Origin of the sequence: Siminovitchia terrae (genome assembly GCF_003605405.2) — a bacterium.
Classification (GTDB): Bacteria; Bacillota; Bacilli; order Bacillales; family Bacillaceae_C; genus Siminovitchia; species Siminovitchia terrae.
The window spans coordinates 1-57671 of sequence record NZ_QYTW02000016.1 but is presented as its reverse complement, the minus strand read 5'-3'; the positions used below and the strand labels follow the sequence as shown (position 1 = coordinate 57671).

The 57671-nt window shown below is 42.4% G+C and carries 51 protein-coding genes and 1 pseudogene (1 of these 52 running past the window's edge); 18 read left to right on the top strand and 34 right to left on the bottom strand.

Going from position 1 to position 57671, the window contains the following annotated elements; all coding sequences use genetic code 11:
• From D5F11_RS15435 to D5F11_RS15375, 14 genes are all read right to left on the bottom strand, one after another.
• Positions 1–452, bottom strand: the beginning of a protein-coding gene (locus D5F11_RS15435; RefSeq protein ID WP_120117022.1) for a thiamine pyrophosphate-dependent enzyme. The gene continues 1189 nt to the left of window position 1, outside the view; only the first 452 of its 1641 coding nucleotides appear in the window; its start codon is at positions 450–452; its stop codon lies off the left edge, out of view.
• A 283-nt stretch (positions 453–735) separates the two neighbouring features.
• Positions 736–924 (bottom strand): hypothetical protein, encoded by a 189-nt coding sequence (locus D5F11_RS15430; RefSeq protein WP_126646608.1) that lies wholly within the window; start codon positions 922–924, stop codon positions 736–738.
• Positions 925–1119: 195 nt separating this feature from the next.
• Positions 1120–2676 carry an ABC transporter substrate-binding protein gene (locus D5F11_RS15425; protein WP_120117024.1) on the bottom strand — a complete coding sequence of 519 codons (1557 nt, stop codon included), beginning with the start codon at positions 2674–2676 and terminating at the stop codon, positions 1120–1122.
• Positions 2677–2729: 53 nt separating this feature from the next.
• Entirely contained in the window at positions 2730–4367 is a 1638-nt protein-coding gene (locus D5F11_RS15420) for an amidohydrolase (protein WP_120117025.1), read from the bottom strand.
• 175 nt (positions 4368–4542) lie between these two features.
• The gene (locus D5F11_RS15415) at positions 4543–5529 is read right to left on the bottom strand and encodes an ABC transporter ATP-binding protein (protein WP_120117026.1); all 987 of its coding nucleotides are present in this window, start codon (positions 5527–5529) and stop codon (positions 4543–4545) included.
• Positions 5513–6523 (bottom strand): ABC transporter ATP-binding protein, encoded by a 1011-nt coding sequence (locus tag D5F11_RS15410; RefSeq protein WP_120117027.1) that lies wholly within the window; start codon positions 6521–6523, stop codon positions 5513–5515. The genes D5F11_RS15415 and D5F11_RS15410 overlap by 17 nt, the downstream gene beginning before the upstream one ends.
• Before the next feature lie 41 nt (positions 6524–6564).
• Positions 6565–7473 (bottom strand): ABC transporter permease, encoded by a 909-nt coding sequence (locus D5F11_RS15405; protein WP_244861995.1) that lies wholly within the window; start codon positions 7471–7473, stop codon positions 6565–6567.
• A gap of 11 nt (positions 7474–7484) precedes the next feature.
• A complete protein-coding gene (locus D5F11_RS15400; RefSeq protein WP_120117071.1) occupies positions 7485–8435 on the bottom strand; it encodes an ABC transporter permease in 951 nt (316 codons plus the stop codon).
• Between the two features lie 122 nt (positions 8436–8557).
• Complete coding sequence (locus D5F11_RS15395; RefSeq protein ID WP_120117028.1) at positions 8558–10168, bottom strand: amidohydrolase; 1611 nt, start codon at positions 10166–10168, stop codon at positions 8558–8560.
• A gap of 188 nt (positions 10169–10356) precedes the next feature.
• Positions 10357–11301 carry a D-2-hydroxyacid dehydrogenase gene (locus D5F11_RS15390; protein WP_185830731.1) on the bottom strand — a complete coding sequence of 315 codons (945 nt, stop codon included), beginning with the start codon at positions 11299–11301 and terminating at the stop codon, positions 10357–10359.
• A gap of 27 nt (positions 11302–11328) precedes the next feature.
• A complete protein-coding gene (locus D5F11_RS15385) occupies positions 11329–12984 on the bottom strand; it encodes a M20/M25/M40 family metallo-hydrolase (RefSeq protein WP_221768457.1) in 1656 nt (551 codons plus the stop codon).
• Between the two features lie 211 nt (positions 12985–13195).
• Positions 13196–13318 (bottom strand): hypothetical protein, encoded by a 123-nt coding sequence (locus D5F11_RS27805; RefSeq protein WP_280519759.1) that lies wholly within the window; start codon positions 13316–13318, stop codon positions 13196–13198.
• A gap of 2 nt (positions 13319–13320) precedes the next feature.
• The gene (locus D5F11_RS15380; protein ID WP_185830730.1) at positions 13321–14022 is read right to left on the bottom strand and encodes a FadR/GntR family transcriptional regulator; all 702 of its coding nucleotides are present in this window, start codon (positions 14020–14022) and stop codon (positions 13321–13323) included.
• Between the two features lie 64 nt (positions 14023–14086).
• On the bottom strand, positions 14087–15052 hold the full coding sequence (locus tag D5F11_RS15375; RefSeq protein WP_120117031.1) for a hydroxyacid dehydrogenase: 966 nt from the start codon (positions 15050–15052) through the stop codon (positions 14087–14089).
• A gap of 304 nt (positions 15053–15356) precedes the next feature.
• Here D5F11_RS15375 and D5F11_RS28160 point away from each other — a divergent pair.
• Positions 15357–15547, top strand: a pseudogene (locus D5F11_RS28160) (transposase); the annotation flags it as partial.
• A 170-nt stretch (positions 15548–15717) separates the two neighbouring features.
• On the opposite strand, the gene D5F11_RS15365 reads toward D5F11_RS28160, so the two are convergent.
• From D5F11_RS15365 to D5F11_RS15355, 3 genes are all read right to left on the bottom strand, one after another.
• Entirely contained in the window at positions 15718–16971 is a 1254-nt protein-coding gene (locus D5F11_RS15365) for a metal-dependent hydrolase family protein (protein ID WP_120117032.1), read from the bottom strand.
• A 71-nt stretch (positions 16972–17042) separates the two neighbouring features.
• A complete protein-coding gene (locus tag D5F11_RS15360) occupies positions 17043–18608 on the bottom strand; it encodes an ABC transporter substrate-binding protein (protein WP_120117033.1) in 1566 nt (521 codons plus the stop codon).
• Between the two features lie 773 nt (positions 18609–19381).
• On the bottom strand, positions 19382–20863 hold the full coding sequence (locus tag D5F11_RS15355; protein ID WP_120117034.1) for an aldehyde dehydrogenase family protein: 1482 nt from the start codon (positions 20861–20863) through the stop codon (positions 19382–19384).
• A gap of 268 nt (positions 20864–21131) precedes the next feature.
• Here D5F11_RS15355 and sspO point away from each other — a divergent pair, with 268 nt between their 5' ends.
• Positions 21132–21269: a small acid-soluble spore protein O gene (gene sspO / locus D5F11_RS15350; RefSeq protein ID WP_120117035.1), complete on the top strand. Its 138-nt coding sequence runs from the start codon at positions 21132–21134 to the stop codon at positions 21267–21269.
• Between the two features lie 42 nt (positions 21270–21311).
• Here sspO and D5F11_RS26590 read toward each other — a convergent pair whose 3' ends face one another.
• Entirely contained in the window at positions 21312–21461 is a 150-nt protein-coding gene (locus tag D5F11_RS26590; RefSeq protein WP_185830729.1) for a hypothetical protein, read from the bottom strand.
• Between the two features lie 191 nt (positions 21462–21652).
• On the opposite strand from D5F11_RS26590, the gene D5F11_RS15345 reads away from it, so the two are divergent.
• Positions 21653–23308 (top strand): SulP family inorganic anion transporter, encoded by a 1656-nt coding sequence (locus D5F11_RS15345; RefSeq protein ID WP_120117036.1) that lies wholly within the window; start codon positions 21653–21655, stop codon positions 23306–23308.
• Between the two features lie 364 nt (positions 23309–23672).
• On the opposite strand, the gene D5F11_RS15340 is transcribed toward D5F11_RS15345, so the two are convergent.
• From D5F11_RS15340 to D5F11_RS15335, 3 genes are all read right to left on the bottom strand, one after another.
• On the bottom strand, positions 23673–25115 hold the full coding sequence (locus D5F11_RS15340; RefSeq protein ID WP_120117037.1) for a class-III pyridoxal-phosphate-dependent aminotransferase: 1443 nt from the start codon (positions 25113–25115) through the stop codon (positions 23673–23675).
• Positions 25116–25251: 136 nt separating this feature from the next.
• Entirely contained in the window at positions 25252–25404 is a 153-nt protein-coding gene (locus tag D5F11_RS26585; protein ID WP_185830728.1) for a hypothetical protein, read from the bottom strand.
• A gap of 154 nt (positions 25405–25558) precedes the next feature.
• Entirely contained in the window at positions 25559–25753 is a 195-nt protein-coding gene (locus D5F11_RS15335; RefSeq protein ID WP_126646607.1) for a hypothetical protein, read from the bottom strand.
• An 80-nt stretch (positions 25754–25833) separates the two neighbouring features.
• Between D5F11_RS15335 and D5F11_RS15330 the strand changes: the two genes are divergently transcribed.
• Positions 25834–27972: an MMPL family transporter gene (locus tag D5F11_RS15330; protein WP_120117038.1), complete on the top strand. Its 2139-nt coding sequence runs from the start codon at positions 25834–25836 to the stop codon at positions 27970–27972.
• 182 nt (positions 27973–28154) lie between these two features.
• On the opposite strand, the gene D5F11_RS15325 is transcribed toward D5F11_RS15330, so the two are convergent.
• From D5F11_RS15325 to D5F11_RS15300, 6 genes are all read right to left on the bottom strand, one after another.
• Entirely contained in the window at positions 28155–28358 is a 204-nt protein-coding gene (locus tag D5F11_RS15325; RefSeq protein WP_126646606.1) for a hypothetical protein, read from the bottom strand.
• 324 nt (positions 28359–28682) lie between these two features.
• Complete coding sequence (locus D5F11_RS15320; RefSeq protein WP_120117040.1) at positions 28683–31814, bottom strand: MMPL family transporter; 3132 nt, start codon at positions 31812–31814, stop codon at positions 28683–28685.
• Entirely contained in the window at positions 31811–32278 is a 468-nt protein-coding gene (locus D5F11_RS15315) for a MarR family winged helix-turn-helix transcriptional regulator (protein ID WP_120117041.1), read from the bottom strand. Before D5F11_RS15315 ends, D5F11_RS15320 begins: the two co-directional genes overlap by 4 nt.
• A 135-nt stretch (positions 32279–32413) precedes the next feature.
• The gene (locus D5F11_RS15310) at positions 32414–32953 is read right to left on the bottom strand and encodes a DUF7010 family protein (protein WP_245998226.1); all 540 of its coding nucleotides are present in this window, start codon (positions 32951–32953) and stop codon (positions 32414–32416) included.
• A 1046-nt stretch (positions 32954–33999) separates the two neighbouring features.
• Positions 34000–34554 (bottom strand): nitroreductase family protein, encoded by a 555-nt coding sequence (locus tag D5F11_RS15305; protein ID WP_245998224.1) that lies wholly within the window; start codon positions 34552–34554, stop codon positions 34000–34002.
• Positions 34555–34632: 78 nt separating this feature from the next.
• A complete protein-coding gene (locus tag D5F11_RS15300) occupies positions 34633–35925 on the bottom strand; it encodes a pyrimidine-nucleoside phosphorylase (protein ID WP_143253774.1) in 1293 nt (430 codons plus the stop codon).
• Positions 35926–36076: 151 nt separating this feature from the next.
• Here D5F11_RS15300 and D5F11_RS15295 point away from each other — a divergent pair, with 151 nt between their 5' ends.
• Positions 36077–36607: a YceI family protein gene (locus D5F11_RS15295; protein WP_120117044.1), complete on the top strand. Its 531-nt coding sequence runs from the start codon at positions 36077–36079 to the stop codon at positions 36605–36607.
• Positions 36608–36755: 148 nt separating this feature from the next.
• Here the strand turns inward: D5F11_RS15295 and mscL are convergent, their stop codons facing one another.
• Positions 36756–37148: a large conductance mechanosensitive channel protein MscL gene (mscL, locus tag D5F11_RS15290; protein WP_120117045.1), complete on the bottom strand. Its 393-nt coding sequence runs from the start codon at positions 37146–37148 to the stop codon at positions 36756–36758.
• A 147-nt stretch (positions 37149–37295) separates the two neighbouring features.
• Here mscL and lepB point away from each other — a divergent pair, with 147 nt between their 5' ends.
• On the top strand, positions 37296–37862 hold the full coding sequence (lepB, locus tag D5F11_RS15285; RefSeq protein ID WP_120117046.1) for a signal peptidase I: 567 nt from the start codon (positions 37296–37298) through the stop codon (positions 37860–37862).
• Positions 37863–38363: 501 nt separating this feature from the next.
• Here lepB and D5F11_RS15280 read toward each other — a convergent pair.
• Positions 38364–39848 (bottom strand): GGDEF domain-containing protein, encoded by a 1485-nt coding sequence (locus D5F11_RS15280; protein WP_120117047.1) that lies wholly within the window; start codon positions 39846–39848, stop codon positions 38364–38366.
• 270 nt (positions 39849–40118) lie between these two features.
• Here D5F11_RS15280 and D5F11_RS15275 point away from each other — a divergent pair, with 270 nt between their 5' ends.
• The 11 genes from D5F11_RS15275 (at position 40119) to D5F11_RS15225 (ending at position 50654) form a co-directional block, all read left to right on the top strand.
• Positions 40119–40580: a flavin reductase family protein gene (locus D5F11_RS15275; protein ID WP_120117048.1), complete on the top strand. Its 462-nt coding sequence runs from the start codon at positions 40119–40121 to the stop codon at positions 40578–40580.
• 48 nt (positions 40581–40628) lie between these two features.
• Positions 40629–42452 (top strand): XylR N-terminal domain-containing protein, encoded by a 1824-nt coding sequence (locus D5F11_RS15270; protein ID WP_120117049.1) that lies wholly within the window; start codon positions 40629–40631, stop codon positions 42450–42452.
• 182 nt (positions 42453–42634) lie between these two features.
• Complete coding sequence (locus D5F11_RS15265) at positions 42635–44179, top strand: 4-hydroxyphenylacetate 3-hydroxylase N-terminal domain-containing protein (protein ID WP_185830727.1); 1545 nt, start codon at positions 42635–42637, stop codon at positions 44177–44179.
• Between the two features lie 27 nt (positions 44180–44206).
• A complete protein-coding gene (locus D5F11_RS15260; RefSeq protein WP_120117051.1) occupies positions 44207–44755 on the top strand; it encodes an FAD synthetase family protein in 549 nt (182 codons plus the stop codon).
• Positions 44756–44774: 19 nt separating this feature from the next.
• Complete coding sequence (locus D5F11_RS15255) at positions 44775–45557, top strand: dioxygenase family protein (protein ID WP_120117052.1); 783 nt, start codon at positions 44775–44777, stop codon at positions 45555–45557.
• 78 nt (positions 45558–45635) lie between these two features.
• Positions 45636–46778 carry a muconate/chloromuconate family cycloisomerase gene (locus D5F11_RS15250; RefSeq protein WP_185830726.1) on the top strand — a complete coding sequence of 381 codons (1143 nt, stop codon included), beginning with the start codon at positions 45636–45638 and terminating at the stop codon, positions 46776–46778.
• Positions 46775–47242 carry a DUF3237 domain-containing protein gene (locus D5F11_RS15245; protein WP_120117054.1) on the top strand — a complete coding sequence of 156 codons (468 nt, stop codon included), beginning with the start codon at positions 46775–46777 and terminating at the stop codon, positions 47240–47242. The genes D5F11_RS15250 and D5F11_RS15245 overlap by 4 nt, the downstream gene beginning before the upstream one ends.
• 25 nt (positions 47243–47267) lie before the next feature.
• Positions 47268–48113: an alpha/beta fold hydrolase gene (locus tag D5F11_RS15240; RefSeq protein ID WP_120117055.1), complete on the top strand. Its 846-nt coding sequence runs from the start codon at positions 47268–47270 to the stop codon at positions 48111–48113.
• The gene (locus tag D5F11_RS15235) at positions 48110–48802 is read left to right on the top strand and encodes a CoA transferase subunit A (RefSeq protein WP_120117056.1); all 693 of its coding nucleotides are present in this window, start codon (positions 48110–48112) and stop codon (positions 48800–48802) included. The genes D5F11_RS15240 and D5F11_RS15235 overlap by 4 nt, the downstream gene beginning before the upstream one ends.
• Entirely contained in the window at positions 48799–49449 is a 651-nt protein-coding gene (locus D5F11_RS15230; protein ID WP_120117057.1) for a 3-oxoacid CoA-transferase subunit B, read from the top strand. Before D5F11_RS15235 ends, D5F11_RS15230 begins: the two co-directional genes overlap by 4 nt.
• Positions 49449–50654, top strand: coding sequence for a 3-oxoadipyl-CoA thiolase (locus D5F11_RS15225; RefSeq protein ID WP_120117058.1), 1206 nt, complete (start codon positions 49449–49451; stop codon positions 50652–50654). The genes D5F11_RS15230 and D5F11_RS15225 overlap by 1 nt, the downstream gene beginning before the upstream one ends.
• Before the next feature lie 349 nt (positions 50655–51003).
• Here the strand turns inward: D5F11_RS15225 and D5F11_RS15220 are convergent, their stop codons facing one another.
• On the bottom strand, positions 51004–51240 hold the full coding sequence (locus tag D5F11_RS15220) for a hypothetical protein (RefSeq protein ID WP_120117059.1): 237 nt from the start codon (positions 51238–51240) through the stop codon (positions 51004–51006).
• Positions 51241–51280: 40 nt separating this feature from the next.
• Complete coding sequence (locus D5F11_RS15215; RefSeq protein WP_120117060.1) at positions 51281–51604, bottom strand: ArsR/SmtB family transcription factor; 324 nt, start codon at positions 51602–51604, stop codon at positions 51281–51283.
• Between the two features lie 307 nt (positions 51605–51911).
• Between D5F11_RS15215 and D5F11_RS15210 the strand changes: the two genes are divergently transcribed.
• A complete protein-coding gene (locus tag D5F11_RS15210) occupies positions 51912–53198 on the top strand; it encodes an N-acetylmuramoyl-L-alanine amidase family protein (protein ID WP_120117061.1) in 1287 nt (428 codons plus the stop codon).
• A 38-nt stretch (positions 53199–53236) separates the two neighbouring features.
• Here D5F11_RS15210 and D5F11_RS15205 read toward each other — a convergent pair whose 3' ends face one another.
• The 3 genes from D5F11_RS15205 to D5F11_RS15195 all read right to left on the bottom strand — a co-directional run bounded on the left by D5F11_RS15205 (position 53237) and on the right by D5F11_RS15195 (position 57187).
• Positions 53237–54634 carry a sodium:solute symporter family protein gene (locus D5F11_RS15205; RefSeq protein WP_120117062.1) on the bottom strand — a complete coding sequence of 466 codons (1398 nt, stop codon included), beginning with the start codon at positions 54632–54634 and terminating at the stop codon, positions 53237–53239.
• Between the two features lie 28 nt (positions 54635–54662).
• Positions 54663–55628 carry an agmatinase gene (speB, locus tag D5F11_RS15200; protein ID WP_120117063.1) on the bottom strand — a complete coding sequence of 322 codons (966 nt, stop codon included), beginning with the start codon at positions 55626–55628 and terminating at the stop codon, positions 54663–54665.
• Positions 55629–55789: 161 nt separating this feature from the next.
• Positions 55790–57187: a sigma-54 interaction domain-containing protein gene (locus D5F11_RS15195; RefSeq protein WP_373316016.1), complete on the bottom strand. Its 1398-nt coding sequence runs from the start codon at positions 57185–57187 to the stop codon at positions 55790–55792.
• Between the last annotated feature and the right edge of the window lie 484 nt (positions 57188–57671).

Below are 57671 nucleotides of genomic sequence, written 5' to 3'. Positions count from 1 at the left end.
GACCGGGCAATATAAAATGCCCGATGAATAATTTCCGGGATCCGCTCCGCCGTATCGATTTCGACCGCCCATTTGCACAGATGGCTGAAATAAGCGGCAAAGTCCACTTCCTGGAATGCCTCTTTCCCTTTGAAGGGCCTTTCCACCTGCCCGATCAGCGCGACAAGCGGCGTTGAGTCCTGCATAGCGGTGTGAAGTCCGATTGATAGATTCGTAGCACCTGGCCCCCGAGTAGCCATACAAACGCCAACCTTGCCAGATGCTTTAGCATAAGCTTCGGCCATGAAAGAAGCGCCGCCCTCATGACGTGTGGAAATCAATTCAATTTTCGGATGCTCATACAGCCCGTCAATGACTCCCAAATAACTTTCGCCAGGTACGCAGAAAGCTTTTTCTACTCCCTCCTTCTCTAAAACTTCCACAACAATATGTCCGCCTGATAGTTTTTTCATTTTGTCTATCTTCCTCCGGTTACTAAAATGATTGTGATCCACTTTAAAGCCTTGATCAAATAACCCTCTCAATATTTCTGCGTAATATACCAATAATTTCTTCCACTTGCTTATTAATAATGAGAGGCGGCGGTGCCAACGTATGTGACCGACCAGCAGATAAGACCTAGTTTTCCTGCCATCTCAACTACTTGCGGAGCTTTAGGTGTTTCAAACCTTTCTCCTGTTTTCCTATCCTTATCAAACTCTATCGCGCTGAGTAAGCCCAACGGCCGCCCGTCAGCTAATACATCAAATTCACTTTCAAGCACCTATAATCCTTATCAAATGCGCCTTGGCGTATGTACGCCCAGATTTTATCGAGCTCCGCTCGATAAATTTCCTCTGAAAATCTGTGGCATCCGCCGGAGGCTTTGACTTTATTCAGCCGGGGGTTGAAACCCCACTGAATGGAATACCAATAGGCATTCATCTCACCACTTACAGAAGTGGGAGACTTCTGCTGAATGAAGTTAAAAGTTCTTCTCCCATCAATCGAGAATTTTCCACCAAATTCTCTCTTTCAATAATTTCAATATTTTTCAGCGCAACAGCGCATGCCCCCGGACCCCTGCCGGTTTGATAGCCCTACTTCAATATGATGTCCCTTCCCATTATTTATACTTCCTTATTTCTTTTCCACGTTCCAGAATAATGGACCATTAAACCACTTGAATCCTTCTAGATTGCTGCGTGCAACAGTTACCCGATTATATTCCCCATACTTGATGGCAGGTAAGTACTCCCATGTTGCTTTTTGAAGACTTGCAAATGCTTTACTCGCTTCTTCATCAGTTTTAGCGACCTTCAACTCGTCATTATATTTGTCAATTTCAGGGCTATTTGACCAACCGGAGTAATCATCCCTAGAGTCTAAATAATAGAAGTTAATTGGATTGGTAGCCGGAGCAAATGCAAAGGCTTGGAGATCAAAGTTATTTTCATCTTCCCTTAATTCCATTAAGGAAGGCCAGTCGTATACTTGCAAATCTACATTGACTCCAATTTTCTCCAGATATTGCTGAACTACAACTGCTGACTGATATTGGTCTTCATAATCACGTGTGGTAATCAATCGAATTTTTTCACCATTATACCCCGCTTCTTTTAATAGCTTTTTTGCAGCTTCCGGATCATATGCGTTGTATTCCTTTAAGCCTTCATCATTTTTCCATGAAGGGAATGCCTCACCCAATAATCCTCCCTCTAGTGTATAGAAATGATCGTTTGTAAATGCAGACAGCATCACAGCCTCTTTTTCAACAGCTAGATTCACTGCTTGCCTGGCTTTAAGATCAGTAAAAAGTCCCTTTTTCTTGTTAAAGATCAATACAGTATAACCCCCAGGAGCAATGTGAACGTTCACATTCGGATCATTTTCAAGTTGCGGTACATTATCAGAAGGAATTGCAAGTGCAACATCATATTCACCCGTTTGAATACCAGACATACGTGTTTGTGAATCTGAAACAAAGTTAATAACTAAATCATCAACCAATGCCTCCCTCAATCCAACCAATCCATCAACAGTTTCAGAGGAAGATTGATACTCTTCATTTTTTGACATTTTTACAAACTGATCTTGTTTCCATTCATCAAATTTAAATGGACCTGTTCCGATATACTCTTTCACACCAGTCTTATCAGCATTTTCGATAACCTCTTTCGGCATGATTCCTGCAAAGTTGCTGTCCATCGCCAAAAGGTATTTAATGATTGTATATGGCTTGTCCATATGCAATACAACAGTATAATCATCTTCTTTTACAAATTCAGATTTGGATAAATAAGCATTTGCTTGTCCGTTTGTAGTTTTCCAACGATTCATCGAAGCGACAACATCATCAGCCGTCATCTCTTGACCATTATGGAATTTTACTCCTTTCCTCAATTTAAAAGTAACGTCGCGGAAATTATCACTGAATTCAAATGAATCAGCCAATAAAGGGACAACTTCATTATTTTCATCTACAGATAATAATGTTTCAAATACATTTCTCATAATATCTCGAGTTGCCACTGCTGTTGTCATATGCGGATCAAAGGTAGGCGGTTGGGCCATGTATGCCACATTCAAAGTGCTGTCACCGTCTTTTTTGCCACCGCTTTTGCTCTTACTCGCTCCTTCTGATGAACAACCTACTAACAATGCAAGTATAAATAAACTCAGTAATAATCTTCGCATATGAATTCCTCACTTAGTATTTAAATTTTTGTAATACTGCTATTTCTATTGCGTTACGAATGAATCGCGGTACCTTCCTTAATAAAAGTAACCTTTCCATTAAAAACGGTCATTTCAACCTCGATGTCTTTTAATTCTTCTGGATCAATAAACAATGGGTTTTCGGAAAGAACAATCATGTCAGCAAGTTTGTTCTCTTTTATTGATCCTAGAATATCTTCTTCAAAGGAACTATATGCTCCATCGATTGTATACGCCTTCAATGCATCTATTACAGTTATGCCCTGGTCTTCACCCAAAACTAGTCCCCCTTCAGTTTTACGTGTAACCAGTCCGTAGATGCCTAAGAATGGGTTTCCGCTTACTACCGGTACATCAGAATTTCCTGGCGCGATCACTCCATATTTCTTATACCATTGATGCGGGAAAACCCTCTCCGCCCTTTCCTTACCTAACACTCGTACATAGTTATCAGCCGATGGATAGAGAAATCCAGTGGACGAACCAACAACTACTCCTAACTTCTTAAATCTTTTGACATGTTCTTCATTTGCCAATGTACAATGTTCAATACGGTTTCTCATGGATACGGCGGATTCCGCTTCTTCCGCAGCTTTTTCAAGGATATTCAACGCTTGGTCTATCGCTCTTTCTCCGATGGCATGCATTGAAACTCTCAGATTCGATTTGATTGCGGAAATCACATGCGGCGCCAGATCACTTTCTTTTTTATATAAAATCCCCATGTTGCCATCACTGTGAAGGTAGCTTTCTTTTACTGCCGCCGTCTTACCTCCGATACTGCCATCCAACATGAATTTAACACCTTGAACATTAATGAACTTATCACCAAAGCCACTATATATTCCCAATCCGATCACTTCATTCAATACGCCAGGCTCATGAAGATCCGGTAATGCCCAAAGCCACAACCTATACCTCACACTTAGTTCATCATTTTTAAAAAGGTTCTGGTAGACTCCTAATTCTCGTTTTTGAGCCGATAGATCATGGATCGTTGTTATGCCCCATTTGGCAAACTGTTCCTGCGCTAATAACATTCCTTCTCGCAAGGATTCATCCGAGTACTCCGGAATAGGAATCAGCTCTTGGGCCCTCTCCTCTAAAATTCCCGTCGGCTCTCCGGATACAACATCTTTTTGGATATGTCCACCTGGTAAATCAATCGAATCCATTGTTACTCCGCCTATTTCCAAGGCTTTACTATTCGCAACGGCAACATGACCACATGTCCTTTTCAAAAATACCGGGTGATCAGGAGATATTTGATCTAAATCCCAACGTGTTGGAACCCTTTTTTCACTCAGTTTACTATCATCCCAGCCTCGCCCAAGAATCCACTGCCCCTTAGGGAGGGTACTGGCTTTTTCCTTGACAGCACATAGTATTTCCTCAATGGAGTTGGTTGTACCAGGACTGCAATCGACCTCTAAAAATGATTCTCCGCAAGCTAATGGATGAGCATGGCTCTCTATAAAGCCAGGCATTAATGCTTTTCCTTTTAAATCTACTACCTTTGTATCCTTGCCTTTGAGGGGAAGTGCAGCCTTGCTAGTTCCAACAAAGATAATTCTTCCATCCTTTACTGCAACCGCTTCAGCGCTTTCCATATCTTCTTCCAACGTAATTACATACCCATTATGAAGTATCAGATCCGCAATCAAGTTCATTTTTTCCTCCTAAGATCAAAATAGAATAAAGTCTTTTTAAAACCACTTGGCATATCAAATCCAGTGGTAGAACCCGGGTATCAGACTAGAAAGGCGTTCAATCCGATATCCGGATTAAAGAACCTAAAAATTGAATATTTAGATATATTTATCTATCGACCACGTTCTTCTACTTCTATTCATCATACAGGTGACATGCAACCCGATGACCACTGGCACCCTGCCGTAATGTAGGGACTTCCGATTTACACCGGGCCATCGCATGTGGACATCTTGTATGAAAAACACAACCGGATGGCAAGTTAGCTGGAGAAGGAACATCCCCTCGAAGGACGACCCGCTCTTTCTTCCTCTGCGGGTTAGCAATCGGTATTGCTGATAACAAAGCTTGAGTATATGGATGCATTGGGTTCTTGAATAATTCATCTGTAGGTGCTAACTCTACAATACTTCCTAAATACATCACACCAATTCTGTCAGAAATATGACGAACGACACTGAGGTCATGAGCGATGAACAAATAAGACTGTCCAAATTCTTCCTGCAATTCTTGCAATAAGTTGATTACTTGCGATTGGATGGAAACATCCAGTGCAGAAACTGGCTCATCACAAATAATGACCTGAGGATTAACAGCAAGCGCCCGCGCTAATCCGATCCGCTGACGTTGACCTCCTGAAAATTCATGTGGGTAGCGGTAATATTGATCCTTGCGCAGTCCCACTTTGTGCAGCAGTTCCATTGCTTTTTCCAACCGCTCCATCTTTGTCCCAATTCCTTGGATCTTCATTGGCTCTTCGATACTGTAACCGATTCTCTTTTTTGGATTAAGTGAAGAATGCGGGTCCTGAAATACCATCTGCATTTCTTTCCTCATTGGTAAAAACTCTTTTTCTTTTAACCTTAAAATATTTCTCCCTTTATAAAAGACTTCTCCGGAAGTAGGTTCCGTTAGCCTTAAGATGGTTCGGCCTGTTGTGCTTTTTCCACAGCCCGATTCTCCAACAAGCCCTAAGGTTTCTTTTTCATATAGATCAAAAGTTACGTCATTCACCGCTTTTATATGATTGACCGTTTTACCTAGTGGATTGCTGATCGGGAAATGCTTTTTTAGATGTTTTATTTGCAAGAGAGGCTTCTTTTTCTCATACTGTTGCAACATGGTGCTCCTCCTCTTTCATAATCTTCTCGAAGTGCCAACATCTCACTTTTTGTCTGCCTCCCACTTCTTGCAATTCAGGCGCTTGACTGGCGCATTGCTCATCAGCAAACGAACATCTCGGCGCAAAACGGCAACCCGGAGGAACGTCTGTTAACGGTGGAACAACTCCCTGGATGACATGCAATTTCTCTGAACGGTCTCCGTCCAGCTGCGGAATCGATTTGAGAAGCCCCTTCGTATATGGGTGCAGCGGACGAGCAAATATCTCAGCCACGTCTCCTTCTTCGATCACTTGACCAAGGTACATCACGACCACGCGCTGGCAAACCTCAGCCACTACCCCAAGATCATGGGTAATCATCATGACTCCCATATTTAATTCTTCTTTGAGATCATTTATCAGATCCAATATTTGTGCTTGAATCGTTACATCCAACGCCGTTGTAGGTTCATCCGCAATAAGGACATTCGGCTTACAGGAAAGTGCCATTGCGATCAATACCCTTTGGCGCATGCCTCCAGATATTTCATGAGGGTATTCATCCACCCTTTTATCTGGGGCGGGAATTCCAGTCAGGCGCAGCATTTCAATTGCTTTTTTATAGGCTTGCGCTTTCTTTACCTTTTGGTGGATGATAATTGCTTCCGCAATTTGATCCCCTATCGTCTGTACTGGATTTAAGGAAGTCATTGGATCCTGAAATACCATCGATATTCTATTTCCACGAATGTGACGCATCTCTTCTTTACTCAACTTCAATAGGTTTTTCCCCTCAAAGAGCACTTCGCCTTCATATTTTGTGGTGCCTTCATGTAACAACCTCAAAATCGAAGAAGCGGTTACACTCTTTCCACAGCCGGACTCTCCCACAACTCCAACTGTCTCCCCTTTTTTTACCGAGAAGGACACTCCATCAACTGCAGTAACGGGACCCGCTTCTGTAGAAAATGATGTTTTAAGGTTTTTAATTTCTAATAAAGACTGATTAGACATCCTACATCCACCTCGTTTGAAAAGATATCCTCTGCTGTTTATTATTTCTTTGCTTTATTCGAATGAGGATCAAGCAAATCACGGATCCCGTCACCAAGTAAGTTGGAGCCTAGTACTGCTAGCAAAAGAAACAGTCCAGGGAATACAGTCATCCACCAAGCAGTCTGAATAACACTTTTCCCATCAAACAATATGTTTCCCCAGCTAGGTTCCGGAACAGGTATCCCTGCTCCCAAAAAGCTTAGAGCCGCTTCTATAATCATTGAAACCGAAAAGACGTAAGTGATTTGGACAATCAACGGCGTCATTACATTTGGTGCAATGTGTTGCCAGATGATTCTCAATGAGCTTGCCCCTTGTGCTTTTGCTGCTTCAATATATGTTTGTTCCTTCACTACAAGTGCAGTAGAACGGACCACCCGCGCAACAATCGGGGTCTCTACAATCGCAATAGCAATGACTACGTTAATAGGCTTCGGTCCCATCACCGCCATGATAGCAATTGCTAAAAGAATCGAGGGAAAGGCCATCAATCCATCTGCAATCCGCATTAAGACATGGTCCAATGTCCGATAATATGAGGAATACATACCGATAAACAAACCCAGGAAGCCCGTTATTAATGCAACGGAAAGACCGACAGTCAAGGAAACTCTCGCCCCATAAACGACCCGGCTGAATATATCCCTTCCGAAATTGTCTGTCCCAAACCAATGCGTGGCACTTGGCGGTTTCAGGCGATTCGTAGCTTCCAAATCGTAAGGAGTGAACTGAGTGATCACCGGTGATATAAGCGCAACCAAACCAATCAAGAAAATAATCGCACCACCAACCATCACAAGCTTGTTTGCCCAAATCCGCCTAATCAGCAGAGCACGCCTCTCTTTGTTGGCTTCCTTTTTTTGCTCCATAAAAGTTGGTTCAACGATATTTTTTACTTCTGTAATCATTCCCTCACCCCCTATTTTCTGTTAAGCCTCACTCTGGGATCAATGATACCGTATAGTAAGTCGACAATCAGATTAATTAAAACGTATGCACCAGCGATTAACAGGACAGTCCCTTGTATAACTACAAAATCTCGCCGTTGGATAGAGTTCACTATCAATTGACCGAGCCCTGGCAAATTGAAAACAGCTTCAGTAACAACCGCACCAGCGACCAGCGTTCCAAAAGATTGGCCAATGACAGTTAATATTGGAATAAAGGCATTTCTAAACGCATGTTTAAAGATGACAACCCTTTCCTTTAAGCCTTTGGCATGCGCTGTTTTGATATAGTTCATGTTTAAAATATCTAGCATGGAAGATCTAGTCATACGCGCAATAAGTGCTGCTTGGATTGCTCCTAACGTAATTGCGGGTAAAATAAGAAACTTCAAGTGATTTAAAAGCCCTGCACTTAATGGTTGATACCCTGCGACAGGAAGCCAGTGCAGCTTGACAGCAAAGACCAGGATGAGCAGGAGCCCCAATAAAAAACTTGGGATGGAGATTCCAAGTAACGCAAAGACCATGAAAAACTGATCAACCGCCGTCCCCCTCCTTGTTGCAGCAATAATGCCAAATGGAATCGCAATCACGATTGAAATAATCTGAGCAAAAATCGCTAATGACAGAGTCGGACCCAAATGGCTGAAAAAAGCCTCTGTAACAGGCATGTCCATAAAGAGGGACCAGCCCAAGTCACCCTTAAATATACCGCTTAACCAAATGAAGAATTGTTGAATGATCGGTAAATTAAGGCCTAACTCTTCTCTAAGTTTTTCTACATCTTCCGGTAGTGCCTCGGGTCCAAGGATAATGGATGCCGGATCCCCTGGGGTAAGGTGAATTAAGAAAAAGACAACCACCGCGACAACGAGCATCACTGGAATAAGTGACAGCAACCTTTGTAATATATAGAGTCTCAGAATGATCCCCCCTAAGATGGTGTTATTTTGATACAACAATCAATGGTATTCTAATTTTACATTGCCAGGTTTTAGAAAGCGGTTTCAAAAGAAGGTTTTTCCCCGTCTTTTAGGTTAAATTGTCATTGGACAACTCTAGCCTCACAGAGAGCTTTATTAAAGACGATCTCCCCTTCAATCATGGTCATCTCAACTTCAGCATCTTTTATTTCTTGTGCGGAAAATTTCAAAAAGCCCGACGGTAAAATCGTCATATCTGCTAATTTCCCCACTTCAAGAGTTCCTTTTATGTCCTCTTCAAATGAAGCTCGCGCTGCGTTGATTGTATACATACTTAGGGCTTCATAAAGAGTCAATCTTTGCTCAGGAGCTAACACATTATTACTTATCGTTTTTCGGCTCATTGCCGAAGAAATCCCAAGTAAAGGTGAACTAGGAATCACTGGACAGTCAGAACTTCCTGCAGGTTTTAAATCATAGTCAATAAAGTTTTTATTGGCAAACACATTATTTGCTTCGGGAACATCCAAAGTTTCAGCATACATATCACCCATAATGTGAACAAGTGCAGGTTGAGGTACTGGAATAACTCCTAATTGACGCATTCGTGCAAGTATTTTATGATTCGTAACAGTCGAATGTTCGATGCGATGCCGATTGTCCACTCGCGGGTAATCAGACTGAACTTTTTCGTATACATCCAATACCAGGTTAATCGCGCGATCGCCGATTGCATGGATTGAAACTTGCTTATCTTGCTTATGAGCATTGGCAACCAATTTCTCAAGCTCTTTAAATGAATAAAGGAGCATGCCCTTTTCACCAGGTGAACCCTTGAAATCTTTCGTTACAGCGGCTGTTTTACCGCCAAGCGTTCCGTCTGTAAATAACTTCAATGGACCCAATGTTAACTTTTCGTTCCATTCCATTGATGCTCTTTCTTTGATAAATTCATCAAAGGATTCACCTAATATCATCAAATACATCCGAACATCAAGCGTTCCTTCCTCACTCATTTCCTGAAGTACATCAAACTCCTCGAATGCATTAGTGAAGAAGCCCAATCCCGCCTCATGTACGCTAGTGATTCCGTCTTTAACATAATGTTCATTTGCAAGTTTGATAGCTTCCTTCATTTGCTGTTTAGTATAAGTAGGCATCACTTTCTCTACTAAACCTTTTGCATTCTCCACCAACACGCCTGTCGTTTCACCTTGATCATTCTTTTCGATGATTCCATTAACTACAATAGAATTATTTCTTATTCCAGCTATATTTAATGCTTTTTCATTCACAACCGCTTCATGGCAACAGTACCTTGTAATGAAGATAGGATGATCGATTCCATCAAAATCCCATTTTGTAGGCTTCCGTTTTTCTTTAAAATAAGATTCACTATACCCCCAGCCAATAATCCAGTCATCCGGTCTGCTTGCCTTTGCTCTTTCTTTAATCGCGGATACCATTTCTTCAATAGAAGATGTTCTGCAATCAACATAAAGCAAATTGAAACCGAAACTAAACATATGTTGGTGAGCATCAATGAAACCTGGAAGAACTGTTTTTCCATCTAAGTTGACCATCTTTGTATCTGTACTGCCTAATTTTAAAATTTCTTCATTTGAACCAACCGCTGCAATCCTTCCGTTTTTCACTGCTATTGCCTCGAATACATTATTTTTGTCATCCATAGTAACAACGGTTCCATCATGCAAAATTAAATCTGGTTTCAAAATGATCCAACACTCCCCTATCTGTTAAAGAAAAATAAGGTGTTACGTGGAAAAGCAAGTACATGGATTATTTTGTTCTCCGCAAGTAAGCGGGCCCTTCAAGTGGATTCTTACCAACGAACGTAATAAACAAAGTTGATCCCGCCCAGGTAAAACTTACTTCCTTTTTAAGTAAAAATAGCCTTGGACTAATATCCTCGTTGAGTATCAACTGCAAAAGCCAGCTCTTCTTTATCACAATAAGCTTGATAGTTTTCATCAAAGATATCTAAGCATCGTTCAAAAAAGCGGACCGTTTTGCCTGACAAGTGTGGTGTAATGATTATATTTTCAACATCCCACAAAGGACTATCCTCTGGCAGCGGCTCTTGATCAAAAACATCTAAAGCAGCACCTTGAATTTCTCCCTTTTCAACACTTTCAATTAATGCGCATTCATTAATCAAAGGTCCCCGGCCTATATTAATAACATAAGCATCTTCCTTCATCAGTTTAAGTTCATCCCTCCCAATAAAACCGCGTGTTGCCGCTGTTTCGGGAAGCAGAAGGACAATAAAGTCACATTGTCTTAACATTTCATTTTTCCCGTCCCATGTGTACGTCTTATCAAAGTATGGAACAGATCTTCCGGAAGTATTGAATCCCAGCACAGTCATATCAAAAGCCTTGGCTTTTTTTGCCACTTCCTGCCCAATCATTCCTGTTCCAAAAATGCCGATCGTTTTGCCTTTAGCTTCACCTACTAGCTCTTTTCGGTCATATTTATGTAACTTTTGATTCCGCACAAATCTTGGAATTTGACGTGTGATGTATAAAACGAAACTCATGACATACTCTGACATCGGCGTCCCATATATTCCTTTGACATTTGTGAGAGTAATTCCCCGCTTGTGCACTTCTTCTAAAGGTATGTGCTCGACACCGGTTTGAAATACTTGAATCCATTTAAGAGCAGGCATTCTATCTAATAAGTCGCTGTTTATTCCACCTCCATAGGTAATTAATATCTCCACCTTTTCAAGAGGGACAGAAGAAGCTTCCAAATCCCCCTCCACATAAACAGCCATTTGACTTATTTGCTTAATGCGGTCTATATGATCTCCAGGCATTTCATCAATTGTGATTAATATCATGAAATCCATTTCCTTTCTAAGAAATTTTCATTTCTTGTTCAGAATTGTCAAACAAAACCTCTGTATAAGCGTTGGTACTGTACGGAATGTGTAGGGTTTATAGACCCGCTCCGACATTTTGTGGGCATCTTTCCCCCACGCTCCAAAGTTAAGTGCCGGAATGTTCAGCTTTCTTATTTTTTCAATGGATACAGGATATAAAGTGTTCATTCCAGGGAAATTTTGTTTTAGAACGTCAATCTCTTCATCTGTGTCATCTAAACATAGATAACTACTATCCGTAAGAGATGGAAAAAACTTATGTATGGCGAATTTTTCATCGGTTTCATCTTCAGTCTTTTCAATTAGCGCATTCAATTCCTCTAACAGTTTGCTTTCCTTTTCTGTATGACCTTTTACAAAGTTTCGTGGAACGTAAGGGCTTGCAAAGAACAGTACAATCACAGGTGATTGGTCTTTGTCCAATAGTAATAGTTCCTCAACCATCATCCGGCCGACTTCCCTTGGATCCATTTTTTTAGAATATTGATCCAATACTCTATTTAACCGGGTATTCACTTCTTCCCCATATAAGCCGTATACCTGATTATATAAATCTGAATAGGTGATCACCCTTGCCTTCCAAGGAAGCTGTTTGTATTCATTTCCAGACCGATCACAATGTTTTTTATATTCAACATTCAGCTTTTTGATGATACTCTCATACGCATCCTGTGCAATTCCTGCCAATTGATCAAGTATTTTATCAGGAGAGATCTGATGAACGTAATAATTGAAATATACGAAACTTGCAAAAGGCGTTTGGACATTATAACTAGGCTTTAAATCTTTTAACTTCAATGTGACTGGTGGCTGTGTCACCTCTCCTTCCGCCTCATCCGCCAGATCCGAGTTCAAATCAATCCGCCGGGTCAGTTCTGCAGCAATCAGGTTGGGGTCCAATCCTTCAAACGCTTGTCCTACGTGTGTTTCCTTGCCTTTAACATAAAAGGCGGGAAGAAGCTTTCCTACGGATCCTAAATGAATGTATTTCGTTGTATCCCCACTGTATAAAGGACCTACAAAGTCTGTGTTAATCGCACATTCGAATTCCATTTTTTCTTCTGATTGTAAACGCTCCAACTCCGACAAGGCATCTATTATTCCGCCGTGGGTCGTTTCTTCAATCGGATTTGCCATAAATAAGATATTTCCGCAAAAAGCATCCCTGTTTTCAGACAAGTACTCCAATACAACAAGATGTGCGGCCATTCCGCTTTTCATATCAACTGACCCTCGTCCAAATAACCAGTCACCTGAGTCCAAGTCGGCTTTCACTTCCGGTGCCAAATGAACCTCTTTCAATTTCCACATTAATTCATACGGTTGGGTCGCGAACTCCTTCAGCTCACCAAAATCATCTACCGTTACTGTGTCTGAGTGTGCATGGAGCAGAATCGTTTTATTGGATGGTTGCTCACTCTTTAATAATGCAAAAACACTTTTGCGTTCCAGAGAATCATTTTCGACCGTTTTCGTCCAGACTTTGGCCGGGTTGTTTTTGAAGTAGAAAAATTCCCTCAATTTACTTTCTATCTTGTTGGCAATATCGACTTCACCTGAGGTTCCGTTCACGCTGTATACATTAACAAGCTCCACCGTTAGGTTTTCCATCTTTTGTTCAATTTCTTCGAGCTTCCACAATCTACTCTCACCTCTTACACTTGATAGACACCAATTTTCTCTTCCAAATAAACCTCGATTCCGTGGTGCCCCCTTTCTTTGCCCATATCCAAACGGGTTTTGAATGACAACTGGAGGCAGATCGTTTACACTGACATTTCGTATTTCAACTTTTCAGATATGCGAATGCAATCCCATACTCATCTTGATTTACTATATTTAATAGTTCTCCTCAGAAGAGAATGAAATGATCGGGCAACCGCCCCGAATGTTTTATGATAAATATATCCACTTCCTGAGTGACACTCGTTAGAATCGTCGGGTTGATATCAATTGCATTGTTCCAAACACTCATCCTCACTCCTCTTTCAAAACCCCCTGCCCTCTTAACATTTTTATTTCTTCTCTTAACAATCCCATATGTTCTTTAATAACAGAAACAGCCAATTCTCGATTTTTAGTTTCAATGGCATCGATTAATAAAGCGTGTTGTCTTTGAGCATCATATACACTTGCCGGCGTATAGGTAGTAATTCTAAAGAGTTCCCTATTAGTCAAGTCAAAAAAAGAATGTATAAGTACATACAGAGCTTTATTCTGGGTGGCTTTGGCAACCTTCAAATGAAACTCGGCATCATTTTCAATATACTTATGAACCAAATGTTTATTTTCTTCCATTTGGCCGTAGATTTTTTTCAGTTCACTTATACAGGATGGACTTGCTTTTTCAACAGCTTGCTCAATGATCATGATTTCAAGTTTTTCACGCACATCTAAAATATTTTCAAGAGTGACATCATTGGAATGCAATACCCTGTGAAGGGATTCAGTTACGATGTCTTCGTTTGGCTTTGTCACATAAACGCCTTTGCCGGGCTTGATTGTAACCAGCCCCTTTACACGCAATTCCGTTAGGGCTTCTCTAACAACATTTCGACTGACATCATAGTGCGCAGCCAATTCTCTTTCCGATGGAAGCTTGCTCTCTTCCTTTAATTCGTTTGTCATTATTTTCTTTTCAAGTTCTCTTACGATGTCACTGTATAATAAATTGTCCATTTGCTTCTCCTTTAAAAGCCAAAGCATAAACAGGTAGAACTGGTAGGACCAAAAAACCTCAACTTTATGCTTTTTTGCTTAACGCTTTATTTACAGACCAACTGGGTTCCTCTCCTTTAAGAACCTGATCCACTTGCATCGCCGCATGCAACGACATTCTACCTGCTCCTTCTTTCGATAAGGCTGCACTGTGTGGTGTTAAAATTACGTTTTCCAGTTGAAAAAGTGGATTATTTTTGTCTGGCGGCTCCTGTTCAAAAACATCGATTCCAGCTCCTGCAAATTCTCCTTGTTCAAGAGCGTCTGTTAAAACGCTTTCATTTATGACACCGCCTCTTGCTGCATTAATGAAGTACGCGGAAGGTTTCATTAATTTAAAATGGCTGTTGCCAATTATCCCTCTTGTCTCCTCAGTCAATGGAAGATGGAGGCTAATGAAATCCGAGTTTATAAATATTTGATCAAAGTCATCGACTTTTTCTATTCCTGGAATTGATGTTGATATGTATGGGTCGTATCCGATCACTTTCATATCAAAGCCATGATGTGCTTTTTTTGCTACCAAACGTCCTATTCTTCCGAGTCCGATAATTCCCAGGGTTTTATTTTCCAAATCGACACTAAAACGCTCGCTGCGGTAAGCAAAATTCCCTTTTCGAAGCTCCCTATCCATAGATAGTAGATTTTTAGATAGAGCCAGCATAAACGCCATAACGTGTTCCGCTACAACATTTGCATTTGCCTCGGGAGTATTCGTTACGTAAATGCCTCTTTCTGTTGCTGCCTTAACATCGATGTTATCCAACCCAACTCCATACTTGGCTATCACTTTAAGTTTCTTTCCTGCTTTGATGACACTTTCATTGATCATCGCATTAGATCTGGTGAGAATCGCGTCACATTCTTCCACCTCGTTTATAAGCGTCTCTTGTGATAGGCCGGACCCAATCTTATATTCATAGCCTTTTTCCGTTAAGTACTTTTTTCCCTCTTCTTCAATATCTTGTGGTATGTAAACAAGAAACCCCATAATGTGCTCCTCTCTGACTAGTAAGCTATTATTTTTAGAATAGAAGAGAAACGAGAAATAAAACCTGTTCAACTGGTAGGACCAGTATTACAAGTAATAATAAACTGAGTATACATTCATTGTCAACGCTTACATTAGAAAATATTTTAAAAGATTTAATTTAGTCATTTATTTTATAATGAGCATTTTTCACATTTTCTACATCAAGATCCCTAAGGCTTTCCAAAGGCATAAAAAGTACTTCACCCTTTATTTATAGAATTTTGAAATGACAAACCACAAAATCCGTTAGGAGGAAGTCACTTTGTATATTCTACAAGAAAGTCTATTTTCCTTTGAGGAATTGCAAATATTAGAGTCAAAAGATAAATTGCCCATCTTTTTTAGTGTGCTTGACTTGTGCATTATGCGAAACACATCAAATGCTCCTTGGCGTATTTGCGCCCAGATTATCGAGCTCCGCTCGATAAAATCTGTGGCATCCACCGGAGGCTTTGACTTTATTCAGCCGGGTTTGAACCCCCACTGAATGGAATACCAAATGCATTCATCTCATCACTTACAGAAGTGGGAGATTGCTGCTGAATGAAGTTAAAACAAGTCAAAAGCCAGGACCCCTTTAAAATACTAAGAAGTTCCTGACTATTAACAAACGGCTTTAATCTTTAATTTGAAGTTACAATAGCAGAACCAACTCTTATATCCTTTTGTATAATGCCATCCTTGATAACAACCTGTATGTTGTCTGTATTTTGTAGGGCTTTAATATTTGTAAGTGGATTTTCTTTTACAATTATGACATCAGCTAATTTTCCTGCTTCTATTGAGCCTAGGCGATCTTCCCATCCCAAAAGTTCCGAACTAACTTTTGTAGCTGAAAGAATAGCCTCCATAGGAGTCATTCCAATGTCACACAGCAATTCCAACTCTCTTAGATTTGTACCATGCGGGAAACACCCGGCATCAGTTCCCATCGCAATTTTAACTCCTGCTTTGTGTGCTTTCGCTATGCTTTCTCGATGAATATCTGCTACTTCGCTTGCTTTCTTCATTGCATAGTCTGGCAAGTTAGGAGTTTCCAAAACTGAAACAGGCGCAAGCAGTGTCGGAACCAAATAGGTACCATTTTCTAGCATCAATTCAATCGTTTCATCATCCAAGAAGATACCGTGTTCTATTGAATGAATACCTGCCTTAACCGCATTTTTAATGGATTCTGCCCCCTGTGCATGAGCCATGACCTTCAAATTCTTTCTGAAGCGTGCTTCCTGAACAATCACTTCTAGTTCCTCTTGCGAAAACTGCGTAAATTCAGGATGATCCGTTGGGCTTAACACCCCGCCAGACGCATGCACCTTGACAACCTCAGCCCCTGCACGGAAGATTTCACGGACTTTTTTGCGAACCTCTTCCGTACCATCGCAAATACCGCTTGGCATTCCAGGATAGCTAGGTGTAGTCGTGTCAATGCCGGATAAGTTCCATGAGTCGCCATGCCCACTTGTTGTTGTCAAAGCATTGATACTAATTTGCATACGAGGACCTGCCACAAGTCCCTGTTCAACGGCAGCTTTAAGGCCGGCATCAGCTCCTCCTGCATCTCGAACAGAAGTAATACCAGCGTCCAATGTTTTACGCATAAACGAGATTGATTTATAGAATTTCATTGAAAATGGTGTAAGTATCTTCTCCTGCATGCTCCCCACTTGAAAAGTTAAATGAAGATGCGAATCAAAGAATCCCGGAAGAATGTATCCCCCATCAGCATCAATTACTTCAGCATCATCGACTTGCTTAATTTGACCAATCGGTCCAACACCCACAATTGTATTGTCTTGCAGTAATACAGCTGCATTTTCAACTGTTGTTCCACCATTGACGTCCATCAAATTTCCGTTCTTTATCAATTTATATGTCATTTTGACTCTCCTTCATTGAAAAATTAACTTGAAAGAGTTGTCTCTAGAAGAAAGACAACTCTTGTGATGAGTTATTTCGACACACTTGTATTCCAGAGAACTGGACCATCAAAGACTGTGAAGCCGTCAACCTTATCTAATGTGGTAATAAAATCATAATGGAAACCTATATTGGAAACAGGAAGATATTTATGCCAGCCATAATCCTGCAGTTCCTTAAATAAGGCTTTAGCCTTCTCCTGATCGTTGGATGTCTTGATGCTATCAAGCAGTTCTGCTATTTTTTTATCATTTGTAAATCCATGTTGGTTATTGGTCAAATATAAAACTTGGGAAGGTGTGGTAACTGTTGAGAAACCGATGACGAGTAAATCCCAATTGTTTGGATCATTTTCACGCTCTAACAAAGTTCCCCAGTCATACACTTCTAGTTTTACATTTATCCCAATCGCTTTCAGCTGGTCCTGCAATACAACCGCTGCATTATATTGGTAATCGTAATCGCGTGTGACCATCAGCCGTACTTCCTCGCCGTTATAGCCGGCTTTTTTCAACATTTCTTTGGCTTTAGCTGTATCACCTTGGTTGTATACGTCTTTACCGCTATCGTTGTACCAGTTTGTTTGTGCTTTATTCATATAGCCCGCATCAATTTCGTAAAGGTCGGAGTGACCAAATACTGCTAGCATAACCTCTTCTGAATTGATCGCTGTATTTACAGCTTCCCTCAATTTAAAATCTGTGAAAGGGCCTTTTTCTTTGTTGTATACAAGCGTTATATTGCCATATAGGTCTTTATAAGTGTTTAAAGATTCATCACCAAGTACTTGCTCATAGTTATCATTTGATACCGAAAGCGAAACGTCATATTGACCGGTTTGTAAACCAGCCAATCTAGTTGCTGGATCTGTCACAATATCAAAATACAGGTCATCAACAAGTGCTTCTTTTTTTCCAGAAAGACCATCAGCCTCAGTATCCAAAGAACTGTAATCTTCAAATTTAGTCAAATGAATGAATTGATCTTGTGACCATTCTGAAAATTTAAAAGGTCCAGTTCCTATGTATTCCTTCGCTCCATCCTTACCTGCTTTTTCGATAACCTCTTTTGGCATAATCGCAGAAAATTGTTTTGGTGAAGCAATAACTTCCAACGTATCTAATGTCGGTTCATCCAGTTTCAATTCAACTGTATAATCATCAACTTTTTCAAATTGCGAATCTCCAAAAGTCGCTTTTGCAACCGAGGATTGTTCAATCCAGCGATTCATTGATGCCACAACATCATCTGCAGTCATTTCTTCACCATTATGGAACTTAATGCCCTTACGGAGGTTAAAAGTATATGTTTTTCCATCGTCACTTTTATCTACGGAATCCGCAAGCATAGGGACAGGCTCAAAATTAGAATTTAATGTAAGGAGCTGTTCGAAGATATGTCTTGCTACTTGTTTGGTCGATGCTCCCGGTGTCATCATCGGATCAATCGTAGGCGGCTGACCAGTAAGGGCGACGCGCATTTCCGACGCTGTTTCCTTTTTCTTTTTATCTTTATCTGACGAACTGTTGCCGCATCCGGCCATCACCAATGAAAATGCAGCAGCTAAAAGAAATAAAACTTTCCATGTCTTTTTCACTGAAAAGATACCTCCTGTTGACTTTACATAATATTTTCAGAATATTCCAGATAAACAGAGACCTTTCATGGGTATCTTTTCTTCTAAACTATTTTCTCAATAAGTATAAGATTACTAAAAGACGAAAATATTGGTGAATTTTCTGACAAACATGACATGATGATAGGATTTTATCCCGTAAAACGAGACAAGTAGAATAGCTGTCTAAGAATAAATCTTCTGAATATAAAGACCGTAAAAACTAGGTTTATTAGTAAAGCACCTTCACTTCTATATCCGAAAGTATACTCCAAAAGCCATCCTGCTTTTATTGACCAAATATGCGAAATTACCCATAACAAAATCTCTATTCTGAAAAAACTGTAACTTAAATATTACTAAATTCGACTTTATTTGGCAATAACATCAATAAATCGATTTAACTTCATTCAGCAGAAGTCTCCCACTTCTGTAAGTGGTGAGATGAATGCTGAATGAAGTTAAAGCAGTCATAGAACAAACTGCCTTTTTTCAATAACGATCGAAAAAAGGCAGTTTTTCTAATATTTTTATCTCCGTTTTCAATTTCGACCCCACATTCGCCAGGCCCAAAAACAAACTATTTTTGAGTGACCTCTTTTTCCAGGAATCACCTTAGCCATGACAATTATGAGAAAAAAACTTGATAGTATCAGGGGTCAAACGAAACGAACCCTTGAGCTGGCAGGATATGCCTCATTTATGTGATGGTAAAAGCAGAAAAAACGGTGCGTTATCCATCAGAGACGCCTCTATCAATAATTATCAATTTGCGCTCGCTGAATTTTTCCGCTGTAATCCACGTAGACTGATCTCCATTCAGTGAACACATCAAGTGATGCAACCCCGGAATCGCGGTGACCGTTACCTGTTCCTTTCGTTCCTCCGAACGGCAGGTGAATTTCTGCACCTGTGGTACCTGCATTCACATAAACGATACCTGTATCGAAATCGCGCATAGCGCGGAAAACTTTGTTTACATCAGCTGTAAAAATAGAACTGGACAGCCCAAACTTCACACTATTATTCACTTCAATGGCTTCATCCAGATCTTTTACCGGAATGAATGATACAACTGGTCCGAAAATTTCTTCCTGGCCTATCCGCATATCAGATTTGACATCCGTGAATAGAGTAGGCTGATAGAAGTTCCCTTTATCCAATCCACTTTCGGTGGCGAACTCCCCGCCTGCCAGGAGCTTCGCTCCCTCTTCTTTCCCAATTTTCACGTATTCGTGAATTTTTTCCAAAGCGGAACGGTTAATGACAGGCCCCACATCAACTGACTCATCCAAACCATCACCAAGCTTCAGTGTTTTCATCTTCTGGAGGACCTTCTGTTCCAGTGCTTCTTTGACAGATTCCTGGACGATGACACGACTGCAAGCAGTACATCTTTGTCCGGACGTACCAAAGGCGCTCCATACGATTCCATCCGCGGCTAGATCCAGATCGGCATCCTCTAATACAGTAACGGCATTTTTTCCGCCCATTTCAAGTGAAGTACGCTTTAGCAGTTCACCAGCGCGGCCGTTGATTTTGGCACCAACTTCATTAGAACCTGTAAATGAAACGAGGTCGATCTCCGGATGCTCCACAATCGCATTTCCTACAACGCTTCCGGAACCATATACAAGATTGAGCAGCCCTTTCGGAAGCCCGGCTTCTTCATAGATTTTCACAAATTCTGCTGCCAAAAATGGCGTTTCGGATGCAGGTTTCCAAACGACCGCATTACCGGCAACCAATGCAGGAAGGGACTTCCATGAAGCAATGGCGATTGGGAAGTTCCAAGGCGTGATCAATCCTGCGACACCCACAGGTACACGGACACTCATGGCAAACTTGTCCCGTAACTCGGACGGAACTGTTTCTCCGAATAGACGGCGGCCTTCCCCTGCCATATAATAAGCCATATCGATCGCTTCCTGCACCTCACCCCGTGCCTCAGATATGACTTTCCCCATCTCCTTTGTCAAAACCTGAGCTAATTGCTCCTTGCGCTCTTTAAGCAAATACGCCACTTCATATAAAACATCTGCACGTTCGGGAGCCGGTACCAGCGCCCATTTTTTTTGCGCTTCCTTGGCTGCTTGAACCGCACGGTCTACATCTTTAGCGGTGGAAACAGTCACCTCGCCAAGCACCTCACCGTTCACCGGATTCGTATTCTTGATGAATTCACCTGATTCGGAAGGAACCCATTCCCCATTAATATAGTTTACATATCTCTCCATTCGTCTGACTCCTCCATTCTTTCATTCTGTGTGAATCAAAGGGGGCTTGCCATTATGCATCAATTATATCAATCTAAACGCTTACATACTATTACTTTACTATTGGACTTTTACAATTTTATGATCAATCTCTATAAAAATGAATGGTTCACATGCTTGGATATTATTGAAAACATAAATGAAAGACACATGAAACTTTTACCTAGCTTTTCCACGAACTGAATATTCGCCCAAGACAAAGACAAAATACTTATTGGAGGTGATTGGGATGGCAAAAAGAACACAAAGCAACATCGAAGGCATGAACCCGGAAACAAAGCAAAATTTTGGAGCAAAGATTGATCCAACTGAGCCATTAACTGCAGCACAAAGGCTCAACAACAAAAAAAGAAAGAAGAATCAGTAAAAATCTTGGAAGCGAGCCCTTCTTCGCTTCCAAGACATCGTATCAAATTGCGCCTTGGCGTATTTGCGCCCAGATTTTATCAAGATCCGCTTGATTAATTTCCTCTGAAAATCTGTAGCATCCGTCGGAGGCTTTGATTTTATTCAGCCGGGGTTTGAACCCCCGCTGAATGGAATACCAATAGGCATTCATCTCACCACTTACTGAAATGCGAGATTTCTGCTGAATGAAGTTAAACGCCATTGATTTATTCAGCAAACTGTATGTTTATAAAAAACTTCCATTGATTTCCCTGTTATATAGGAGTATAGTAAAGTTAGATATACAAATTCCATTCATTTTTTCTTTCGTTTTAAGGAAAATATCAATAGAGGTGTTGCTGTTTGTTTGCTGATGATCGATTTCGCGATTACCAGCCTGCAAGCCTCCGAAAAGATTTCATTTCCGGAATCACTGTCGGTATCGTGGCCATTCCTCTTGGGATGGCTTTTGCCATGGCTTCCGGCGTCAAGCCTGAATACGGCATTTACACGACAATTATTGCCGGATTGATTGTATCTTTGCTCGGTGGCTCCCGCTATCAAATCGCGGGTCCTACGGGAGCTTTCATTCCGATTTTGCTTGCCGTAGTACTTCAATATGGTTACGAAGATCTGTTGATCGCTGGCTTGATGGCCGGGGTCATGCTTGTTGCTATGAGTTTTTTAAAACTCGGAAGTCTGGTTCATTTCATTCCAAGATCTGTTACAATCGGCTTTACAACGGGTATCGCTGTGATCATTTTCACTGGACAACTAGGCAACTTTTTCGGTTTAGACTTGGAAAGTCATGAGTATTTCCACCAAAATATGCTGGAGTTTATCAGTCATTTTGGGGAAACAAACGGATACAGCATTTTGATAGCTGTCATTGGTCTCCTCGTCATTATTTTCGTGCCAAGATTTTTCCCGCGTGTTCCCGTGTTGCTTGTGGGCTTAATCATTCCCACCATATGTGCGGCTCTTCTTTTTCCAGGACAGGTGGCAACAGTTGGCACGGCTTATGGAGGCATTCCGCAATCTCTTCCGAAGCTTCAGCTTCCAGAAATTACGTTAGCAAAGATTGCTACATTATTCACTCCCGCGTTGATTATTGCTGCTCTGGGAGCGATTGAATCACTGCTATCCGCGGTTGTTGCAGATGGGATGACGGGAGACAGGCACAAATCCAACCGTGAATTGTTTGGACAAGGGATCGCTAACATCGTTGCACCATTGTTCGGAGGAATTCCTGCCACGGGAGCAATCGCACGTACAGCAACAAACATCAAATCCGGCGCGGTAAGCCCGCTATCCGGGGTCATTCACAGTGTGTTTGTACTTTTGACACTGCTTCTATTTGCACCCTATGCTTCCTATATTCCACTCGCAGCCATGGCACCGCTTCTCATGCTTGTTGCGTGGAATATGAGTGGGTACAAATCATTTAAGCAAGTATTGCAGTTGAGGACAAGCGACTCGTTGGTTCTTGCCGTAACGTTTCTTCTGACCGTATTCATCAACTTAACGGTTGCTGTTCAAGTCGGCCTCTTGCTCGCAGTCTTGTCTTTTGTAAAAAAGAAGAGCGAGCAACTTCAAATCGACGATCCGGTCGACATCCAAAGGAAACGGCAGGAATCCTTGGATTTGACAGCCCATTTTCAAATTAAGAAGTTCACTATTAGGGGACCGCTATTTTTCGGAACTGCACAGAGCTTCGAACATTCCCTCATGGCTTCCATCAGGAGAATGCCTCGGGTGATCCTGCTCGACATGCAGCATGTAACGATGATCGATGCAACTGGGGAAGATAAGCTGGCGCTGGTTATTGATAGTATCAAAAATGCCGGCAGCACAGTACTTATTTCAGGCCTACCGGATTGGGGAATCGAGTTGTTCAAGAAAAGCGGCTTATATGAAAAAATTGGCGCTTCCTCCTTTTTCCCAGATGAAGCAAGCGCAAGGGAGTCTTTCTTCCGAAAACAAGAAACGATTGAAAGGGAATCGCTCCAGCAAAGGTAAAAATCCGCGGAGTAGTTCCTGTTTTTTTTGTATATATTTGATTTAGATGTCACACCACCCAGTGAAATTTATTGCTTCCGGGAAGCTTCTTAATGTTATCTTTCGCTTCCTGGAGGCGTTTTACTTTAAAAATTGCGATTCAATGCAGTTGATTCATGATTCTTAAATAGCGAAAAGATATGACTGATAATCGCTCTCCGAGTAGTTCAGGATTTGCCGGGTCTTTGTAATCCAATCTGCACGATTGTCTCCAAAGACCGAAAAACATAATATTGATCAGAAACAACAAAATACAAGCAGCCAAGAGAAAAAAGCCTGCGATACGCAGACTCTTGCATTGAATTTTTTATTATTTATTCTTTTATTATGTTAATACTTCCTCACTCTTTTCCAGCACCATCTGAGCGTCTAAATGGCTTAAGGCATAATCTAAGGCATCCATTGCCTTATCTATATCCTCTTTTGAAACATTTAGTGACGAACCAATTCTCAATGTGTTTGGCACAAAGCCACCGATTAAGACACCTTTCTCGATTGCTTTTTCATTAATAATATTAATAGGAAATTTGCTTGGATCTCCCTCATGCGTTACATTTCGATCCATTTCTATGAATGGAGTCAATTTTTCATCTTTTACCAACTCAACTATCCAAAGCACCCCAAAACCGGCTACTTGCCCAATAGAAGGGTGTTTTGCTTTCAAATCAAGAAGCTTTCCCTTCATATACTCTCCAGCTTCCTTTGCTTTTTCAACCAAATTTTCTTCCATCATATATTCTAAATTCGCACAAACTGCTGCCATGGCGATAGGATGGCTGGAATAAGTAGACACTGTCTCCCAGCGATGATTATCCATAAAATCAGCAATATCTTTATTTACTACAACCGCTCCTGCGGGGATAGCGGAACTGGACAGTCCTTTTGCTAAAGTGATGATATCCGGCTCTACACCGTAATGTTGATAACCGAACCATTCACCTGTCCTGCCAAAGCCTGTCAACACTTCATCAGCAATCCAAAGGATATCGAGTTCTTTTGTCATTTTCCGAATTTGAGGAATATATTCAGCTGGCGGATGAACCGATCCCGCACCTTGCGTTACCTCGGTAATCATTGCTGCTACTTTCTCTTTACCTTGGTTTTCAACCATTCTTCGCGTATATTTAACGCAAGCGAGTTCTCCTGACTCATCATGACAGGAACCATATGTATGGCCAAGAGAACAGCGCATACAGTTAGGCGATGGTGCAATAGCGACTAATCCATCTTGCTGGCCAGGGATATGAACAGGTTCTTCCTGAGCATCCGTTTCAACAAGCCCGCTTCTAACCCCTTTTAATTTTGTAACAGATGATGCTCCTCTGGTCCATCCGTGGTAAGCATACTCTCTCGTCACAACCAATGGGCGGTTTTTATATAACCTAGCAATAAATAAAGCAGTTTCAATCGCCTCACTGCCGGTTGATACAAACCGAATCTTGCCCGGCCAGTTTTCATTGCCGAGAATATCTTCGATTATATATTTAGCGGCTCTTGCTTTATAATCCGTGGAATAAGCGTCCCATACAAAACCATAGCGATTAAGGGCTTCTTTTATTGCGTTATTAATTTTCTCAACCCTTTGTCCGCTGTTTACACAATATAACTGGTTAAAGAAATCCAATAGGCGAGTTCCATCGGGCATGATGAGGTAATCACCGTCTGTAGATTCAATTGGTACCGATTCATATTCTTCCTGTGTAGCGAATGTTCTTAAAATATACTTGTTATCCCATTCCTCCACTTGCTTCCAATTGATATCACTCATAACTTATCCTCCTATCAAAATTCTTGATAATGATAATGCAATCCAACGGCCACTCTAAAGGATCGGGATTGTCCGCCCCTTTAGTTTGATTATATTGAATAGACTGAATTTTGTAAATAGAACTTAAGTTCCATCATTAAAGAAGGGCTGGATCAAATGCGCCTTGACGTATTTGCGCCCAGATTTTATCGAGCGGAGCTCGATAAGTTTCCTCTAAAAATCTGTGGCATCCGCCGGAGGCTTTAACTTTATTCAGCGGGGTTTGAACCCCCGCTGAATGGAATACCAATAGGCATTCATCTCACCACTTACAGAAGTGGGAGACTTCTGCTGAATGAAGTTAAAACTACTTTGCGTTATAGTAAACTTCATACATTTCTCCTTAATTATTGGTTGGAAATGGCAAAATCGGTGAATTTCGAAAGCAGACAAGTGTTACGGAGTCATTCCCAAAATCCACACAAAAATTCTCGATACTGCGCTTTTAGTGTGGTAGAATCAAATGCGCCTTGGCGTATTTGCGCCCAGATTTTATCGAGCTCCGCTCGATAAATTTCCTCTAAAAATCTGTGGTATCCGCCGGAGGCTTTAACTTTATTCAGCCGGGGTTTGACCCCCCCACTAAATGGGAATACCAATATGCATTCATCTCACCACTTACAGAAGTGGGGGGTTTCTGCTGAATGAAGTTAAACATAGAATATTTAAGGAGATAATCATGGAAAAGTTTGGACGCTTAATATACAAAAACAGGAAGCTTGTGCTTGCTTTATGGGCTGTATTCGTGATCGCATTCGTTTTTTTTGCCCTCAAGCTTCCATCAGTTTTGGGAGGCAGTGGCTTTGAATATGACGGTACGTATGATGAAGTGGAGAAAATCCTGGACAAGGATTTCGGAATACCCGAATCATCGATTATCCTTCTATTTGAAAGGTCTGGAAATGCCAAAAAGGATGCTTTTAAGCGTTACATTGAAGAAACGATTGACCATGTAGATCGCCTGGAAGGGACCGATATTTACCGTTCACCTTTAGAGTCCCCGGACATGATGAAAGAAAGCAGGGCCTATGCCTTGATTGAGCTCCATGGTGACAAGGATAAAATCGGCTCCAAGATAGAAAACATCCGGAAAGAATTGAAAAAAGAGGGCAATTTTTCGGCAGGATTGACCGGCAGACAAGTTATTGAGGAAGATATGAGCAAGGCTGCACAGGACGATCTGGTAAGGGCTGAGCTCATCGGAATTCCAATTGCCATCATTGTTTTGCTCCTTGCATTCAGAGGAGTGATTGCAGCAGTCATTCCGCTTCTAACCGGATTTGTCAGCGTAATTTTTGCCTTAGGGCTTCTTTATTTTACAGGACAAAAGATGGAGCTTTCCATATTTGTTCTGAATACAGCTCCAATGATTGGGCTTGCGCTCGGCATCGACTTCGCCCTCCTATCCGTCAACCGCTTCCGGGAAGAACTGGGCAAAAAGCCTGTGGAACAGGCGGTGATCACAACAGTCGCAACGTCGGGTAAAACGATCATCTTTTCCGGATTTTGCGTATTGCTTGGCATGATAGGCATGCTGTTCATCAATGTCGGTGTCTTTCAGGCAGTTGCGCTTGCAGGGATAGCCGTCGTCTTCACTTCCGTTTTGGCGGCCAATACATTCCTGCCGGCTGTCCTTGGAATACTGGGACACCGCATCAACAAATGGATGATACTAAGGTCAAAAGAAAAAGAAGTAAGCGGATGGCACAGGTTCGCCTCTTTTGTCATGAAAAGGCCAGTCATCATGGCTTTTTTGGCTGCTGGAATACTTTTTACCGGCGCCCTTCCGGTCGGAAAGATGAATCTTTCCATCCCTGAAGCGGACGCCTTGCCAAAATCCTTTGATTCAAGAACAGCCCATGAAAAGTTCGAAGAAACATTCAGTTCGGACGATACTGTGACCGTCCCCATCATCGCCCGTACTACTGACGATATCACTGAAAAAAATTCGCTGGAGGAATTGGAAAAAGTCACCAAGGAAATTGAGAGTGATCCGCTCGTTACAAAAACAGAGTCCATCTTTTCCACAACAAATTTGAATCCGGAAGAAATATACGCATCTTTGAGTGTTCCGGACACAGCCAATGCTATCAAGCCTGCCATTGATCAATTAACAAATGATAACCAGGCCCTCATCCAGGTAACATTGGATGCTGCTGCGTCCTCAGATAAAGCAAAAACATGGGTTCGTGAATGGAATGAAAAAGATATGACAGTCCCTCTCCTAGTCGGGGGACATCCCAAATTTCAGCAGGAGATTTTCGATGAAATTTACGACAAGATCATATACAGCCTTGCGTTTATTTTGCTGTCCACATATATTGTCCTATTTTGGGCATTTAGGTCGGTTTTGATTCCGTTAAAAGCGATCTTGATGAACATCATCAGTTTAAGCTGTACCTTCGGGATTGTTGTCTGGCTGTTCCAAGGAGGGCATCTTGGCTTCCATCTATCGGACATCGCTTTGATGATACCGGTTTTTGCCTTCAGCATCGTTTTCGGTTTAAGCATGGACTACGAAGTGTTCCTCATTTCGCGTATCCATGAGGTTTATTTGAAAACAGGCGATAATGATCGGGCGACTTTGGAAGGGTTGATTTCCACAAGTAAGATCATAACATCCGCCGCAGCTATCATGATTGTTATCACAGGTGCCTTCGCTTTTACCGGCGTTGTTCCGGTTCAGCAGATGGGAGTAACAGTCGCCATCGCTATTTTTATTGATGCAACCATCGTACGGATGATGTTGGTTCCATCACTCATGAAGCTTCTTGGCGATTTGAACTGGTGGGTACCGTTTAAAAAGAGAAATGCCTAGGAAAATGGAGCATCGCAGTTTATTGCGTTTGCTCTTTTTTGTATATATATTTTTGGAATCCATTCCAACCCGTTTCCGTAATCCGAATCAAGCCATGCAATAAGTTTACTGTTGTAGAGGGGGCTTTTTATTTCGTGAGTATTTTTTAGTTTTAAGAGTACTTTCAGGGCATTTACCAATTCTCAAGAGTATTCTCCAATTCCCAAGAGTATTTTCCAATTCTCAAGAGTATTTTCCAATTCCCAAGAGTATTTTCCAATTCCCAAGAATATTTTCCAATTCTCAAGAGTATTCTCCAATTCCCAAGAGTATTTTCCAATTCTCAAGAGTATTTTCCAATTCCCAAGAGTATTTTCCAATTCCCAAGAATATTTTCCAATTCTCAAGAGTATTCTCCAATTCCCAAGAGTATTTTCCAATTCTCAAGAGTATTTTCCAATTCCCAAGAGTATTTTCCAATTCCCAAGAATATTTTCCAATTCTCAAGAGTATTCTCCAATTCCCAAGAGTATTTTCCAATTCTCAAGAGTATTTTCCAATTCTCAAGAGTATTTTCCAATTCTCAAGAGTATTCTCTGAATCTCAAGAGTATTTTCCAATTCTCAAGAGTATTCGTAAATATGGAAAGTAAGTGCTGCAATCCAGACGCAAACTACAGGGAATGCACTGTAAAAAAGCCGGGAAGCAAACGCCTCCCAGCTTTTCCCTCCTTACTCATCACTTTTTCTAACAATAAACGGCCACCAATTCGCTTTGCCCAGCATGTTGATCATCACTGGAACGAACAGCGGTAAAATTACCAAGGCATAGAATAATAGACCAGACAATACTAAAGTGGCAATCTGCAGCATCGACAGAACGCCCGAAGGCAGCATGGCCGCAAAGGTTCCCGCCAAAATGACGGCTGCGCTCATGATGACGGTGCCCATGTTTTTCATGGCGAGGATAATGCCTGCTTTAACATCCAGTTCCTTATATTCCGAAAAGCGGTCCATCAAGAAAATGGAGTAGTCGACGCCAAGGGCGATCAAGATTACGAACCCGAAAAACGGCGTCACCCAGTTGATTCCCGGATAGCCAAGTATATTGACAAAAATCACTTCGGTCATGGAGATGGAAGAATAATAGGTTAAAAGAAGCGATGCAATGATATAAACTGGCATGACGAGTGAACGCAGTAAAACAACCAATATCAGGACGATACCGATCATCATGAAGGTGACTGTTTTTGTATAATCCAAGTCGGACATGGATTCCAGGTCACGGTTCATGCTTGTCACGCCGCCGATTCCGACGTTCGCCTGTTCAAGCTTCGTATCTTTCGTCGCTTTGGCTATCGTGTCTTCAATATTTGAAACCATCTCCATTGATTGTTTCGCATATGGGTTGGAATCGAGCACGATATCCATTGTCGTCATTTTTCCGTCAGCAGACATGTAAATGTCGTACACTCTTTGAAAATCTTTGTCTGTCAGTAATTGGTCTGGAATATAAATGCCGGATTGCTGCAAATCAGTATCTTCCGCTATGTCGTCCAGATGTTTTTTCGCTTCCCCGAAGCCGTCTTCAATTTTTCCGAGCCCATCACTGCTTTGGGATAAACCGTCTCCCAATTGATTAAGCTGGTCACCCATCTGCCCGAATCCGGATTGAAGTTTTTCCTGGCCGCTTGCGATTTCTCCCATCCCTGCTGCAATAGCTGGGATTTTTTCAACGACCTGATGCTGGCCTGAAGTCGCTTGCCCTAATCCTGATTCCAATTCGCCCAAGCCTTTTTCCACTTCTTTCATCCCTGACGAAAATTGGCCTAAGCCTTCAACGACATCCGACAAGTGCCCGTTAGCCGTTGCCAGGCCAGATTGGACCTTGCCCAATTCTCCGTTCAAAGCCGATACAGTTCCGCCGGCAATTGCCACCTGCTTCGTAGCACTCTCGACCCGCGACTGGATATCAGCAAAATTCGGATCGCCGGCGATTTCGGGGTGGTTCTGAACCAGTTTGCCAAGTGGTTCTCCAAGGCCCGCGAGTTGCTGCTGCGCATCTTCCAGACCGGCAGGCACTTTACCGTATTCGCTGATAAGCTGTTCCAGCCCTGCCTGCGCTTCTTTGTACCCATTCAGCAATTCCCGGGTTCCTGATTGCAGTTCGGCTGCCTGGCTGCTTGCCTGCGCCACTCCTTTTTTCAACTCGCCCGCACCGGACGTGCCCTGGCGGATTCCATTTTCAATTTCACTTAACGCGTTTTGCAATTGGCCGACACCTGATTGAAGCTCTTTGGTACCAGCTGTCAAATCGCTGATGCCCGCTGTAGCTTTCTCCAGCTCAGGCTTGGAATCTTTGATGGAAGATGCCGCTTCATTCAGCCCATCCTTTATCTTTGAAATGCCTTCATTCCCTTCACCAATCCCTTTACCAAGTTCATCCGCCTGTTTTTTCACATAGATCTCTTCTATTTTATCACCTGTCGGGCGCATGACACTTCGGACTTTTTCTACATGATCCAGTTTGTCAAGATCATTTCCGATTGACTCGATCAGCGTAAAATACTCCTTCGATTTCATCGAATCGTCGTTTTCGAGCACAACTTGTATCGGCATGATTTCGCCAGGTCCAAAACTGTCAGCCACAATATTGAATCCTTTGACAGACTCATATTCGTCGCCAATTTCATCCAGCGAGTTAAAAGACAGGTCACCATCATAGCTGACTAGAAGCGGAACAGTAAATGCGGCCACAATCCCAAGTGCAATCAGAGGGCGAGTAATAGCAAGATTGCCCATCCATCCCCAAATCCTGCTTTCTTTGTGGGAAATGTCTTTTTTTACCGGCCAAAAAAGAGCTTTTTTCAAGGTCATCATAAAAAACGGAACTAGTGTAAACAATGCTATAATCAGAACGAACACACCGACTGCAACTCCGACCGCCGATTGATACAGCTTGAATGTCGCAAAACCAATCGAAGCAAAACCGATCATCACGGCAACCGCACTGTAAATAACAGTTTTTCCAGCAGTCTTATAAGTCGTGACAATTGCGGACGGAATATCATAACCTGCCGACAATTGTTCTTTATAGCGGCTTAACAGCAAAATACAGTAGTCCGTTCCGACACCGAAAAGCACGGCAACCATAAATGTCTGTGTAAAATTGGAGACGGGAAAATTGAGACCGTCCACCAAGAATGCTACAACTGTCGAGCTCACCAAATATGTCATTCCAACGGTCAACAATGGCACGAACGGAGCGACCGCCGACCTGAAAACCAGTAGCAAGACGACCATAATAAAAATGACAGTGATTACTTCCGTTTTTTTCAGCCCTTTTTCGGAACTGATGATTACATCTTCACTGATCAGCGAATTCCCCGTCATGTATGTATCAACGTTATCTATCTTTATTTCCTTTTCCAAGGGATCGCGGACATCTTTCACTTCCCTGCCGTCCATCTTGACATCGATTAACGCAATCACTGTATTTCCATCTTTTGAGACAAGCTGGCTCTCCAGTTCCTTGTCATCAAAGTGAGAGGTGATTCCATTGATACCCAGCTCGGATTTTTTCTTCTCCAAATTGCTTATCGCTGCTTGGATACTTTTGTGCTGTGAACCGGACAGTTTTTTATCATCATGGAATACAACAATGAAAGCCTCTGTCCCCTCTTCCTTCGACGAATGTTTGGCAATGATATCCGAAGCAACCGAAGAAGGATATTCGTCTGCGATTGTCAGCTGCCCCTTATCCCTGACAAGCTGGTTCATGTCCGGTGATTTGATGATCAAGGCAACGGCCATAACAATCCATAAGGCTAGAACCACCCATCTGAAACGTAAAATGCTTCTCATGATTTTTCTCCTTCATATTTCTCAATATAAGTGGCAATTTTCTCAAACACATTCAAAAAATTCTCCAACTCATTCTTTGGGATATCACGTATAATAGCCTCAACAAATTCGTTGATTTTACTTTCCAGCGTTTGGTAAAATTCCTTCCCTTTTTCAGAGACCCTCAAATAGACATTTCTGCGGTCCTCTTCGTCCCTTTCACGTTCCAGCAAACCTTTTTTCACAAGCTTATCGACCCGTACCGTAATGGCGCTTCTATGCACATAAAGCAGGCCGGCCAATTCAGAGGCGCGAATCGGCCCATTTTTGTAAACCATACGAATGAGCGTAAACTGCTCAAGCGACATTTCTTGTAAAAGCTGCTCAGAAACAAGAGTCGACATCCCTTTTCGTCCGTGTAGCATAATACTCATGAATCGCTCAAAGATTAATTGTTTATTATCCAAATTAATTCTCCCCTTCAATAGTTGACCCCCTAAACCATATAAAAAAAGAAGGGATGTGTCAATGTTAAAGCGAGGGAGTTTGAAGAACAATAGATTGTATTCTGAGCTTACTAACTGTATTCACGAAAAAGTTCAAAAAACCCTTTCGGAGGTTCAAGCACTGCGGCTTAAGGACGATTTTTTCTTATAATCCGCAAATAAAGCTAAATTGAGCAGAACAAGAGAGATCGCCATAACAAGAGGAATCACCCAGGGGTGGCTGGCTCTTGCAAACCCTAAAATCATGACCATGACAGAAATCACTGGAGCGTAAATATAATAAGGCATCGCCTGGTACAGCCAACCATATGGGAAAAGATGGGCAGCAGTGATGATTGCAAAAACCGCAACCATGTCTGACGGAGAATGTACAAAAACCAAAAATAAGATAGGAAAATACATCAACTGCGCCAAATTCAGAACCAATCCTAGATCGCTCAGAGGAAGCCCTTTGCTCCTCCAGTCTACTTTAAAAAACTTGGACAAAGTGACTGCCATTGGAAACATGATCCCTGAACACCAAAGCATCAAAATATTTTTCCATTTTATATCCAGAGGCAGAAAAAAAATGAATGTAAATATAATCCAGACGATGACAGCCGAAGATAAAAAAGAAATACCGTTTTTACTCTGTGTGGCTAATTCATTTTTCATGTCTGATGTATTCATAGCTTACCCCCTAATTGAAAGTGTGTGCATATCTTAAAAGTCTATCATGTACCCTGACAGATGAACACACAATTTTTAGAATAATAGCAATTCGTTTTATAGAATGCGAATTATATACTGTTTCCACGGATCTAAACTTAGGCATTTTTAATGTCATGGTAAACTACATTAAGAAAAGCGCAAGGCGCTTAGCCTTAGACGACAAGCACAAGGCAAATTGCGAGGAGGCAGTTCTTCAGCCACCACAGCAATTTGACTTGATCCTTGCGCCGATGGCGCCTGGCCTCCTCAAGCTGCCACATCCTTTTGCTTCGCTTGCACTAGTAATTCCTGTACATCGGCAGGCTCAGGGCGCGACATCCTGTCACTTCGCTTGCACTAGTACTTCCTGTACGTCGGCAGGCTCAGGGCGCGACATCCTGTCACTTCGCTTGCACTAGTACTTCCTGTACGTCGGCAGGCTCAGGGCGCGACATCCTGTCACTTCGCTTGCACTAGTACTTCCTGTACGTCGGCAGGCTCAGGGCGCGACATCCTGTCACTTCGCTTGCACTAGTACTTCCTGTACGTCGGCAGGCTCAGGGCGCGACATCCTGTCACTTCGCTTGCACTAGTACTTCCTGTACGTCGGCAGGCTCAGGGCGCGACATCCTGTCACTTCGCTTGCACTAGTACTTCCTGTACGTCGGCAGGCTCAGGGCGCGACATCCTGTCACTTCGCTTGCACTAGTACTTCCTGTACGTCGGCAGGCTCAGGGCGCGACATCCTGTCACTTCGCTTGCACTAGTACTTCCTGTACGTCGGCAGGCTCAGGGCGCGACATCCTGTCACTTCGCTTGCACTAGTACTTCCTGTACGTCGGCAGGCTCTGGGCGCGACATCCTGTCGCTTCGCTTGCACTAGTACTTCCTGTACGTCGTAGCTAGACATATAAAATCTTAATTTGAACAAAATATTCCATCAATTTTATACTTTCTTATCTTTCAAAAAACCCGCCCGGACATCCGGGCAGGCATGGTTCACATGATGATTAAAAAGTTGTCAGCTTTTCTGTAGGATTGGTTCTTTCCCGCTGTCTCCGCCCAACGACTTCTTTATCAAAGTATCCAAGGTGCAAAATACCGACGATTTTTTCACCCGTCTCTACTCCGATGGCCGAACGGAATTTTGGATCATGGATATGCAGAGGTGTTTTCCAGCAGACCCCTAATTCTTTTTCCCAGGCAAGAAGCTGGAAGTTCTGTAATAGACAGCTTGTTGCGGAAAAATCTTCTTCCCAAACTTTTTGGCGCGGATCATCATTCATCACCGCGACTAAAATCGCAGGCACCTCTTCGAATTTCCTTCTTGTCGCAGCATGCTTCGCAGGCTCTTGACATTCCAAGACCGCATCGATAAAAGCTTCTTTACGGTTTCCGGAAACAAAAATGAACCGCCATGGCTCCCTATTTTTATGATTGGGCGCCCAAACCGCATCCTCCAATAACGATAACACGAGCTCCTGGCTCACTTCTTTATCAACAAAACCTGTTTTTACGGTAGTTCTATTACGAATGATATCCGCAATCGAGTTTGTTGCAAGCACTTTTACATTACCCCCAAATTTTAATTGAGAATCTCTATCATTTATCATACCATGAACGCTTTTATTTTCAAAAGGATTTTACCCTCTGATCAAAGGCAACGTGGAAGAGCGTTCACCTGAAACCTTATACGCCTGCAAAATTCTCCTTGACGACATCTCCACAACTTCTATGTTACTGTGGATAGTTGCAATCGGTTCATCCTTTTTCACTTCATCCCCAATTTTTTTATGTAAAACAATACCAACGCTCAAGTCGATCACCGAATCCTTCGTAGCACGGCCAGCCCCAAGCAGCATGGCGGCTGTACCGATTTCATCAGCAGTAATTCCTTCCACAAAGCCAGCCGCCTCGGCCAAAACTGGAATCTTATACTTGGCATCAGGAAGCCTCTCCGGATGATCGACAACCGAGGCATCTCCTCCCTGCGCTGATAATAAGGTTTTGAAAGCCACCAGCGCCTTGCCGTTCTCGATGACTTTCTCAAGCATGGCATATGCCTCCGCCTCTGTCGACGCTTTCCCTGCAAGAACAACCATCTTACTGCCAAGGACAAGACAAAGCTCATGCAAATCAGCAGGGCCCTTCCCTTTCAACGTATCGATCGCTTCTTTCACCTCTAATGAGTTTCCGACTGCAAATCCAAGCGGCTGATTCATATCGGAAATAACGGCGGCCGTTTTCCTTCCAACCTGTTCTCCAATTTCAACCATTGTTGAAGCGAGAGCCTGAGCATCTTTCATCTCTTTCATAAAAGCACCAGATCCCACTTTTACATCCAAAACAATGGCGTCCGCACCAGACGCAATTTTTTTGCTCATGATGGAACTTGCGATGAGAGGAATCGAATTGACGGTTGCAGTTACATCACGAAGGCTGTAAATCTTTTTATCAGCTGGTGCCAGATTTCCTGATTGGCCAACGACAGCCAGTTTATTTTTATTCACCAATTCGATGAATTGCTCCTCAGATACTTCCACATGGAACCCTGGAACTGCTTCAAGTTTATCGATGGTTCCACCTGTATGGCCAAGTCCCCTCCCGGACATTTTCGCTACTGGAACCCCGACCGCAGCTACAAGTGGCGCTAAAATCAAAGTGGTTGTATCCCCCACTCCTCCTGTAGAATGTTTGTCAACTTTGATCCCGTCGATTTTGGATAAATCAATTTGGTCTCCCGATTCTGCCATAGCCAACGTCAATTCTGCTGTCTCTTCCGCTGTCATTCCTTGAAAATAAACAGCCATAAGCAAAGCAGACATCTGATAATCAGGGATTTCATCCTTACTGTATCCGTCAATTACAAAGCGAATTTCCTCGGGCGTGAGGACCACTCCCTCTCTTTTTCTTTCAATAATATCTACCATACGCATAAACCGACACTCCTTTGGCAAAATATTCATTAATGTGATTATCAGTTGAATAACGTTCATTGTCAAAAAGACACTTTACAAACAAATGAATACCAACTATAATAAATTTATAAACTTACAAAAAGTAACTTTGGTAGGAGGAATTATAATAATGGCCAATTCTACATGGACACTTGACAAAGCACACAGTGAGGTTGAATTTTCAATCCGACATATGATGATTTCTAGAGTTAAGGGAGGATTCAGGGATTTCGATGCTGAAATCGAGGCAGATCCTACAGATCTAACAACTGCAAAAATTCAATTTACTATTGACATTGCAAGCATCGACACTGCCAATGAGGATCGCGATAACCATCTCCGTTCCGCCGATTTTTTTGAAGTAGAGAAATTTCCAAAACTTACTTTCACTTCAACCGACATAAAAAAACAAGGTGACGATTATGCAATTACAGGAGATGTTTCCTTGCATGGCGTGACAAAATCCGAAACATTCATCGTGACTTCAGGCGGTGTAGTGAAAGATCCTATGAGCGGTGCACAAAAAGCCGGTTTCAGCATAACAGGAACAATCAAAAGAAGCGATTACGGCTTGACATGGAATGCTCCGTTGGAAACAGGAGGAGTACTTGTCAGTGACGAAGTAAAAATCAACATGGAAGTTCAAGCTTCAAAAGCATAATAATGAAGAAAAGTGCAAGACGCCAGGGTCAGAGCGGACGATTCCTAGTGATCTCCAAGCGCTACGTTCTGTAGCTCCAGCTGGATCTGGGCGCGCCATTAAGTAAAACAACCACGCGGATAACATGAAATCCGCGTGGTTGTTTTTATTATTCCGTTTCTCCTATTCTTTTCTGTTCCTTTAGGAGATCCCTAATTTCAGATAAAAGTTCAATGTCCGGTTCCACTTCCGGCTCCGGCTCTTCTTCTTCTTTCTGGATTTTTAGTTTAACCAGAAGCTTGATAAACAGGAAGATGGAAACCGCAATGATAAAGAAATCAACAATACTTTGAATAAATATGCCATATTTAATCACGGAATCACCAATTGTAATCGACAGCTTTTCAAAGCTATGTCCGCCTAGAAGAGCTCCGACTAAGGGCATGATAATATTATCAACCAATGAGGAAACAATTTTTCCAAAGGCCCCGCCAATCACAACGGCTACAGCCAAATCCAATATATTGCCCTGAATCGCAAACTTCTTAAAATCTTCCCACATTCCCATCAACCTTTCAAAAAAGATGTCTCTTTCATTCTACATAAGAATCGAAATTTCACAAGAAAAAATATATTCCGGCTATCTGTTGCAAGAGAAGCGGCTTTTAGAGAAAATAATGGTATAAAGAGAGAATGGAGAAGAAGGATCATGAATAATCATAAACGCACTTCAAAAAGTATCGTTAGTTGGATTCCCCCACTCCTTCTTGCCTTAGGACTGGTGATTGCCATAAGAGCTTTCCTGTTTTCTCCCATGATTGTGGATGGCGCATCAATGGAGCCCACACTCCATGATCATGAAAGAATCATCGTCAGTAAAACGATTTCCTGGACGGGAGAGGTGAACAGAAGCGAAATTGTCATCATCAAAGGGGATGACCCAAAAACCAATTATGTAAAAAGGGTCATCGGGCTGCCTGGTGACATGATTGAAATGAAAGATGATCAGTTATTTATAAATGAACAGCCAATAGAAGAGCCTTATCTCAAGAAGAATTTGAAAGCTGCGCAAGAAAAAGGAGATAATCTAACGGAAGACTTCGGGCCCATCATTGTTCCCGAACACAATTTTTTTGTCATGGGGGACAATCGTTTCAACAGTATTGACAGCCGGAGTCGGCTCGGGTTTTCTCTCGGATTCATTGAGAGGGACCGGATTATCGGAAAGAGTAAATTCGTCTTGTTCCCATTGAAAAATATCAGGTTAACGAAATAGAATGATGGTGACTGTCCGAGTTGGAATGGTATATCTTTACGATGTATAGATCTGGCGGAAATAGCTTGGCCCCCGAAGAGTACAAGACGAAGTTTGAGGTTGATAGTTTGAACCTGGAAAAATGATGGTTTCAGTCTATTCGGGCACCAAAGCAGGGCAAAAACCTTATCGCCGTGAAGATCTTCTCAAGCCTATCTTTAGAATGGCTTCCGTTCCTTCCGCTGGATCACTTCAGACTGTCGAGAAACCCTCGACAGCCTTTTTTATATGAAAGCCTACCAAAATGAAAGACTGCAAACCTATATGAGAAAAACTTTACTTTGATGAGGAGATTGATCAAATCGTCTTATAGATTAAACACTCCAGAAATATTAAAAATATGCCCTCTCATTTTTTAAAAAGAATGAGAGGACATGACCGTAGCAGTATTCAGTGAAAGTCTTTCAACCGGAGCTAAAAATTCGCAGTAGTCCCAAATCCTTAATACTCAAGTGTTTTCCCTTAACTGCTCATTTGATAAATATTAAATTGATTTTTCCCTTTTTTCTTTGATTCATAGAGCGCACGATCCGCTTTATTATACAGGCTGTCGACATCGTCTTCACCACTTGCCATGGCGATGCCGACGCTGATGGAAACATCAATTTGATTCTTTTCACTGATATCCCGGAACAGGCGCTGCATTCGTTTAATGAGCATAGAAGCAGACTTCTTCAATTCCTCTTCTCCGATATCCGGAAAAATCACCACGAATTCATCTCCGCCCAATCTGGCAGCATGATTGTCTTTTCCTGCACTTATAAGGATTTCGTGGGCTGCCGCTTTGAGTATATGATCTCCTTCGGTATGGCCTAGGCTGTCATTCACCATTTTGAAGTTATCAAGGTCAATCATCATCAATGCAAGATTGCCTTTCTTTTTATCTAGATGTTCTTTTACCAGTTCTTCAAAGGCCGCCCTATTATTCAGTCCTGTTAAAAGATCATGAAAAGCGAGATACATCGGTCTTGCCACCCGCCGAGCGATAATCCAAGAAATGACGATAGCTGCAATGAAAATGACAGAGAACTGGATGAGAAATTCCTTGCGGCTTTGGTTCAGCGCCTTGTTCAACTCATCCTTGTTATAAGCGATTTCCACAACTCGGCTTGTGGAATAGCCTCTTTGTTCCTCAGCTTTGTACGGAACATAATGATATGTAATCTTTTTCCCGTCTATCTCCTGCTCTGTCTCCTTGACTTTTCCGGTTTTCAAGGCTTTTCGGAAAGTCTCCCACTTATCTAGCGAGTTTCTCAAGTCCTCTTCTTCCTTTTTAGAGCTGCCTAAGATGAATCCTCCACTATTATAAACCTTGATGGACTCAACCATAGAAAACCGCTCTTCCAACTCTTTTTCAACCTCAAGGAAATTGAAGTGCTTAAAAATCTCCCCATCTTCCAATGAAACACCCAGCTCAATGATATATTTTTTATCTGGTGTAGGAATATAGCTGAACTTCTTTATTTCACCACTGTTCAAAGAGATATCCATTCCATCATGAGAGAATTTCCCCTCATTCCTTCGCTGGTCCAGCAGTTTGGAAAAATTGACGCAGCATGCACCAAAATCAAGTCCGATATCATCATGCACACTGCTGAAAGTCACGACGTTTTGGTTATTCAGGATATATACATCCATTTTATATTTCTCATTTAATCTCTTAAAATCCCATTGCTCAAAGTCCGGATTTTTTTTATATAGGGAGATTAACTCCTCCGAATAGTCTTCCATCATCTCCGCCATATCCTTGTCAAACAGCATATAAGCCTTGTCGATGGAATGCAAAGAACTCAATATATTATCTTCAATCATACTAAGCTTCAGTTCATGTTCCTGAAACAGTTTGTTCCTAATTTTTTCTTGGTTGATTAAAGCGACTACTAATGATATGAAGATGGAGAACGCTATCATAATCAATGTTAGCTGCAGTCTGAAGTTTTTATTCATTGGAGGCTGCACTCCTTTTATTAAACAAAGATGATGAGGACAATTATACTATTTGCTGAATAAGTTGGAAACTAAAAATTGGACAAATAATTGAAAAGGACTTTTGATAGCCCTAGAAGTCCTTTATAATTAAGTACAAATCCATTTATTTCTCCACCCTTTTATAAGTGAAAGGCAAGTTTTCTATTCTTTTTTGCGGTTTATTACTATATTTACTATTGCTACAATTTAAAAAAGAAAGACTTAAACTTTAAAAGGAGAGATGAATAAATGGATGCAAGAAAATTCCGTAATTGCGTAGGTCACTTTGCAACAGGTGTCACGGTGATAACCTGTGAAACCGAAACAGGTACACATGGACTGACAGCCAACTCGTTCACCTCGGTTTCTTTGGACCCGATGCTTGTTTTAGTATCTGTTGATCGAAACGCGAAAGCTTTGAACACCCTTAAAAATAACAAATTTATTGTAAACGTTTTACAAGTGGACCAGCAGGACACTGCCATGCATTTTGCGGGTCGGCCAAAAGAAAGCTTACCTTTTGAATGGGAAGATGGAAAACTTGGAAAGCGTATCAAAAATTCATTGGCATTTATAGAGTGCGAGCCTTGGGCAGCATATGATGGTGGTGACCATGTTCTTTTTCTCGGAGAGGTAAAAAACTTTGAATATCATACCGGGCAGCCTCTTCTTTATTACTGCGGGCAGTTTTCCGAAATTGCGGCAAAATAATGTTTCGTATTGCCATTTTTCCTAAAATGAACTGGGGGTAAGAGACGGATGAAAGCTAGCCAATTATTTTTTGATAATCTGCTGGAAACAAATCCGCGTACGGGTATGATTACTTTTAATCATAAAAGAATGGTATTGGTTTCAGTTGAAGCCCTTGGTCTTTTACGCCGCGACTTAATTAATACCCTTGGTATAGATAGAGCCAAGGGATTCCTCATGAGATATGGCTGGGAATGGGGGAAAAAAGACGGTGAATCCCTAACATCCATGTATAAATGGAAAAATCGCAAAGAATTAATCTTAGCAGGGCCGGTACTGCATACACTAGAAGGAGTTGTGACGGTAGAGCCTGATCAAATAGAGTTGAATGAGGACTCGCTTTACTTTACAGGTTTTTGGAGAAATTCGTTTGAAGCAGAAGAGCATATTGAATGCCATGGACATGGCTCAGATGAAGTATGCTGGATTCTCTCTGGCTATGCCAGTGGTTATTTAACAAGCACCTTTGGAAAAGATGTCATTGCGTATGAAGAGATATGTGTAGGAAAAGGTGATCCTTATTGCCAGTTTACAGCCAAAACAGTCGATCAGCTTGAAGGTAAACACAAAAAATATCTAAGCTATTACAAAGCGGAATCCCTAGTATCAGAATTGGACCGAGCTTACAGGGAATTGAACGACATCAACCAAAACATTGTTGAAGCAGATAAATTCCAGCAGGATTTAACTGACTTTCTGCTTGAGGACAGGCCACTTGCCGAAACAGTTGAATTTGTTGCCAATTCCATACAGCGAAGTCTTGTAATCGATTATTACAACAGGAAAATTGAAAGCGCTTTTTCAAATGACTTTGATGAGACAGTCTACAATAATTGGTCGGACAATTTCATTTATACGGAAGAAAAGAACAATGACATATCCACCTTCCCAATTAGAGCGAACAATATCAATCTGGGACGTCTAGTTGTGATCGGCCAGAAGAAAATGTCCCAAAAAGACCAGCTTATCATTAATAGAGCTCTCTCTGTCTTTACCATTCAAATGTATCATGATTGGAAAATCGCTCGCTCCCTCTGGAAAAAGAAAGAAAATTTCTTTGAAGAGATTATCAGCAACTTTGATAGCGGAGATTTCGAGAGGTTCTCCCACCTATTTCATTTTCTACCAAGCAATAAAAACAGGGTTCTTTCCATAAAAGTGGAACCTGCGGAATCCAGGCAGGATGTCATGCAATGTATAAAGCTCAACCCTGCGAATACTAACAAGGATATATTTACGAATGATGATTATATCTATATCGTGCTGACGAATGAAGAAGACAGAAAGCCCCTTGATGAGGCTACAAATATGTTATCCCAGCTAAGCAAAGAATTCTGCAATCTCAAATTTTATATTGGTATAGGCAGAGAGTCAAGAGACATGGCGACATTGAAAAAAAGCTATGAGGACTCCCGGTCAATCAGCGATTTTATCCATCTTACCAATCCTGCCTCCAACATTATCTCTATATATGAAGACGTCAAGTCTGTGATGATGTTTTTAAAAGGAACCGATCAAAACGAGCTGATTGATTTTTATAAAAAAACAATCGGGGAACTTGTAGATTATGACAGTTCCAATCAGTCTAACTTCTTAATCACTTTAAAGACTTATCTTGATAATAATGGAAACCTTCAACAGACTGCGGATGAACTTCACTTGTCAATAGCCGGGTTGCGGTATCGCTTGGAAAAGATCGAGGGATTGTGTGACGTGGACTTAAAAACCGGCGAAGGGCGCTTTAATTGCCAATTGGCGCTTCAGGTCTATTTCGCAATATCAATTAATAACAATAAAAGCGAAGACGATGATTCATTAACCTTAAACGCATAACAACAGCCTGTCGGATTATTCATCCAACAGGTTTTTTTGTTGCTTTTAACAACACCGTAAAATCTGCTAGTTATTTATTTTATATCAGTATTATTTTGCACTTAAAATAATTCTGATAAAACTAGATAATAAAATCATCAGTTGAAAGCGCTTCAACTAAATCCCCCCTAAGGAGGTTTCATATGATTACGCAACAGCAAAAAACACAATTGCCTTTGACCGGAAAAGAATACTTGGAGAGCTTGAAAGATAACCGTGAAGTATGGATCAACGGCGAAAGGGTCAAAGACGTAACTACTCATCCCGCCTTTAGAAATGCGGCGAGATCCATTGCACGCCAATACGACGCGTTACATGACGAAAAAACGAAATCAATTCTGACTACTGAAACGGATACCGGAAATAACGGGTATACGCAAAAATTCTTCCAATATGACAGAACAGCCGATGATCTCCTCCGTTCAAGAGACGCCATCGCTGAATGGGCCAAGATTACTTACGGACAGATGGGAAGATCACCCGACTACAAGGCTGCTTTCTTAGCCACTTTGGGGGCGGATCCAGAATACTACGCACCTTATGAGGAAAATGCAAAATTTTGGTATAAAGAAGCACAGGAAAGGAACTGGTTCTTTAACCATGCCATTATCAATCCCCCTGTAGACCGCAACAAACCAATGGAAGCTGTAAACGGTGTCTTCATCCGGGCGGAAGAAGAAACTGAGGAAGGAATCATTGTAAGCGGTGCAAAAATGGTGGCTACCGGGTCAGCTTTAACCAACTATAACTTCGTTGCTCATTACGGAGCTGTTCCTGTGGGATCTGAAGACATGGCCCTCGTATTTATCACGCCGATGGATACACCTGGTGTCAAACTGATCTGTCGTCAGTCTTATGAAATGCAGGCAGCTGTCATGGGAAGCCCCTTCGACTACCCGCTGAGCAGCAGATTCGACGAAAACGATGCTGTTTTGATTTTTGACCGGGCATTGATCCCATGGGAAAATATTCTAATTTACAAAGACGTAGAAAAAGCAAACAACTTCTTTCCTGAAAGCGGATTCCTTCATCGTTTCACCTTTCACGGAGTAACAAGATTAGCAGTAAAACTGGACTTTATTGCTGGACTGCTGCTAAAAGCTGTCAAAACGAACGGTACAGATCAATTCCGCGGTGTACAGGCAAATGTCGGTGAAGTACTGGCCTGGAAGAACTTATTCTGGTCACTGAGTGACTCGATGGCACTGAATCCGGACGAAGGTAGAAATGGAACCGTGCTTCCGAACCTTAAATATGGACTATCCTATCGTGTATTTATGTCGGAAGGCTGGCCGAAAATCAAAGGGATCATCGAAAATGTCGTAGCCGGAAACCTGATTGTTCAGCCATCGAGCGCAGCGGATTTTAAAAATCCTGAATTGAGGCCTCTGATAGACCGCCTTTATCGCGGTTCCAACGGAATCACTTCTCTTGAAAAGATCAAGCTGATCAAATTGCTTTGGGAAGTTGTCGGAACAGAATACGGCGGACGTCATGAGTTATATGAGCGAAACTACTCCGGAAACCATGAAAATATCCGCTTGGAAAACTTGACAGTAGCCAATCAAACCGGTGAGGCGGATAAATACATCGCATTTGCCGATCAATGTATGGCTGACTATGACCTGGACGGATGGGTAAATGACACTTGGATTAACCCGGACGATGTTAACTATTTTAAAAACTAACCCCATTCGGCATGAGGAGGAATCATCATGAGAGTTATGAATGATAACGAGCTTTCCCTACCAGCTTCAGTTGTGTCCATCGGGGCATTTGACGGCTTGCATAAAGGGCATCAGGCACTGATTAAACAGGCAGTTAGAAGAGCTCATGAGCTTGAAATACCTTCTGTTGTTTATACCTTTGACCCTCCTCCTCGAGCCTATTTTCAAAATCAACGGGTACTGACAAGCATAGATGAAAAGCTGGCCCTTATCGAAAAATTGAATGTCGATTATACGATTGTTGCAAACTTCGACCAGCATTACGCATCAAAACCACCGGCTGACTTTATCGCAGAGCTGAGTCGATTAAATACCCGCGAAATTTGGGTCGGAAGTGACTTTCATTTCGGAAAAGGGAAACAAGGAAACATTGAACTGCTCTCAAACTATTTCACTATCAATATTCATCCTTTCATCACCTGTGAGCAGGGTGAAAAAATATCATCCACTAGAATCCGAGAACTGCTGCAAAATAATGATTGGTTGAAAGTTTACCAGTTATTAGGAAGAAATAACCTCGAAACCATAGATATCTAAATATTGAGGAGGAATATTCATGCAAAAACAAGTAACCAAGAAGAACGAGCGCGTTGAAGAGGTATTCAATTTGTTTATCAAACACATTCAGAATTTTTTAACTGAAGCAAAATTGAATCATGAGGAATATACAAACTTCGTCGACTGGGCGGATCGGTTAGGTCGGACTGGAGAACTTCCCCTTTATGCAGATGTTTTCCTTGAGACCCATGTGCTTAGGGCGATGTATACTGACAAGCCAGGAACACAGCCTTCTCTCCTCGGACCATACTTTGTTGAAGGTTCTCCGCTAGTGGAAAAAGAACCGGGAAAACCATTGGTTCTCACGCAACGTTCGAATGAACCGGGTGAACCTCTGCTCTTTAAAGGCAATGTGAGCAGTACGGACGGTATGCCATTAGCGAATACTCGGGTGGAAATGTGGCAAAATGACGACTCTGGTAAATATTCATCCTTTGATTCCGATGCTCCAAAGTACAATTTAAGAGGATATTTCTATACGGATGAAAACGGAGACTTTGAAGTACAATCTATTGTTCCACTTCCTTATTCCATTCCGGCGGACGGACCGACAGGAGAGTTCTTGGGCTTTATGGACCAACATCCAATGCGGCCAGCCCATCTTCATCTCATGTTTGAAGCCGAAGGACACGAAACACTGATTACTCAGGTCTTCTTTGAAGGTGACGAGTGGCTGGAAACAGATGTGGCGGACGGAGTGCGTACTGAACTCGTAACAAAGTTAGAAGACAAGAACGGCCGCAAAGAAGCTTCATTAAACTTCGTGATGCGCCGGGAGTAAAGTATCATCACTAAGGGGCATTGCAAAATGTCCCTTTCGCTTTTGCCTAAAAACCAATGGAATCGGAGGAGATACTTCGTGTCTGTCATCAAAATCAAACGCATTACCACAGAACTATTAGATATTCCCATCAAACGTCCGCACCAATTTTCAACTGAAAAAGTGGCTACTAAAAGCTTTGTATTAACCCGAATGGAGTTGAGTAACGGTGTAGTCGGCATCGGTGAAGGGACTACTCCAGGAATCTGGTGGAACGGAGAAAGTGTAGAAACGATGAAACTCGTTATCGACCAATATGCCGCCCCCCTTCTATTGGATGAAGAAGCTGACTATATCGAAAGACTCCTGCAGAAACTGAACCGGCAAATCCGCGGCAATGCCTTTGCCAAAGCTGCAGTCGAAATGGCTTTGTTCGATGCACTTGGAAAAACATATGGTGTGCCAGTTCACCAATTGCTGGGCGGTCTGCAACAGGACAGGATCCAAGTCAGGTGGGCGCTTGCATCCGGGACCCCTGAAGGTGATATCGAAGAAGCCAAGAGTTATGTTCATTCGGGCACCTATACCAATTTCAAAACAAAATCTGGACATGACTCTCCTGGAGAAGATGCCTTGCGTAATATCCGTATAGCGGAAGGACTCAACGGTCTCTCCACAATTGGTATTGATCCGAACGGCTCTTGGGATCGAATTACTTCAATGAAATGGATGGATGCATTTTTTGACGCAGGTATTGATTTTCTGGAGCAGCCCCTGCCTCCCGAAGACATCGAAGGGCTGGCATGCCTGTCTTCAATGAAAAAAGTACCAATTATGGCTGACGAAAGCCTAGCTTCTGTTCAAGATGCCTTGCGGCTAGCGAAAGAAAAAGCGGCAGATATTTTTTCATTGAAAATTCATAAATCAGGTGGTATGAAAAATACTGTCAAGATTGCTGGAATTGCTGAATCAGCTGGGATTGCCTGCTTTGGAGGGACTTCTCTTGAAAGCTCTATAGGGACTGCAGCCTGTGTTCACGCCTATGCATCAATCCCGAACCTAAACTATGGCAGCGAGCTGTTTGGTCCAGCCTGGCTGGCGGATGATCTTGTGAAAAATCCGCTCACTATCAAAGATGGCTTCATTTTTGTCCCAGAAGACCCTGGCCTTGGTGTTGAACTGGATGAAAAGAAAGTGGAGGAATACAAAAGGAAAGAAGAGAAAGGAGCGTTGTCAAGATGAGACATTTGCCCGCCCCCTCCCTCACCTTTTTATGCGATATGGAGCTGACAGTTGAGGGAGCACACCTTCCTGGGAAAACCCCCAACGGAAACAGGCGGATCATCCGTGTCACTGGGGGCTCTCTGCGTGGTGATAAATTAACAGCTGAAGTAGTTCCTGGAGGAGATGATTGGATCACTGTCCAAGAAGACGGCACAATCATTCAAGATGTACGCATTCTTCTCCGCACGAATGACGGAGAATTGATTATGATGGCGTACCGCGGTATCCGCACTGGAGACCCTGAGGTCCTTGAGCGACTAGACAACAACGAAGAGGTGGATCCGGACGAGTACTATTTCCGCACAGCTCCCATATTTGAGACAGCCTCTTCCAAATATAACTGGCTGAACCGGCGGCTCTTTGTGTCAAGAGGCATCAGGCTTCCCGGAAAAGTCAATTATTCCATTTACACGGTTGATTAAAAATGGAAAGTAGGGATTTAATAACATGGGACAATATGTGACGACAAACAAAGGACGGACCTTTTATATCCATGAGACACCTGGTGAGCAGGGAACCATTATTGGCTCCCACGGTCTGACCGGCAATCACAAGCAACTTCATTACTACCAGGAAGCTTTTTCAGGCACATATCAGTTTATTAGCTATGATATTTTAGGCCGTGGAAACAGCGAAGCAGCAGCGGGAGACAGCTCCATTTATACCCACGCTGATCACCTGCTGGATTTGATCGCTACGCTGGAAATTGAGCGTCCCATCCTTCTTGGATATTCGATGGGAGCGTATATCAGTGCCATTGCCGCCAGTCGGCTGGCCAATACGGAAAGCCTGATCCTCCTTGATGGCGCTGGCCTGGCAGATGAGTCCACAAGACAGCTCGTTCTCCCATCTTTGGAGCGTTTGAAAAAAACCTATTCGAATCCGGACCAATATATCGAGGAAGCAAAAAAGCTGTATACTCGTCTGAATATTAATTGGGATCAACAGATGGAAGAGGCGGTCCATTATGAAATTGCAAAAGATGAGCGCTTCTGGAGAAACAAGTCCAACCTTCAAACCATCACACGTGACTTTGAAAGCTTCTACACTTTCCAATCCGCGAACGTGTTGGCCCATATCGCTTGCCCTGTTTTCCTTCTAATTTCAACCGGAAGCATTGGAGATAAAGGACCACTTTTCCAAGAAGAGGGCTATGCTCAGATGAAAAAACAGCTCTCAAGACTTCAGACAGAAGTCTCTCCAGTCAACCATTATGAACTGGTATTCAATAAGCAGCCGAAGATCTTCAGCCAAATCCAAACATTTTTATCTCATAAGGAAGTGAAATCATGAGAGCCATAAAGCTGACAAATGCACGAGAAGCCATACAAAAAGTAGTTCGAACCGGAGACTCTATCATGGTCGGCGGTTTCGGCCTGATTGGAAGTCCGCTGACATTGATTGATGAGTTGACGAGACATTCCGCAACAGATTTGACGATTATTAGCAATAATGTCGGAGAAGCCGGGCGAGGTCTAGGACTTCTCCTGCAGCAAGGAAAAATAAAAAAGGCAATCGGCTCATATTTTACGAGCAACCGGGAAGTAGCCCAGTGGTATAACCAAGGAAAGCTTGAAATACAGCTTCTTCCTCAAGGGACTTTTTCCGAAGCCATTCGAGCTGGAGGAGCTGGGATAGGGGGCTTTTACACAAAAACAGCCGTTGGTACCGAACTCGCAAAAGGCAAAGAAACAAAAGTAATCGATGGCGAGACATATCTTTTTGAAAAGGCCTTGAAAGCCGATGTGGCTCTCATACGTGCCAAAAAAGCAGATACAAAAGGTAACCTGGTCTATTACAAAACCGCCAGGAATTTCAATCCAATTATGGCAACAGCAGCAAACTATGTCATTGCTGAAGTCGATCAGATCGTAGAAGAAGGAGAACTTTCTCCCGAAGAGATTGTGACCCCTCACCTCTACATTGATGCCCTTGTCACGAGCCGGCTGATTCTTACGAAAGAAGGGGTGAAGGAAGCATGAGCATCAAAGAAATGATTGCTAAACGGGCAGCTAAAGAACTCACTCCCCATTCGATTATCAATCTCGGAATCGGGATCCCCACATTGGTCCCTAATTACCTAGATCAAAGTCAGTTTTTTTTGCATACAGAAAATGGCCTCTTAGGGGTAACCTCTGTAGAGGAAGATAAGATTGACCCACTCCTTGTCAATGCCGGGAAACTTCCTGTTGGGGAGGCTATTGGGGCATCTTACTTTCATAGCGCTGATTCATTTGCTATGATTCGAGGCGGCCATGTCGATGTCGCTATTCTTGGCGCCCTGCAAGTGGACGGCAGCGGACTTGTTGCCAATTGGGCTATTCCTGGCAAGGACATCATCGGAGTCGGTGGTGCCATGGACTTGCTGTCCGGGGCTAAGAAGATTATCATCACAATGAGTCATGTATCGAAGGATGGCTCCCCCAAGTTCGTAGAAAAGTGCACGTTTCCAATCACTTCTACAAGGATTGCAGATGTCATTATCACAGACCTGGCCGTTTTTATTTGGGAAGAAGAAGGTTATGTATTAACCGAGCTGATGGGTAACGCGACTTTGAGCGAAGTAAAAGAAAAAACAACCGCCCCATTCTCCATTAGTGAAGAGCTTCTCCAAAAGGAGGAAAGCTAATGCGTGAAGTGGTAATCGTCGATGCGGTGCGGACGCCTATTGGAAGATATAATGGCGCCTTGAAGGACGTTCGGCCAGATGATTTGGGAGCCGTTGTAATCAAAGCACTGATGGAACGAAATCCAGATCTGCCACCGTCAGAAATCGGAGACGTAATTTTTGGGAACGCCAACGGAGCAGGTGAAGACAATCGAAACGTGGCGCGTATGTCACTCCTCTTGGCAGGACTCCCTGAAACCGTCAGCGGGACAACCGTCAACCGGCTGTGTGGTTCTGGACTGGATGCCGTCAGCCTGGCAGCCCGATCAATCCTGTCCAACGAGGAAGATGTGATCATTGCAGGCGGAACGGAAAGTATGACTCGTGCCCCTTTTGTGATGAGCAAACCGGAGAGAGATTTCCCGCGAGGAAATATGGAATTATTCGATACGACCATCGGCTGGCGCTTCATCAATCCGAAGATGCAGGAGTTGTACGGGACAGATTCCATGCCGCAAACAGCGGAAAATGTTGCCAAAAGATATGGAATTTCACGAGAAAAACAGGACGAATTCGCGTATCTCAGCCAGCAGAAGGCGAAGGCTGCGATGGAATCTGGGAGGTTTGCGGAAGAGATCTCTCCAGTTATCATCAAGGACCGAAAAGGCAGAGAAACGGTTATAGAAATGGATGAACATCCCCGCCCGGATATCATACCAGATAAGCTGAAAAGCCTCCCTCCCCTATTTGCCGGAGGAACAGTGACTGCAGGCAATGCCTCCGGTGTAAATGACGGTGCGGCTGCTCTGCTGCTCATGAGTGCCCAGAAAGCAAAAGAACTTGGATTGAAACCTCTTGCCAGGTTTATTGCATCAGCGACAGCCGGGCTGGAGCCGGCAGTTATGGGCTTGGGTCCTATCTACTCGACTCGCAAACTATTGGAGCGTACTGGATTGACAATAGAAGATTTTGACCTAGTAGAGCTCAATGAGGCTTTTGCCTCCCAATCACTAGAATGTGTCAAACAACTGGGGCTTCATATAGACAAAGTCAACGTCAACGGCGGCGCCATCGCACTTGGGCATCCCCTTGGGGCCAGTGGCGCCAGAATCTTGACAACCCTCCTCTATGAAATGAAGAGGCGAGAAGCAAAACGCGGGCTAGCCACCATGTGTATTGGTGTGGGACAGGGAATCTCACTAATCGTGGAGAATGCCCGAGTTTAATCATCATTAGCAAGGCCTGCTAAAGATAAAAAAGCGGAAACGGCTAGTCAGCGCGGGCAAACAAGACAATTTTAGAGGAGGCAGTCCTTCATTCATCAACTTGATCCTTACGAGGCTAGATGCTGGCTGGCTCAGAACGCGACATCCTGTCGCTTCGCTTGCACTTGTACTTCCTGTACAGCGGCTGGTTCAGAACGCGACGTCTTGTCGCTTCGCTTGCACTTGTACTTCCTGTACAGCGCAGTTAGACAATGAAAAAGCTCCCTTTTAATAAAATTTTTCATTACAAAGTTATACTGCTTTACTCAAGAAAAATAACGACTTTTTAACTGAGTCGTTATTTTCTTTTTTATTCTATTTCTTTAAGTACCGTTTCTATATTTGTTAAACGAACATTCAACTCATTTATTGCTTTCATCTGCTGTTGTTGTAAAGCTGAACTCTCTTTATCTAATTTTAATCGTTCCTCTGCACGCTTTTCCACTCTTCGAACAACACGGATAATGTACATCAGTATAACAATAAACAATACTACCGGTAAAAGTAGAGTTCCCAATGACATTATCCAAAATAGAATGTCCCCCATTATTTAAGAAACCCCTTTCATTTTATTTAGTTGAACCTTCTTACTCCTTCCTTTTCTTGATGGTTAAACTATCAGCTACAGTTGAAATCAAATGTTCATCCAATTTTATGCAAAAAGGGCTAATTTCATAAAATTTCATGGCTTTTCCATCTTCAGCAATTTCATGCTGTCCCTTTATTAATTGAGCTTCCTCCAATTTCCGTAAATGTAAATAAAGCAGTGGTCTACTAATGCCTAATTCCCTTGCTAATTGGCTAACATATTGTCGCTCTTGATGAAGTACAGCGATAATTTTCAGTCGATATGGATTAGAGAGTGCTTCCAAGATTTTTAATAGTTCATCACCAGAATTAATATTTTCCATATGTAATAATTTTATTACATGTATAACAAATACACAACACTTTAGATCACATCTTTTAAATCTAGAAAGTACATGACTAATATACTAAATCGCTTCCCGGATATCTCAACAAATCTAAAATTGTAACTATTTCTAGAAACTAGGCGGACAGATCGCTTAAATACTTACTTGGAATATTAATTTTAAAAAACAGTTTTGTTACAGTCTGCGAGACCTTTTTCTCAATTATTGTAATATGAGACTACAAAACACTATAAAATGACAAAAAGTGCTAAAATGATCATAAACTTGGAAAAAGGCGGTGGTTATGATAAAAAGATCCATAATCTGTTTGGCTTCGGTGCTTCTTATTTTTTTACATACAAATATTACAGCTAAAGCAGCAAGTACCATTCATATCGCAGTCAACAAAGCAAATATTCGGAGTGAGCCCTCCAATACAGCCAATATCGTTGCGAAAGCAAGCAGGAACGAACAATTCCAAGTGCTGCAGGAAAAATTCGGATGGTATAAGGTTCAGCTCCCCAGTGGTGGTACGGGCTGGATTGCTGGATATATTGTCGATAATGGCGGTCAAAGCATTGGAATGACCAAAAAGGGCAAAATTACAACCGATAATGTCCATGTCCGAAGCAATCCCTCTTTAAGCTCTAACATTATTGGTAAATTACATAAAGGCGACCCGGTAACAGTGACTGGTGAGAACAATGGCTGGGCGAATGTTACTTATAGCAATCAAAGTGCCTGGATCAGCAAGCAATTCATCCAATTTGGAGGAGCTGCACAAGCAAACAAAAACGAGTCTTCAGGAACCGGCGGATTCGCCTATATTTCAAATGACCAGACCAATCTCCGGGCTGGCGCTGATACATCGGCTCCCGTCATCACAAAAGGGTCAGCAGGAGAAAGATATCCAATTGTTGGACAAGAGGGTGACTGGTATAAAATTACAACGGCAAGCGGCCGGGAGGCGTATGTGGCGAGTTGGCTTGTTTCATCCAATAAAAATACATCCTCAACAGGAGAACCGGCAGCCCAATCAACAAATCAGACTTCGGGACTTTCCGGAAAAACAATTGTTCTTGACGCTGGACATGGCGGGAATGATCCAGGCTCTACCAATCAAATAGGTGTATCTGAAAAACAACTCACAATGCAAACGGCGAAACGGCTACAGCAAAAACTCAGCGCCGCTGGGGCAAATGTCATTTTAACCCGTTCGGATGATCAATACGTCAATCTTGACTCGCGGGCTTCAGCCGCAAACAACAACAATGCCGATGCATTCATCAGCATTCATTACGACAGTGCCGCCAATCCTGAGGCAAACGGGGTCACCGCATACTATCACCACGGGTATCAGTATGACCTTGCCAGTAGCGTCAATGAAGTACTTAACAGTTCACTCTCTCTAAACAACAAGGGAACACGCTTTGGCAACTATCATGTCATCAGGGACAATAGCAGGCCGGCAACCCTACTTGAACTCGGCTATTTAAGCAATCCACATGAAGGGCAGTATATTGTAACAGATTCCTATCAAGAACTTGTTTCAAACAGTATCTATAATGGACTGCAATCATACTTTAAATAAAAAACGAGGCGGACTTTCCGCCTCGATTTTTATATCTATTAAGAAGCAATATTTAACTCGTCACTTTGTTTCGTTGCAAGCGAAACAACAATCATGACGACAAAGCTGACAGCAATACCATAGATAATCGGCGTCGTTGCTGTAATTCCTTGAATGGCAAGGCCGGCCAGTATCACGATTGAACTTGCAATAATCGCATAGAACGCTGCTTTTCCAGTGGCCCTTTTCCAAAATAGCCCCAAAATCACCGGAGCAAAAATTCCTCCTGACAATACAGCGTAGGCTACATCAAGAGCCACAAGAACATCTTGAATCCAAAGAGCACAAACGATCGTCAAAATTCCGATCACTGTTGTCACTATTCTTGAAAGCTTCAAATATTGTTTATCCGTCACATCTTTTTTGAAAAAGCGCTTAATAATATCATTTGAAATTAAGGTTGAAGAAGCCAGCAAAGTCCCGGAAGCGGTGGACATCAATGCCGAAACAACTGCCGCAATAACCAGGCCCAGCACCCCTGATGGTAATATCGTAACCGCCATGCTAGCAAATGCATTTTGAGTATCCCCTAAATTAGGCACAATAACAAACGCACACATTCCGATAATTGCAACTGCAAGTCCATAAAATAAACTGTACAATCCGGCAGCAACTGTCCCCGCTCTTGCAATCTTAATTGTTTTTGCAGTTAAAATCCGCTGCCAAATATCTTGAGCCACTACCATTCCAAGTGCAAATAATAAGAAATACTTGAAGATTTGGTGACCACCGATTCCTGAGAAACTAAAATAAGTATCAGGTAAATTGGCTTGCAAGCCGGCCCAGCCACCGGCTTTGGATATTCCCAAGGGGAGCATGATGAAGAAAATACCAACTGTCTTAATAACAAACTGCACAATGTCAGTCATAGTAACAGACCACATGCCACCGAGGATTGTATAAAACAATACGATTCCTCCGCCAACCAACATTGAAACGCTTAAATTCCAGTCAAGCAGAACATTTAAAATGGTTCCCATCCCGATCACTTGCGTAACGGATACCATCATGGCGTATGTCGCTGCAATCAATGCACTGACAAGCCCCACTTCAACGCCAAAACGTTTGCTGAGATATTCACTGATCGTCATTACTGAAAGTTTCGAAATGCGTTTCGCAAGGAAAACTCCTAAAAGCATAATTCCTAAACCGAGCATGACAACAAGCCACATGCCTGAAACTCCAAATTCATACCCAAGTTTGGTAGCACCGATTGTAGAGGCGCCGCCCAAAATAACGGCGCCAAGACAGCCGAAATACATAAAAAACCCCAAGTTTCTTCCAGCCAGCACATAGTCTTCTGGTGACTTGGCTCGTCTTGCGCCGATCACACCGATAATAACTAACATTAATAGATATGCAATCATAATGATGACATCCAGTGAATTAAAATTCATCCGACTTCCTCCCTTTACCCTCAGAATTTTACTTCTGAGGGTTCTCCTGCTCCAGTTCACGCCTCTTTTTCAAGGCAATTAATGTAATCATTTCATAGATGACAGCCGATGCCAGCACCGCAGTGATTTCGTTAGCGTCATAAGACGGTAGTACCTCCACTAGGTCAAAGCCGACAATGTCCAATCCGTCAAGTCCCCGGACATATTCCAGCGCTTCATAGCTGGTCGGTCCTCCGATTTCAGGCGTGCCAGTTCCAGGGGCGAAGGCTGGGTCGACAAAATCGATATCGTACGTGACAAATACCGGGCGATCCTTCACCCGCTCATGGATTCTTTTCATTACATTTTCAAAGCCGATCTGACGTACTTCCTTCATCGGAATGACCTCAAAACCAAGATCCCTTGCATCCTGAATGTCACCCGGTCCGTAAAGCGGCCCTCTCATGCCGACCTGGATGGAATGCTCCATATCAAGCAGACCTTCTTCAGCCGCACGTCTGAACGGTGTTCCGTGCATATACTTTTCACCATAATAATGCTCCCACGTATCCCCATGGGAATCAAAATGGACGAGTGCCATTTTTCCGTATCTTTTATGGAAAGCCCGCAGGTTTCCCAGTGAGATGGAATGGTCTCCGCCCATAATAACAGGAATGACGTTCTTCTCAAGCAGCGGCATCAATCCTTCAACCATACTGTCGTACGTACGGAGTGCATTTCCTGGAATGACATTGATATCACCGTAATCGACCCCTGAGCAATATTCAAAAATATCGATGTCCATATCCGGATTGTAGGGACGGAGCAGCACGGAAAAATCACGGATATGCTGGGGGCCGAACCGCTGGCCTGTCCGGTTGGATGCTGCCGTATCGAAAGGAACACCAAGCACGGCGAAGTCTATATCATCAGTTGTTCTGACCTGTTCCAATCTCATAAAAGTCCTGTTGCCCACAAAGCGTGGAGATTGGGATGAGTCTATAGGTTTGTACATATGTTAACCTCCTAAGATTCTAGATGAAATATTTTCCTTTCCTATTACTCGCAAAAAGCATGCCAACTGTATATGCCTCCTATCTCTGTAAATCCCAATTAAAATAATCCGGATCTGCATCAAAGAGGAGTTTATTGATGCGAACCCGGATTTCAATTCAGTTATGAATTAATACCATATTTTTGCAGCTTTCTAACAACACTTGACTGGCTGATTCCTAAATAATCCGCCATTTCATACGTAGTTTTATATTGTCTGTAAGCCCTTTTCAGCCAACGGATTTCCACATTTTGTAGTGCTTCTTGTAAGTTTTCCGCCTGTTCAGGGATCTCCTCTTCTTCCTGTTCATAAGCAACGGAATGAGAGTTCCTCTGATGAAACGGAAGGGCGCTAGGATAAATGATCCGATTTTCTGTCGTAATAACCAGACGCTCCATTAAGTTCTCTAGTTCTCTAACATTCCCCGGCCAGCTATAGTCAAGTATTTCATGGATTGTCGTCGCATGAAGCACCTTATCTGTTCTATACTTGTCATTGAACATCCCCAGAAAATACTCGCATAATTGCAACAAGTCATCCTTCCGCTCCCTAAGAGGTGGAATAGTAATCGGTACGACATTCAGCCGGTAAAAAAGATCTTCACGGAATTTTCCTTCCTTTACCATCTCTGCCAAGTCCCGGTTCGTTGAAGCAATAACCCGAAAATCAATCTGTTTAGGCTCTGTGCCGCCGACTCTCGTCATTTTCTTTTCCTGAATCACCTTCAGGAGCTTTGCCTGGAGATTTAACGGCAGCTCCCCTACTTCATCTAGAAACAGCGTACCTTTATTGGCTAATTCGATTAGCCCCGGCTTCCCTTCCCTGCTTGCTCCAGTAAAAGCTCCTTTTTCATACCCGAACATCTCGGATTCAAATAGCGTCTCCGGTATGGCTCCACAGTTTACTTCAATGAAGGCCTCCTTACTGCGACTGCTTTTTTCATGAATCGCCCTCGCAAAAACGTTTTTTCCGACCCCTGATTCACCTAGAAACACAACAGTTGCATCAGATAGCGCCACCCGCTGAATAAGCTGCCAAACATTGCTCATCTCCTTGCTTTTTAATACAATGCCATCTGTATATTGTTCCTTATCCCTCAACTCTTGAATTTCCGACTGGTAATATTCCATTTTAACTCTCAGTTCTTCAAAATCTTCCTTGATTTGACGGAGCTCGGTCAAATCGTGTGAGAAGCTGATAACTCGAATAATTTCTCCATTTGCATCGAATACAGGCATAGCAGTCGCCATGACTGTACGACCCGTGAGCGTATTCTGCATCACCTGGATTTCTTTCTTTTCTCGAAGCACTCTTTTTGTAACTGATGGCGAAAATACCTCCATCTTCTCCAAATCATCGACCGTTTTTCCGATCAACTCTTCGATTTTCAATCCATATATGGATTGGCAATTAGGACTACTTCTCAATACTTTTCCCTTTCCATCGGTAATAACGATATTATCATTTGATGTTTCAAGAATAGCCCGTAATTCCAGCTCACAAATATTTTCTTCCATCATTCACTCTCACTCCTCAAACAATATCCGAACTCGTATGTAAAGATATTCTATCATAGTAGTGATTGAACACATCCGGCTTTGCTATGGGGGTTAAAGCTCCTTCCAATATGTTTCCACACGGCTTTCCCTCTGCACCAACAAATGACTTCTTTTTTAATCAATGCAGACACGTTATTCATTCTTTTGCTTGATTTGCCAAGCGCATCTCTTACTTTAGCATGGGCATTCTTTATTTGCAGTTCTCTAATTAAAGCCATCGCTGAACAAGAGATTTGAAATCAGCAAACTAAACTTTGGATCAGGTAAAATACGTTTATAAAGTCAAAAAGCACACAACATTGCTGTGCGCCTAGTCTGTAGTGAAAAACATCCGCTCTCTATGAACCTCCCACCACTTAAAACACCCGTTTTTGAAGTGGGGGTTTCCTAACCAATCGACAAAAAGCTTCCAACAAGACAGGCGGGTGACACCCATCTTTTGCGG

Excerpts from the sequence above, each read along its gene's own strand:
- D5F11_RS15430 (WP_126646608.1), bottom strand. The coding sequence starts at position 924 with ATGAATGCCTATTGGTATTCCATTCAGTGGGGTTTCAACCCCCGGCTG.
- D5F11_RS15425 (WP_120117024.1), bottom strand. The coding sequence starts at position 2,676 with ATGCGAAGATTATTACTGAGTTTATTTATACTTGCATTGTTAGTAGGT.
- D5F11_RS15420 (WP_120117025.1), bottom strand. The coding sequence starts at position 4,367 with ATGAACTTGATTGCGGATCTGATACTTCATAATGGGTATGTAATTACG.
- D5F11_RS15415 (WP_120117026.1), bottom strand. The coding sequence starts at position 5,529 with ATGTTGCAACAGTATGAGAAAAAGAAGCCTCTCTTGCAAATAAAACAT.
- D5F11_RS15410 (WP_120117027.1), bottom strand. The coding sequence starts at position 6,523 with ATGTCTAATCAGTCTTTATTAGAAATTAAAAACCTTAAAACATCATTT.
- D5F11_RS15405 (WP_244861995.1), bottom strand. The coding sequence starts at position 7,473 with ATGATTACAGAAGTAAAAAATATCGTTGAACCAACTTTTATGGAGCAA.
- D5F11_RS15390 (WP_185830731.1), bottom strand. The coding sequence starts at position 11,301 with ATGATATTAATCACAATTGATGAAATGCCTGGAGATCATATAGACCGC.
- D5F11_RS27805 (WP_280519759.1), bottom strand. The coding sequence starts at position 13,318 with ATGAGTGTTTGGAACAATGCAATTGATATCAACCCGACGATTCTAACG.
- D5F11_RS15380 (WP_185830730.1), bottom strand. The coding sequence starts at position 14,022 with ATGGACAATTTATTATACAGTGACATCGTAAGAGAACTTGAAAAGAAA.
- D5F11_RS15375 (WP_120117031.1), bottom strand. The coding sequence starts at position 15,052 with ATGGGGTTTCTTGTTTACATACCACAAGATATTGAAGAAGAGGGAAAA.
- D5F11_RS15365 (WP_120117032.1), bottom strand. The coding sequence starts at position 16,971 with ATGACATATAAATTGATAAAGAACGGAAATTTGATGGACGTCAATGGT.
- D5F11_RS15355 (WP_120117034.1), bottom strand. The coding sequence starts at position 20,863 with ATGGAGAGATATGTAAACTATATTAATGGGGAATGGGTTCCTTCCGAA.
- sspO (WP_120117035.1), top strand. The coding sequence starts at position 21,132 with ATGGCAAAAAGAACACAAAGCAACATCGAAGGCATGAACCCGGAAACA.
- D5F11_RS26590 (WP_185830729.1), bottom strand. The coding sequence starts at position 21,461 with ATGAATGCCTATTGGTATTCCATTCAGCGGGGGTTCAAACCCCGGCTG.
- D5F11_RS15340 (WP_120117037.1), bottom strand. The coding sequence starts at position 25,115 with ATGAGTGATATCAATTGGAAGCAAGTGGAGGAATGGGATAACAAGTAT.
- D5F11_RS15330 (WP_120117038.1), top strand. The coding sequence starts at position 25,834 with ATGGAAAAGTTTGGACGCTTAATATACAAAAACAGGAAGCTTGTGCTT.
- D5F11_RS15320 (WP_120117040.1), bottom strand. The coding sequence starts at position 31,814 with ATGAGAAGCATTTTACGTTTCAGATGGGTGGTTCTAGCCTTATGGATT.
- D5F11_RS15310 (WP_245998226.1), bottom strand. The coding sequence starts at position 32,953 with ATGAAAAATGAATTAGCCACACAGAGTAAAAACGGTATTTCTTTTTTA.
- D5F11_RS15300 (WP_143253774.1), bottom strand. The coding sequence starts at position 35,925 with ATGCGTATGGTAGATATTATTGAAAGAAAAAGAGAGGGAGTGGTCCTC.
- D5F11_RS15295 (WP_120117044.1), top strand. The coding sequence starts at position 36,077 with ATGGCCAATTCTACATGGACACTTGACAAAGCACACAGTGAGGTTGAA.
- mscL (WP_120117045.1), bottom strand. The coding sequence starts at position 37,148 with ATGTGGGAAGATTTTAAGAAGTTTGCGATTCAGGGCAATATATTGGAT.
- lepB (WP_120117046.1), top strand. The coding sequence starts at position 37,296 with ATGAATAATCATAAACGCACTTCAAAAAGTATCGTTAGTTGGATTCCC.
- D5F11_RS15280 (WP_120117047.1), bottom strand. The coding sequence starts at position 39,848 with ATGAATAAAAACTTCAGACTGCAGCTAACATTGATTATGATAGCGTTC.
- D5F11_RS15275 (WP_120117048.1), top strand. The coding sequence starts at position 40,119 with ATGGATGCAAGAAAATTCCGTAATTGCGTAGGTCACTTTGCAACAGGT.
- D5F11_RS15270 (WP_120117049.1), top strand. The coding sequence starts at position 40,629 with ATGAAAGCTAGCCAATTATTTTTTGATAATCTGCTGGAAACAAATCCG.
- D5F11_RS15265 (WP_185830727.1), top strand. The coding sequence starts at position 42,635 with ATGATTACGCAACAGCAAAAAACACAATTGCCTTTGACCGGAAAAGAA.
- D5F11_RS15260 (WP_120117051.1), top strand. The coding sequence starts at position 44,207 with ATGAGAGTTATGAATGATAACGAGCTTTCCCTACCAGCTTCAGTTGTG.
- D5F11_RS15255 (WP_120117052.1), top strand. The coding sequence starts at position 44,775 with ATGCAAAAACAAGTAACCAAGAAGAACGAGCGCGTTGAAGAGGTATTC.
- D5F11_RS15245 (WP_120117054.1), top strand. The coding sequence starts at position 46,775 with ATGAGACATTTGCCCGCCCCCTCCCTCACCTTTTTATGCGATATGGAG.
- D5F11_RS15240 (WP_120117055.1), top strand. The coding sequence starts at position 47,268 with ATGGGACAATATGTGACGACAAACAAAGGACGGACCTTTTATATCCAT.
- D5F11_RS15235 (WP_120117056.1), top strand. The coding sequence starts at position 48,110 with ATGAGAGCCATAAAGCTGACAAATGCACGAGAAGCCATACAAAAAGTA.
- D5F11_RS15230 (WP_120117057.1), top strand. The coding sequence starts at position 48,799 with ATGAGCATCAAAGAAATGATTGCTAAACGGGCAGCTAAAGAACTCACT.
- D5F11_RS15225 (WP_120117058.1), top strand. The coding sequence starts at position 49,449 with ATGCGTGAAGTGGTAATCGTCGATGCGGTGCGGACGCCTATTGGAAGA.
- D5F11_RS15220 (WP_120117059.1), bottom strand. The coding sequence starts at position 51,240 with ATGGGGGACATTCTATTTTGGATAATGTCATTGGGAACTCTACTTTTA.
- D5F11_RS15215 (WP_120117060.1), bottom strand. The coding sequence starts at position 51,604 with ATGGAAAATATTAATTCTGGTGATGAACTATTAAAAATCTTGGAAGCA.
- D5F11_RS15210 (WP_120117061.1), top strand. The coding sequence starts at position 51,912 with ATGATAAAAAGATCCATAATCTGTTTGGCTTCGGTGCTTCTTATTTTT.
- D5F11_RS15205 (WP_120117062.1), bottom strand. The coding sequence starts at position 54,634 with ATGAATTTTAATTCACTGGATGTCATCATTATGATTGCATATCTATTA.
- speB (WP_120117063.1), bottom strand. The coding sequence starts at position 55,628 with ATGTACAAACCTATAGACTCATCCCAATCTCCACGCTTTGTGGGCAAC.
- D5F11_RS15195 (WP_373316016.1), bottom strand. The coding sequence starts at position 57,187 with ATGATGGAAGAAAATATTTGTGAGCTGGAATTACGGGCTATTCTTGAA.